Origin of the sequence: Novosphingobium panipatense (assembly GCF_900182875.1) — a bacterium.
In the GTDB taxonomy this organism is placed as follows: Bacteria; Pseudomonadota; Alphaproteobacteria; order Sphingomonadales; family Sphingomonadaceae; genus Novosphingobium; species Novosphingobium panipatense.
In genome coordinates this window covers 1-57671 of the sequence record NZ_FXUI01000001.1, presented here as the reverse complement: position 1 = coordinate 57671, position 57671 = coordinate 1, and the positions used below count along the sequence as shown (strand labels likewise).

Here is a 57671-nt window from a genome sequence, read left to right as displayed (position 1 = left end):
TGCATCGTTCGACCTGAACACGGGGGATCCATCGTGAAAAAGTTTTCTGGACTGCTGCTCATGGGCTGCAGCGCTCTTGCTCTCGCCGGCTGCGGCGCTGACGACATAAGCTCGCCCGGCAACGGGGGCGTGATCATCAACCCGACCCCCACGCCCTCGCCGACCCCCACGCCTGGCACCGGCACGGTCGTGGCGGCTGACAGCTGCCCCACGTTCGCCGCAACCGGCGGTCTCACGAACGACGGCACCATCAGCGGTCCGGAAGGCACCTGGCGCGTCTGCACCCTGCCCGCGCTGATCGACAAGAACGCGAGCCTGCCCAAGGTGGCGGGCGTCGTATACCGCATCAACGGCCGCGTCGACGTGGGCTGCGACGGCGGCTTCTCGGCTCCGACCGCGGCGGCCCCCTTCACCACCACGACGGCGACCTGCGGCAACCGCTCGCTCACGGCCGACACGAACGCCACCCTCACGATCGATCCGGGCGTGATCCTCTTCGGCGAGAACACGGCGGAAGCCGGCTGGCTCGTCGTCAACCGCGGCAACAAGATCGACGCGCAGGGCACCGCCACCAGTCCGATCATCTTCACCAGCCGCGCCAACGTGACCGGCACCGCGAACGAATCGTCGATGGGCCAGTGGGGCGGCATCGTGCTGCTCGGCCGCGGCATCGTGACGGACTGCAACTACGGCTCGACAACGGCGAACACCTGCGAGCGCGATACGGAGGGCGCCGTCAACAAGGCCGTCTTCGGCGGCCGTGACAACGCCTACAATGCGGGCATCATGAAGTATGTCCAGATCCGCTATTCGGGCTACCTCCTCAGCGAGGGCAAGGAGCTCCAGGCGCTGACCACCGGCGGCACGGGTTCGGGCACCACGCTCGAATACATCCAGACGGTCAACAGCTCCGACGACGGTGCCGAATTCTTCGGCGGCAAGGTGCAGATGAAGCACTACGTCGCGGTCAACGCAGACGATGACAGCCTCGACATCGACACTGGCCTTGAAGGTTACTTTCAGTACGTCCTGCTGCTTCAGCGCAGCGGTGGCGGCGACGCGCTGATGGAGATCGACTCCAACGGTAACGAGGAGAACCAGCCGCGCCAGAAGACCGTCGTCGCCAACTTCACCGCCGTCCAGCCGGCATCCAGCTCGAACAACGAAGCCAACGACCTGGCATCGGTGCTGATCCGCGGCAACTCGGACATCACCTGGGTCAACGGTGTGCTCGCGACGCCGAACAACGAGTGCCTGCGCGTCCACGGCACCGGCACGACCCCGGCGACGCTCAAGGCCTACTCGACGGTCCTGAGCTGCAACGCGGCCAAGTACCAGAGCACCGGCAGCTATGCCACGGGTTCGGTCAACGCGGCCTCGCTGTTCGCCACCGGCACCAACAGCAACAACGACGCCTTGACGTCGACGCTGACGAACAGCTTTGTCAACGGCGCCAACGAGAGCGGCGTTGCCGGCTATGCCAATATCAAGACGCTGTCGTCCTACTTCGACGCCGTGACGTACATCGGCGCCGTGAAGGATGCGTCGGACACCTGGTATCGCGGCTGGACCTGCGACACCACCACCGCGCCGTTCGGTTCGGGCAAGTCGTGCACCACGCTGCCGACCACCTGATCCCGCCCGCTGCATGACGAAGGAGGGGCGGTCCCGCGAAGGCCGCCCCTTTCTTCGGCACCCGATACTTGTTCCAGGGGACATCCAATGACCAAGCCGCGGCTGATCTCGCTGCTGCTGCTCTCCACCGCGATGCTGGCGCCTTGCGTCGCCGCCGCACAGGACAGCGCGCCCACCACTACGGGCAACGCCAGCCCGGAAGCGCCCGCGATCGGCGATGAGAACGCCACCGGCACGCAGGAAGCACCCGACGTGTCGATCCCGGGCGGTGCCATCATCGTCACCGGCCAGCGCAACCGCAATATCGAGCGCACGGCGCCGCAGGTCGTCTCCGTCCTGTCGAGCGAACAGATCGCCCGCACCGGGGAGGGCGATATCGCCGGCGCGCTTGGCCGCGTCACGGGCCTTTCCGTGGTCGGCAACGGTTACGTCTACGTGCGCGGCCTCGGCGATCGCTACTCCCTCGCCCTGCTCAATGGCTCGCCGCTCCCCAGCCCCGAGCCGCTCAAGCGCGTGGTTCCGCTCGACCTGTTCCCGACCAGCATCGTCGCCTCCTCGCTCGTCCAGAAGAGCTACTCGGTGAACTTCCCGGGCGAATTCGGCGGCGGCGTCATCAATCTCACGACCAAGGCGATCCCGGCGGAAAGCTTCCTGCAGATCGGCGGCGGCATCACCTGGGACACCGAGACGACGAACAAGCTCTCCTACAGCTACTACGGCAGCAAGACGGACTGGACGGGTTGGGACAACGGCAACCGCTCCATCCCCGGCGCCTTGCAGGACTATTTCGACAGCGGCACCGTCATCAACCCGACCAGCCAGCAGGCCCAGCAACTCGGCGGCCTTCTGGTGAACGGGCGCAACGCCGTCGTCCAACGGATCGACGACACGCAGCCGAATTTCTCGGCCAGCCTGTCGGCAGGCACATCGTTCGACCTGGGTGAAGCGACGCTCGGCGTGATCGCGACGGGTGGCTACTCCAACTCCACTCAGACGAAGGCGATCCTGCGGCAGCGCGCGCAAGGCGTGACCGCCGATCCCGACCAGCTGTGGGAAGACGCCAACGCCGTCAACACGGACAACCGCGTCGTTGCCAACGCGCTCGTCGGCGTGGGTCTGGAATGGGGCGAGCACCAGATCCGCTGGACGAACGTCTACATCCACGACACCGACAAGCACACGAGCCTCAGCCTCGGCAAGCGGGCGAACAACCGTCAGGCCGACTACATGGACCAGACGACCGCGTGGTATGAGCGCCAGCTCATCGACACGCAGATCGTCGGCGAATTCAAGCTCGACGACAGAACCTCCGTCGACGTTCGAGCCGGCTACGCGAACTCGAAGCGGCTTGCGCCTTTCGAGATCGAGGCGCAGTACCTGCGCACCAACTCGGCGGCGGACCCGCTTGGCGATCTTTTCGTCAACCGCCTGGGCAACGGCAACCAGGACCCGACCACCGTCACCTTCTCGCGCCTGAACGAGAACGTCTGGTCGGCCGGTGTGGACGTGTCGCACCGTTTCTTCGAGGGCTGGACCGGTACGGTGGGCTACGCCTACCAGATCAACTCGCGCACGAATTCACGCCGCTCCTTCGCAATCTTTGCCAACGGCGATCCGGCTCTGATCTCCGGCTTCGGCACCCTGCGGATCGATGCGCTCCTCCAGCCGGACATGTGGACGCTGTCGAACAACGGCGTGAACTACGGCCTCGAACTGCGCGAGCCGGGCGCGAACACCGCGAACTTCGATTCGCGGCTGCTCAACCACGCGTACTACGGCAAGGTCGATGGCCAGATCACCGACAGCCTGTCCTTCGACGCGGGCGTGCGCTGGGAATACGCCAAGGAATCGACGATCCTGCGGCCGATCGGCGCGCCCGCGACGCAGCCGACGGACCTCAAGAACGAGTACTTCCTGCCCGGCGCCACGCTCACCTGGGAACTGCAGCCGGGCATGCAGGCGCGCCTCAACGCCTCCAAGACCATCGCGCGGCCGCAGTTCCGCGAACTGCTGTACCAACCCTACTTCGATCCGGACACCAACCGCTCCTACCAGGGCAACCCGTTCCTGACCGACAGCAAGCTCACCAACGTGGAAGGCCGGCTGGAATGGTATTTCGCGCCGGAACAGCGGTTCGCGGTCGGCGCGTTCTGGAAGAAGATCGACAAGCCGATCGAATCCTACCTGACCGGCAGCGAAGCCTTCATCACCTCCTACGCCAACGCCCCGGAGGCCACCCTCTACGGTGCCGAGGCGGAAGTGCAGAAGTACCTGTACCTGGACAGCATGGGCGGATCGTTCTTCGAGAACCGTCGTCTGGTCCTCATCGGCAACTACACCTTTACCAAGTCCAAGCTGAAGGTTGGCGCCGATGATACCGTGCGGGTCTATGGCGCGGGTACCGGCACATCGCTGGCGAGCGACTACTTCCGCGACGGCGCACCGCTGACCGGCCAGTCGGAGCACATCGCCAATGTCCAGATCGGCATGGAGGACACGCAGAACCTGTCGCAGCAGACGATCCTCCTGAACTACGCCAGCAAGCGCGCCGTGAGCCGCGGCCTCGCCAACACGGGACAGCCGGACATCTTCGAGTACCCCGGCCTCACCATCGACGTGGTGATCCGCCAGGGCATCATGATCGGCGACAAGCAGATCGAGCTGAAGGCCGAAGGGCGCAATCTTACCGGCCGGGGTCACTACGAATACCAGAAGTTCGCGGACGGCAAGGTGCACTACAACACTTACGACGTAGGGCGCATGTTCTCGCTTTCCGCCGCGATCACCTTCTGATCCTTCTCGCATCGGGGGCTCCTGCTCTCCCGACGACAAACTGTGGGCCCGGCATCGCGCCGGGCCTTTTTTTGTGCTTCCCAACTGCGGCGGCCCGGCGTAAGCGCGCTCCTGTCATCTGGGGAGTAGCCGCCCGCATCCGTGCGGGACCTGCCGTCAACATGCTTGGCCGAGAGGCCATGGCGCGCAGGAGGACGGGATCGCCGTCCGGGCAAGACCAATGACGCATCGCGGCGCCGCTCGGCCGGGCGGGTTCCGTGTGCGTCGTTGCGTTGTGTCCGCCCGGCCCCGGAGTATCTGACTTGGAATCCCTGCTCACCTCCACAGCGGTCGTCGCGCTGGCCGAGATCGGCGACAAGACACAGCTTCTTGCCATCGTCCTCGCCACGCGGTTCAAGCGGCCCTGGCCGATTGTCGCGGGCATCTTCGCGGCAACCCTGGCAAACCACTTCCTGGCCGCGCTGGTGGGTGAGCAGGCCGCGTTCCTTCTCGACGGCGCGTGGTTCCGCTACCTCGTGGCAGCCAGCTTCATCGTCATGGCGGGCTGGACCCTGATCCCGGACACGTTTGACGAGGACGAGGCGCCCAGGCCCAGCCGCTTCGGCCCGTTCCTGGCGACGACGGTTGCCTTCTTCCTCGTGGAAATGGGCGACAAGACTCAGATCGCGACGGTGGCGCTGGGTGCCCGTTTCGAAAGCGTGGTGCCGGTCATGCTGGGGACGACCATCGGCATGATGATCGCCAATGTCCCGGCGGTGTTCCTCGGGAACGAAATCATCAGGCGCGTGCCGCTCAACGTGGTGCGCACGGTCGCCGCGCTGCTGTTCCTCGCGATCGGCCTCTGGCTGCTGGCCCGGACCGCCGGCTGGCTGGACTGACCGGCGCGGCCGCCCGGTCCGCAGGCCTGCTCAACGCACCTTGAGGCCCAGCTCGCCCAGCAACTGCCCCGCCTGCTCGCGCGAGATCGTCGCCCCTCGAAACCGCGAGGCGTCCTCGAGCCGCAAGCCGCCGAGGTCGGCCCCGCGCAAATCGGCGCCGTCGAAGCGGGCGGATTCCAGAAGCGCATCGCGAAGGCTGCAGTCGCTGAAGGTGGCGTGGCGAAAGTCGCACTTGCGCAGGTCGGCCTGCGAGAAGTCCAGGCGCAAAAGCTTCGCCTTGCGGAAGTCGTGCCCCGGCATCCGTGCGTTCACCAGAAGCGTCTCCTCCAGCCGGAGGTTGAAGGCCTTCGCCTCCGACAGGTCGGCTCCAGTGAGCTTGCATCCCGTGAACTGCGCGGATTCGAGAGTGGTGTGCCGGAAGGCGGCGTTGTTGAAATCGCTGCTGGCGAAGGAGGCATCCGACAGGTCTCCGCCGACGAAGGAGGCGAAGGCGCCCCGGCACGAGCGCCACCGGGTGCCCTCAAGCCGGGCGCCGCCCAAGTCGGCCTGGCGCAGGTCGCACTTTTCGAAGGTCCAGCCCGCCAGATCGAGACCGGCGAGATCCGCTTGCGCCAGATCGCACTCGATGAGCGTGCAGGGTGTTCCCGCCAAGACCGCGAGATCGCCGCGGGTGAGCGATCTTTGCGTCAGAACGCGCTCGGCGAAAAGGTCATCCATCGCCCACGCATAGCACCCGGGCGGCGGCAGGCGAGCCCTTCCGCCCGGTTTGTCACCGATCAGGCCGGGTCAGCCCACGTCCATCGCGTAGCCGGCTGCGCGGACCGTGCGGATCGGGTCCGTCTCGCCGTCGCGGTTGATGGCCTTGCGCAGGCGGCGGATGTGCACATCGACCGTGCGTTCGTCGATGTCGCTATCCATGCCCCACACCCCGTCGAGGATCTGCTGGCGCGATACGACCCTGTTCGGCCGCTCCATGAAGTAGCGCAGCAACCGGAACTCCGTCGGCCCGAGGTGGAGCGGTTCGCCGCCACGGCGGACGCGGTGGCTGGCGGCATCGAGCTCAAGGTCGCCCCACGCGAGGACGTTGCCGGCCAGCGAAGGGCGCGCCCGGCGCAGCAGCGCCTCGATCCGCACCATCAGTTCGCGCGGGGAGAACGGCTTGGTGACATAGTCGTCCGCGCCCGTCTTGAAGCCCCGGATCATGTCCTCTTCCTCGCCGCGGGCGGTGAGCATGATGATGGGGACCTGCGCGGTTTCCTTGTCCTTGCGCAGCTGGCGGCAGACTTCGATCCCGGGTACCTGCTCGATCATCCAGTCGAGCACGATGGCGTCGGGCACCTGCTCGCGCACCATGACCAGCGCTTCCTCCCCGTCGGGCGTGGAGCGGACGTTGTAACCCTCCGCGCTCAGGTTCCAGGTCAGCAGCTCGCTGAGTGCCGCATCGTCTTCGACAACGAGGATGGAGGCCGCGCTCATGACAGCAGCCCCGACGACGTGTCATCCGTCAGCGAGTCCCGCTCCGTGCAGTACTCGCCGGTCGCGGCGTAGTAGACCATTTCCGCCACGTTGGTGGCATGGTCACCGATCCGCTCCAGGTTCCGCGCGATGAAGAGCAGTTGCGCGGCACTGGTGATCGTCGCAGGGTTCTCCATCATGTGCGTCAGCAGCGAGCGGAACAGCGTGTTGTAGAACTGGTCCAGCTTCTCGTCGCGCTTGATCACCTCCAGCGCGAGCTGCGCATCGCGCGAGCCGTAGGCATTCAGGACATCGCGAACCATGCTCTCGGCGATCTCGGCCATGGCGGGGACGAGCGTGACGGGATCGATCTTGGTTCGACCTTCCAGCGTCTTTACGCGCTTGGCGATGTTCTTGGCATAGTCGCCGATGCGCTCGATCACACCGGAGATCTTCAGCGCTGCGATGACGTCGCGAAGATCGTCGGCCATCGGTGCGCGCAGCGCGATGGTGCGCACGGCGAGCCGGTCCACCTCGGCCTCAAGAGCATCCAGCCGGGCATCGGCCGCAACGACCTGCGCGGCCAGTTCCTCGTCGTGGTGGACAAGCGCTGTTATGGCATCGCGGATGGCGACTTCGGCGAGGCCACCCATTTCGGCGACAAGGCCGCGCAGCTGCCCGATCTCGGAGTCGAAGGCCTTGACGGTATGATCGACCATGGCGTTTTCCTGTTCCCCCTCCGGCTCAGCCGTAGCGGCCGGTGATGTAGTCCTTGGTGCGCGTTTCGCGCGGATTGGTGAAGATCTGGTCAGTCTCGCCGTATTCCACCAGGCTGCCGAGGTGGAAGAAGGCGGTGCGCTGCGAAACGCGGGCGGCCTGCTGCATCGAGTGCGTGACGATGACGATCGCGAAGCTTTCCTTCAGCTCGTCGATCAGTTCCTCGATGCGGGCGGTGGCGATCGGGTCCAGCGCGGAGCACGGCTCGTCCATGAGGATAACCTCGGGGCTGACAGCGATGGCGCGCGCGATGCACAGGCGCTGCTGCTGTCCACCCGAAAGCGCGGTCCCGGCGTCCGTCAGGCGATCCTTCACCTCGTCCCAGAGGCCGGCCTTGCTGAGCGCACGCTCGACGATGCCGTCCATGTCGGACTTGGAGTTGGCAAGGCCGTGGATGCGCGGACCGTAGGCGATGTTCTCGTAGATCGACTTGGGGAACGGGTTCGGCTTCTGGAACACCATGCCGACGCGCGCGCGCAGCGCGACCGAATCCATGCTGGGCGCGTAGATGTCTTCGCCGTCGAGCAGGATCTGGCCGTCCACGCGGGCGCCGGCAATCGTGTCGTTCATGCGGTTGAGCGTGCGCAGGAACGTCGACTTGCCGCAGCCCGACGGGCCGATGAAGGCCGTGACGATGCCGTTGTCGATGTCGATCGAGACGTCGTTGATCGCCTTCTTCTGTCCGTAGAAGACGTCGACGTTGCGGGCTGTGATTTTGGCTTCTGTCATGTCCCTACCAGCGGACTTCGAACTTGTTGCGAAGATAGATGGCCAGACCGTTCATCGCGAGCAGGAAGACGAGCAGCACGATGATGGCGGCGGAAGTGTTCTGCACGAAGGCCTTGTCGATCTCGTCCGACCACAGGAAGATCTGCATCGGCAGCACGCTCGACGGGGCCGTGAGGCCGTCTGGTGGCGTGACGACGAAGGCGCGCATCCCGATCATGAGCAGCGGCGCGGTTTCACCCAGCGCACGGGCCATGCCGATGATCGTGCCGGTGAGGATCCCGGGCAGCGCCAGCGGCAGGACGTGGTGGAAGGTGGTCTGCACCTTGCTGGCGCCGATGCCGTAGGCAGCCTCGCGGATGGAGGGCGGAACCGCCTTGATCGCGTTGCGGCCGGAGATGACGATGACCGGCATCGTCATCAGCGCCAGCGTGAGGCCGCCGACGAGCGGCGAACTGCGCGGCATGCCCAGCGTGTTGATAAAGACCGCAAGGCCCAGAAGGCCGAAGATGATCGAGGGCACCGCCGCCAGATTGTTGATCGACACCTCCACCCACTCGATCCAGCGGGTGCGTGGCGCGAACTCCTCAAGGTAAATGGCCGCGAGCACGCCCATCGGGAAGCTCAGGAGCAGCGTGACGAACATGGTCAGCAGCGACCCCTTGGCCGCGCCCCAGACGCCGGCCACGCTGGCATCGGTCGAGTCGGAGCCGGACAGGAATTGCCAGTCCAGACCGCCGAGGCCGTTCTTGAGCATGATGAAGAGCAGCAGCGCCAGGAACGACAGGCTGAGCACGATGGCGCCAAGACCGATCAGCTTGAACCGGCGTTCGGCGGCGTGGCGCCGTGCAAGGCGCCTGGCCGCGGCGGGCGAATTCCAGTCGGACTTACTCATAGGCTTCGCGGAACCGCTTCACGACGCGCAGGGCGACGATGTTGAGGATGAGGGTGACGACGAACAGCACCAGACCCAGCGCGAAGGCCGACAGCGTCTTGGGGCTGTTGAACTCCTGGTCGCCCGTCAGCAGCTGGACGATCTGGTACGTGACGGTCGTCATGGAAGCGAAGGGATCGGCCGTGAGGCGCGCGGCAGCGCCCGCGGCCATCACCACGATCATGGTTTCGCCGATAGCGCGGCTGATCGCGAGCATCACGCCGGCGACGATGCCGGGCAGCGCGGCGGGTAGCAGCACCTTCTTGATGGTTTCCGAACGCGTCGCGCCCAGCGCCAGCGAACCGTCGCTCATGGCGCGCGGCACGGCGGCGAGCGCATCGTCCGCCATCGAGGAGACGAAGGGAATGATCATCACACCCATCACCAGACCGGCGGCCAGCGCGCTTTCGGTCGATGGGTTGTTGACGCCGACGGAGGCCGCGAAGTCGCGGATCATCGGCGCCACGGTCAGCGCGGCGAAGTACCCGTAGACCACCGTCGGAATGCCCGCGAGGATCTCCAGCATCGGCTTGATCCAGCGGCGGATGCGCGCACTGGCATACTGGGTGAGATAGATTGCGCTCATCAGGCCCAGCGGGATTGCCACGACCATGGCGATGATCGCGCCGATGTAGATCGTACCCCAGAACAGCGGCACCGCACCGAACTTGTCGGAGAGATTATCGCCGCCCGCGCTCGCCGGGGACCAGTGGGTGCCGGTGAGGAACGCGATCGGCGACACGTCCTTGAAGAACAGCCCCGCCTCGAACACCAGCGAGGCGACAATGCCGAAGGTCGTCAGGATCGCCAGCAACGAGGCCGCGAGCAGGACCGCCAGCACGGCGCGCTCGACATGCGTGCGGGCCTGGAAGTCAGGCCGGACGCGGGTGAAGCCATAGGCCCCGCCGGCAAAGGCAGCGAGGAGCACGATGGCCGCGCCGATCAGGCTGAAGCGCGTCTGGGCTTCCCGGATGGGTTCGGCCAGGGCCTGTGCCTCGGGATTGAAGGCGACGGCGGAAGGATCGGCGGCGATGGCGTGCGCTTCGGCCAGGATCGAACCGGCCAGGAACGGATCGGCCGGCAGCGCCTGCGCCGCGGGGCTGGCAAGCACCACGCCCTCGACAAGCCCGGGCATGATGACCTGCCACACCCCCCAGACGAGAAGCGCCGGAACGAGGATCCACAGCGCGACATGCCAGCCGTGGTAGCCGGGCATCGAGTGCATCGACCCGCGGCCGGTGTAGAGCAGCCTCGCCCGGCCGCGCGCGGCGTACCAGCCGACCAGGCCAAGGCCGAGCACGGCCAGTAGAACTGCGGTGAGAATCATATCCGGCCGCCGGCCCTTTCCTGTGCCTGGGTTACTTCAGCCCTGCCGGCTCGAGCACCGCCATGGTGGCCACGACCTGCGCGTTCTTCGCGCGCACGTCCGCCGGCGAGATGACCATGCCCTTCTTCTGGAGCAGCCCGTCCGGATCCCAGGACTTCGCCCACTCGGCGACATAGCCCTGCAGGCTCTTGATCGGGCCGAGGTGCTGCTTCTTCACGTAGATGTAGAGCGGACGGGCACCCGGATACGAGAAGTCCGAGATGGACGCGTAGGTCGGCATGATGTCGGACATGGGGATGCCCTTCAGGCTGTCCGGGTTCTCTTCGAGGAAGGAGAAGCCGAACACGCCGATCGCCTTGGGGTTCTGCGAGATCTTCTGGACAATCAGGTTGTCGTTCTCACCGGCGTCCACGTAGGCGCCGTCCTCGCGGATGTTGTGGCAGGTCGCCTCGTAGCGGTTCTTGTCCGTGTCCTTCAGCGCCTTGGTGGCGTCATCGGTTTTGCAGCCGGCTTCGAGGATCAGTTCCTTGAGGGCGTCACGCGTGCCGGAGGTCGAGGGCGGGCCGTAGACGAGGATCGGCTCGGCCGGCAGCGACGGGTTGACGTCCTTCCAGGTCTTGGCGGTGTTCGGCTTCCCGAACGGTGTGGCCGCGATCGCCTTGTAGACGTCCAGAGGGGTCAGCTTGAAGCCCGGACCCTTCTTCGATTCGGCAAAGGCGATGCCGTCGATGCCGACCTGGATCTCGACGATCTCCTTGACGCCGTTCTTCTGGCACTCCTCGTACTCGGACTTCTTCATCCGGCGGGATGCGTTTTCGATGTCCGGATGCTGGGCGCCGACGCCCGCGCAAAACAGCTTCATGCCCGCGCCCGTGCCCGTCGCCTCGATGACCGGGGACTTGCCGCCCGATGCCCGCGCATAGCTTTCCGAAACGGCGGTGGCGAAGGGGTATACGGTCGACGAGCCGACGGCCCGCACGAAGTCGCGCGACGCTGCGGAGGATCCACCCGAACCACCGCAGGCACTGAGTGCGCCGACGGAGACAGCGGCGAAGATGAAGGTCTTGAACGAACGCATTGGCAAACCCCTTGGGCTTTTATCTTGGGAGGGCCCCTATTAGGCTTCGATGACACTTCCATGACGAAGGCGTGACATTGCCGGGGCACCCCGCAAATAATCCCGCGCCGGGACAGCCGAACGCGGGCCGTAAGATCCTGCCTGGGCGGGTTTCCCCTACCCGACAGGGACATGCGTAGGACGCCGGGTGTACGTGCGGGCAGAAACGATGGCAAGCGTGCTTGCAGCGACTGCGACGAGGAGCTGCTTCTGAAAAGGGGCGGTTTCACCGCGTTCACAGTGTTTCGGATTTGCTTCCGAAATGTTTCCCTTCGGCCCGGCCTCGCTGTAGGCACAAGCTCTGCACCCGACGGCCGGGGAGAGAAGGAAGTCTCGAAAGTGTCATTTCATCGTCATTTTCAGGTCATAGTAGCCCCTCGCGAGACATCCGAGCCGTTGCGAGAGACTTTCCGACCCATGCGCACTATCGTTGCCGGAGCTGCCGTAGCAGCCACCTTCATGGGGCTGCCCGCCTACGCCCAGTCGCCAGCGGAGCAATCGTCTTCCGGACAGCCGATGGGAGCGCAGGAGGCGGACGCCCTGCGCGCGGAGGTCCGCGCTCTGCGGGCACGACTCGAAGCGCTGGAAAGCCGTCTGGGCAGTGCAGCTCCGGCACAGGCCGCAGCCGCACCGGCCGACGATACGACCCCGCCGGACCCGTCGTCCCCCGCCCCCCCGCTCGCCTCTTCCGAAGTAGGAACCGGAGCAGCGGCCGGCGGAGGAAAGACCGCGAAGGAAGAGACGGCGATCGCCTGGAAGGGCAGCCCCAACTTCACGCAGGGCGACAAGGCTTTCAAGGTCAAGGGACGCATCCAGGCCGACGCCAATTATGTCTCCGCGCCGGACAGCCTTGACGATCAGGGCCTTGGCTTCAGTACTGAGATGCGCCGCATCCGCCTGGGCGGCGAAGGCAAGCTTTCCAGCCAGTTCTCCTACAAGCTGGAACTGGAACTGTCGGACAACGCCGTCGATCTGGTCGACACCTTCGTGACCTTCAAGGACGGGCCCTGGCAGGTCCAGCTGGGCAACCAGAACGCCTTCTGGTCGCTCGACGAACTCACCGGGGACACCACCGGCAGCGTCATGGAGCGCGCGGCCTTCACCGACGCCTTCAACTTCGAGCGCCGGCTCGGCATCGGCGCGCAGTACGGCAAGGGTGCGTGGCTGGCGCAGCTGGGCGTCTTTGCTGACGACATCGGCGCTCTCGCCAACAGCAGCGACGGCCCGGAAGGCGGCGACGAGAACAACAGCTACTCGATCGACGGACGCCTCGTCTACGCGCCGAAGATCGGCGACATCCAGGTCCACGTGGGCGGCTCGGCGCATTGGCGGCGGCTTGGTCGCCTCGCCGATGCGACCACCCGCTACCGCCAGCGGCCCTACGCCCACTCCACCAACACCCGCCTGATCGGGACGCCCGAGATGAATGTCAGCCGCGAGACGATGTACGGCGCGGAACTCGCCGCCATCGCAGGCCGCTGGCACGGAGCCGCGGAATTCTACAACCTCACCGCCAGCCGCGTCGGCCTGCCCTCTGTATCCTTCCAGGGTGCCTATGCCGAAGTCGGCTACTTCCTCACCAAGGGCGATACCCGCGGATACAAGGGCGGCATCTTCGCCGGCAACGACCCCGCCCGGCCGCTGGACGAGGGCGGTCCCGGCGCGATCCAGGTCAACCTGCGCTACGACTGGCTGGACCTGAACGACCGGGACATTCGCGGAGGCACGCAGAACGGCTACATCGTGGCGCTCATCTGGTCGCCGATCCAATACCTGCGCTTCAACCTGAACTATGCCCTGCTGCAGTATACCGGCGCACGTGCGCTGCCTTCCGGCGATCGCAGCTATGACGCGAACGTGATCGGCACCCGCTTCGAACTGGACTTCTGATACGGGCTGCGGGGGCGGATCAGTCCTTGCGCAGGGGCAGCATCAGCGAGGCGGTAGTGCCCCGGCCCGGCCGGCTTTCCAGGTCGAAGCGCCCGCGATGGCGCTCGACGATGTGCTTGACGATGGACAGACCCAGCCCCGTACCGCCGACGGCGCGGCTGCGGCTGGTGTCCGCCCGATAGAACCGCTCCGTCACGCGCGGGAGGTGTTCGGGCGGGATGCCCTCGCCCTCGTCCCGCACGGTGACGAGCACCCAGCCGGTGCTCGCGGCTTCGACCGCGACTTCGACCGGGCCGTCCGGCCGCGCGTACTTGCGGGAATTGTCGATGAGGTTGCGCAGCACCTGGGACAGCTGCCCCCGGTCCCCCGCCACCAGCGCCTCCCGGCAGTTCTCCCGCACCGCCACTTTCGCGCCGTCGCGGAATTCGCCGGCCACCTCGTGCGCCAGGGCGACCATATCGACGGTGTCGGACGGCACCTCGTGCTTGACCGCCTCGATCCGCGACAGCGACATGAGATCGGAGATCAGCGACTGCATCCGCTGCGCCTCGTGGCGGATCGTGCCGAGGAAGCGGTTGCGCAGCGCCTCGTCATTGCCGGCCTTGGGGTTCATCAGCGTCTCGCAATAGCCGATCACGCTGGCGAGCGGCGTGCGCAGCTCATGGCTGGCATTGGCGACGAAATCGGCGTGGGACTTGGCCACGCTGATGCGCTCGGACAGATCGTATAGGCTCACGAGACGTTCGTGGGGGCCGATGATCTTGCAGTCGACCTCCCACATCGACCCGCCGGTGGAGAGCCCCTTCACCTGTGCGCGACCGCCCTCCTGGCTCAGGATCGTGGCCACGGCGCGCGGTTCGCGTATGGCGATCCGCACGTCCTGCCCCACGATATGCGCGCCCAGCAGAGACTGCGCCGCCGCGTTGGCGAAGCGCACCTGCCCACGCGCGATCATCATCGCCGGGGTCTGCAGGTGTTCGAGGAGGTGCACGCCCTCGCTGTTCATCGGTTCTCTCTCGCTCTGCGCGTTGCCGTGGTGGCTGCGCGTCGCGTGACATGCTTCAGCGACACTGGTGTTGCAACATTCGTATTCACGCGGAGCGAAAAGACGCTCGGCAGCCACGTCTGGCGGCACGGCGGCGGCAAAATCATTGCATCCGCATCCAAGCAACCTAGCCTTGGCGCCGGGGGTTTGTTATGTGAAAACAGCGTGGGTCGCGTGCACTAGTGGACGAATACCACCGAACCTCTGGGTATATGCATCACGGCTGTGAGGAGGAGCGCAGCCGACCGATGGAAAGGCAACCGTGACGCAATTCACTTCCGATCGCCTGCTCCTTTTTGGCGCAACCGGCGATCTTTCGCGCAGAATGCTCCTCCCCTCGCTCTGTGCCCTGGACGCCGAAGGGCTCCTGGGCCAGGACGTCGAGATTATCGGCACCGCCCGTTCCGATTTCGACGATCAGGGCTTCCGCAACTTCGCGCGTGAAGCGCTTGAGCAGTTCCTGCCCGCCAGCCGGCGCGGCAGCATGGCTCAGTTCCTGAACCGGTTGACGTACCAGCCGCTCGACGCGAACGACGCCGACAGCTTCAAGGCTCTCGCACAGAAGGTCGGCACGCCCCGGGAGGGATTGTCGATCTTCCTTTCCACCGCGCCGAGCCTGTTCGAGCCCACCATCCAGGGCCTCGAAAAAAGCGGGCTGACCGGGGAAAAAGTCCGCATCGGGCTGGAAAAACCGCTCGGCGTGGACCTTGCCTCCAGCAAGGTCATCAACGACGCCGTCGCCCACGCCTTCCCTGAGGAGCGGATCTTCCGCATCGACCATTACCTCGGCAAGGAAACGGTCCAGAACCTCCTGGCGCTGCGCTTCGCCAACCTCATGTTCGAACCGCTGTGGAACGCCGCGCATATCGATCATGTGCAGATCACCGTTTCCGAAACGGTGGGCCTGGAATCGCGTGTCGCCTACTACGATGACAGCGGCGCCCTGCGCGATATGGTCCAGAACCACATGCTGCAGCTCCTCGCGCTTGTCGCCATGGAGCCGCCCGTCTCGTACAATGCGACCAGCATCCGCAACGAGAAGGTCAAGGTCCTTCACTCGCTGCGCAAGGTCCGCCCGGAAGAAACCGTGACGGGCCAGTACCGCGCGGGCGCGATCACGGGGCAGGCCGTGCCCGGCTACGACGAGGAACTGGGCAAGGATTCCAGCACGGAAACCTTCGTCGCCATCAAGGCCTTCATCGACAACTGGCGCTGGCAAGGCGTGCCGTTCTACATGCGCACCGGCAAGCGCCTGCCCAAGCGCTCCACGGAGATCGTCGTTCAGTTCCGGAAGGTTCCGCACTCGATCTTCAACGGGCGCGGCGCCAAGACCGTGCCAAACCGGCTCGTCATCGGGATCCAGCCGGAAGAGAACATCACCCTTTCGCTAATGACGAAGGTGCCCGGGCTGGACCGCAACGGCTACGGCCTGCGCTCCACGCCGCTCGCCATCCTCACGCCTGACGCCTTCGCCGATCGCCAGCGCCGCATCGCCTACGAACGGCTGCTGCTCGACCTGATCGAGGGCGACCAGACCCTCTTCGTCCGCCGGGACGAAGTGGAAGCGCAGTGGGAATGGATCGATGCAATTCGCGCCGGCTGGGAGGAACACCAGCAGGAGCCCAGAACTTACACTGCGGGAAGCTGGGGCCCGTCGGCTGCGATTGCCCTTGCCGAACGCGATGGAGTGACCTGGCACGAGTGACCGTTCGTGCCCATGTCCAGTTTTGCATGTGCCAAGCCCGCATAGGGCACAATATAGCGATTGACACCGGTTACCATCCCCCTGCAGAGGCGGGACGGGAGCAAAGCCGGATGTCGCGAATGATCAGGAGCAGACCATGACCAACCTCCACCCGGTGGTCGCGCGCGTCACCGACCGCATCATCGAACGATCCAGGGACAGCCGCTCGCGCTATCTCGACATGATCGCCCGCGAGACCGACCGGCACTCCGATCGCAGCTTTCTTTCCTGCTCCAATCTTGCCCATGGCTTCGCAGCCGCTGGCGAGGACAAGGCGACGATCGCCGGCACCCGCGCGGTGAACATCGGCATCGTCACCGCCTACAACGACATGTTGAGCGCGCATCAGCCTTACGGCCGCTACCCTGAACAGATGAAGCTCTTCGCCCGGGAAGTCGGCGCGACCGCACAGGTGGCTGGCGGCGTCCCGGCCATGTGTGACGGCGTCACGCAGGGCTTCGACGGGATGGAACTGTCGCTGTTCAGCCGCGACGTCATCGCGCTGTCCACCTCCGTCGCGCTCAGCCACGCGATGTTCGACGGCATGGCGCTGCTCGGCATCTGCGACAAGATCGTGCCCGGCCTCGTCATCGGTGCGCTGCGCTTCGGCCATTTACCGGCGATCTTCGTTCCGGGCGGTCCGATGCCGACCGGCATCTCCAACAAGGAAAAGCAGAAGGTCCGCCAGCTCTACGCGGAGGGCAAGGTCGGCCGCGAGGAACTGCTGGCAAGCGAAAGCGCGAGCTATCACTCGCCCGGAACCTGCACCTTCTATGGCACCGCCAACTCCAACCAGATGATGATGGAGATGATGGGCCTGCACATACCCAACGCCGCCTTCGTCCCGCCCAACACGCCGCTGCGCACCGCGCTCACCCGCGCCGCCACGCAGCGGCTCGCCGCCATCACCCGCAAGGGTGAGGACTACCGCCCGATGGCGAGGGTGGTGGACGAAAAGGCGATCGTGAACGCCATCGCCGGCCTTCTTGCCACCGGCGGCTCCACGAATCATGCCATCCACCTGCCCGCGATGGCGCGGGCAGGCGGTATCCAGATCACCTGGGAGGATTTCGACGAACTGTCTGCCGTGGTGCCGCTCATCACTCGCGCCTATCCGAACGGCGCGGGTGACGTGAACCACTTCCACGCGGCGGGCGGCATGGCCTGGGTCGTGCGCGAACTGCTTGGCGCGGGCCTGGCCCATGCCGACATCCTGACCGTGGCAGAAGGCGGCATGAGCGCCTACGCCGATGAACCCGTGCTGGTCGACGGCGAACTCGCGTGGACGCCGGCCCCGGCCGTCAGCGGCGACGACACGATGCTACGGCCGGTTTCCGCTCCGTTCCTGCCGGACGGCGGCATGCGCCTGGTCCAGGGCAATCTCGGCCGCAGCACCTTCAAGACCAGCGCGGTCGACAAGGAACGTTGGACCATAGAAGCGCCCTGCCGCGTCTTCGACGATCAGGAAGGCGTCGCCAAGGCTTTCAAGGCGGGCGAGCTTGATCGCGACGTCGTGGTGGTCGTCCGCTTCCAGGGCCCGCGCGCCAATGGGATGCCCGAACTGCACAAGCTGACGCCGCCGCTGGGCGTGTTGCAGGACCGGGGCCACAAGGTCGCGCTCGTCACGGACGGGCGCATGTCGGGCGCGTCCGGCAAGGTACCCGCCGCCATCCACGTAACGCCAGAGGCGCTCGCCAACGGGCCGCTCGCCTACCTGCGCGACGGCGACATCGTCCGTCTCTCGGCCGAGGACGGCACCCTTTCCACCACCGCCGACCTGTCCACGCGCGACCCCGCACCGCCGCCGCCTCCCGCGTTCGGCACCGGGCGCGAGCTCTTCGCCATGTTCCGCCTCAACGCCTCCAGCGCCGAGCACGGCGGGTCCTCCATGCTGGAGGTCGCCGGCCTGTGAGCACTGAGATCGTCACCGTCGATATCGGCGGCACGCACGCACGTTTCGCCATCGCGACCATTGCCAACGATGGGCAGATCACGCTGGCCGAGCCTGCGACGCTGCACACCAAGGACCATGGCAGTTTCCAGCTGGCCTGGCAGGCCTTCCGGGATCTCCAGGGGGGCACCCTTCCTGAGGCGGTCGCCATGTCGGTTGCCGGCCCGGTCGGCGATGAAGTGATCCGCTTCACCAACAACCCCTGGATCCTGCGCCCGGCACGGATCCAGGAGATGCTCGGCCCCAGGCGTCAAACCGTCGTCAACGACTTCGAGGCGGTCGGCCACGCCGTTGCCACGGCGGATGAGGGCGACTTCCTCCACCTCACCGGACCCGAAGGCGCGCTGCCCGCAACCGGTACACTGAGCGTGCTCGGCCCCGGCACGGGCCTTGGAGTGGCGCATCTCTACCGCGACGGTCGGGGCGGCTATCACGTCCAGGCGACCGAGGGCGGGCACATCGACTACGCGCCACTCGATGTCATCGAGGATGCCATCCTCGCCCGGCTGAGAAAGCGCCACAACCGCGTATCGGTGGAGCGCGTGGTCTCCGGCCCGGCCATCGTCGACATCTACGAGACGCTCGCCGCCATGGAGCACAAGGCAATCTACGAGAAGAGCGACGTCGAGATCTGGACCGCCGGCACGTCGGGCGAGGACAGCCTTGCCGCCGCGGCGGTGGACCGTTTCTGCCTCGCTCTCGGCGCGGCGGCGGGCGACTACGCCCTCGCCCATGGCGCCAGCGGCGTCGTCATCGCCGGCGGGCTTGGCTACCGCATCCGCGAGACGATCTGCTCGTCCGGTTTCGCCGAGCGTTTCCGCGCCAAGGGTCGCTTTGCCGGCCTGATGGCCAGGATGCCCGTCAAGCTCATCACTCATCCGCAGCCGGGCCTCTTCGGCGCTGCGGCCGCCTTCGCCAGGGAGCATCTTCAGTAATGACCACGCAATCCGAAGCCGTCGAAAAGGTCATGCGCCTCGCCCCGGTCATCCCGGTGCTGGTGATCGAGGATATCGAGCATGCACGGCCGATCGCCGAAGCGCTTGTCGCCGGGGGGCTGCCCGCGCTGGAAGTGACGCTGCGCACAGACTGCGCGCTTGAGGCCATACGGGTAATGAAGCAGGTACCGGGCGCCGTCGTCGGCGCTGGCACCGTTCTCACGCCGGACGACCTCAAGCGCTCGGTCGACGCCGGAGCCGAGTTCATCGTCTCCCCCGGCCTGACGCCGAACCTCGCCGAAGCCGCCTACAAGTCCAAGATCCCTTTCCTGCCGGGCACCGCTAACGCCAGCGACATCATGTTCGCGCTCGAATGCGGGTTCGACCGGCTGAAGTTCTTCCCCGCCATGGCAGCGGGAGGCCCGTCGGCGCTCAAGGCCATTTCCGCTCCCCTCGCCGCCGCGAAATTCTGCCCGACGGGTGGCGTCACGCCGCAGAACGCGCCGGAATGGCTGGCGCTCGATGCCGTAATCTGCGTCGGCGGAAGCTGGATGGTGCCCAAGGGCAAGCCGGACGTGGCGCAGATCGAGGCCGCCGCTCGCGCTGCTGCGGGGCTCGCGCGCTGATGGGCGCCGGGGGGCAGCCGGCGCTGCGCACGGTGGACCAGCTGACGGCGCGCCTGCAGGAACTGCACAAGCTCACCGCCACCAGCCCGCTGTTCAACCCGGTGTTCCAGCTTGGCCTGGAACTGTCGCGGTTGCTGGAAGACGGCAGCATGGCGCTTGACGACATCGAAGCGCTTGTCGCCGAGATGGAGTGCGAGGGGCTGCGCGCCCGGGCCGCCCGGCTTGATCGGATTCTCGGCACCCTGCCTCTTGGGGAAAACGACAGGGCGCTGGACCAACTGGCCGACGAGGCCGGGGACGACGACGATTTCAACGCCTTCGCTGCCCGGTGGCAGCGCCCAGCGGCGCATGTCGTCTTTACCGCGCACCCCACCTTCCTGCTCAGCGCCGCACAGAGCGAGGCGGTGGCGGTCTCTGCCTCCAGCGGAGACTTCAGTGACGCCTCGGTCTGCGCGGCCTCTTCCGGGCGTGACACGATCACCCTCGACTACGAGCACGCCGCCGCCATGGCCGCCCTCGCACGAGGCCAGAAGGCGCGTGACCGGATGAACGCCCGCCTGCTCGACAAGGCCGCCGCGCGCTGGCCGAAGCGGTGGAAGGGCCTCAGCCCGATGCCTGTGCGGTTCGCGCATTGGGTCGGCTACGACATGGACGGGCGCACGGACATCTCGTGGTCCACCTCGATCCGCTACCGGCTGGAAGAGAAGGCCCAGCGCCTCGAAGGCTATGCCACGGCGCTGGACAAGGCCGCGCCCGACATCGCGCAGCAGCTTGCGCGTGCCCACGCCCACACGGCCGAGCTGGCAAGTGCCTTCAGCCAGGATCTCACCGATCCCGACGCGCTGTCCGCCGCCGCGAACGGCCTGACCGCCGATCACGCGGACAAGATCGTCAGTCTCGAACCCATCATCGCCCGGCTTGAGGAAGAGGCGCGCCACGCCGATCAGGCGCAGGCCCGCGCCCTCCTCGTCACCGCCGCCGCAATGCGGGCCGATGGTCTTGGCATGGGCTGGATTCACTTCCGCGTGAACGCCTCCCAGCTTCAGAACGCGATCCGCCGCCGCATCGATCCGGACGGCAAGCTCAGCCTCGCCAGCCAAGCGGCGCTGGTGCGGATGCGTGAACTGCTTGCCGAAGTGAAGCCGCTCCGCTCCAACTTCGCCGCGCTCGCGATCGAGAATTCGACCGCCGTGCGCCAGTTCCTGGCGATGGCCCAGATCCTTGGCCATATCGACGGCGATGCGCCGATACGGATGCTCGTGGCCGAGTGCGAAGAACCGACGACGGTGCTCGCCGCGCTCTACTTCGCCCGCATGTTCGGGATCGACGACAAGGTCGATGTGTCGCCGCTGTTCGAAACGGAAAGTGCGCTGGAACACGGCGGCCGCTTCCTCGACGCCGTGCTGGCCGAACCGGCCTATCGTGACTATGCGCGCAAGCGAGGCCGCGTCTCGATCCAGACCGGCTTTTCCGACGCCGGCCGGTTCGTCGGCCAGGTGCCCGCCGCGCTCGCGATCGAGCGTCTGCAGGGCCGCCTCTCCGAAGCCATGGCCGCCAACGGCCTGTCGGACGTGGCCGCGCTGATCTTCAACACCGGCGGCGAATCGATGGGGCGCGGCTGCCATCCCTCCAGCATCGACGACCGGTTCCACTGGCAGATGTCGCCATGGGCTCGCCGGCGCTTCCTGCGCGCAGGCATCCGGCTGGAGCCGGAAGTCAGCTTCCAGGGTGGCGACGGCTACCTTTGGTTCGGCTCGGACGAACTTGCGCTGGCAACGCTCACCCGCATGGCCGAACGCCCGCTGTGGGAAGCGGATGTCGATGCACCCACGGACCTGTTCTACCGCCGCACCGATCTCAGCCTCGATTTCTACCGCGCCATCCGCGCGGTCCAGCACCAGCATCTTGAAAGCGCGACTTACAGCCGCGCAATAACCGCGTTCGGCCTGGGCCTGCTCAACGACACCGGCAGCCGCAAGTCGCGGCGCCAGTCGGATCTCGCGTCCGACCGCACGATGAGCCTGAGGCAGATCCGCGCCATTCCGCACAACGCCATCCTCCAGCAGCTTGGCTACCCCGTGAACGTCATTGCCGGCATCGGCACGGCGGCGGACGGCAACCGCGAGGAAATCGCGGCGCTGCTGCGGGAAAGCGCGCGCGGGCGGCAGATCGTGCGCCTTGCCCGCGCCGCCAACGCCCTCGCCTCGATCAAGACTGTCTCGGCCTATGGCGAGCTGTTCAATTCGGCATACTGGGCCAGCCGCCCCTATCGCGGTGGGGAGGAGACCATCGCCGACGCCTGCCTCAAGCTGGCCGAATACCTCACCAAGGACGACCGGACCGGGGTCTACCGCCGCCTCGCCTCAAGGCTTCGCGTCGATGCCTTGAAGCTGCACCGGCTGCTCGAACTCATCCCGGACGAAGCACCCCTGAAGGACCGGGAGCACACGCGCCGGTCGCTCGGCGTGTTGCAGGCGCTGCGGATCGCGCTGTTCCAGCACATGTTCCTGCGCGCGGTCATGGTGCCACAGTTCAGCCGCGCCAACGACATCAGCCGGGAGGACGTGCTGGAGATGTTCTTCACCCTGCGGGTGGAGGACGGGCTGGCGCAACTGCGCCGCGCCTTTCCGGTGCATTTCCCATCGATCAACGATTTCGCGGTGGACGCGCCGAGCGACTACCCGGATTCAAGCGCGACGGGGTACGCACAGATCCACAAGGACTTCATCGATCCCATAGCGCGGTCCTATGCGCTGTCCCTGCGGATCACCACGGCGCTCGCGAACGAATTCGGCGCTCACGGCTGAGTTGGCGGCGCAGCCTGTCGCGCGGGGGCTTTGGGTCCGTCAGCGGCGGGCGGCGTGCAGTTCGGCGCTGAGGGTCGCCACGAGCTGGGCGGCGGGCATGGCGCGGGCCAGCGGCGCACCCTGTCCGGCCCAGTGCGCGCCGAAACCATGCTCGCCTTTCGCCTTGGCGGCGGCGTTGAGCGCCTTGCCCGCATCGTAGGCGATGGGATAGTCCGGTGGCCGCCGCTCCCCCACCTGCGCGGAAAGCGCGGTGAAGCGGTTTGCCAGCGCCCGGGCGGGTCGGCCGGAGACAAGCTGCGTCAGTGTCGTCTCGTAAGCGCCCGGCCCCATCAGGGCCGCGCGGTACGATTCGTCGGCAGCCGATTCCGGACAGGCGACGAAGGCGGTGCCGAGTTGTGCGGCAGCCGCGCCCAGGTCCAGTGCCGCCGCGATGCCCGCACCGTCCATGATCCCGCCCGCCGCGATGACGGGAAGCCCGGTTTCACGGACAAGCAGCCGCGTCAGCGCCACGGTGCCGAGCTGCGGGTCTGTTGCCGCGGGATCGAACATGCCACGGTGGCCGCCCGCCTCGATACCCTGCGCGATGATTCCGTCCAGCCCCGCCGCCTCGATCGCCCGTGCCTCGGCAAGGTTGGTGGCGGTGGCGAGGAGGAGCACGCCGCGTTCGTGCAGGGCGGACACAGCCTCCGCGTCCGGCAGGCCGAAATGGAAGCTGGCCACGGCGGGCGCCGCCTCGACGACGAGAGCCAGCAGTTCGGCATCTTCGGCCAGACTCGCGTAGGGCGACTGCAGGGCGGCGGGCGGCTCGACCCCGAATTCCACGAAGAGGGAGCGCAGCCAGTCCAGCCAGCCCGCCTCCCGTTCGGGATCCGCCACCGGAGCCTGATGGACGAAGAGGTTGAGGTTGAAGGGCCGCGTGGTACGGGCCCGCAGTTCGTCGATGGCTACACGGGCATCGGCCGCGTTGCTTGCCCCCAGGGCGATTGAACCGAGCGCTCCCGCGTTGGAGACTTCGGCCGCCAGAAGCGGCGTGCTCGTGCCTGCCATCGGGGCCTGTATCAGGGGCAGGTCCAGGCCAAGCCGCTCCAGCATCGGGATCACTCCATAAGGCCCAGCAGGCCGTCGATCTCGCAGGTTGCAAAGCCCACGGTACTATCGGAAATGCCATAGGGGATCAGCAGCCGCTCACCCACCTTCAGCGCGCCGCACGTATAGATCACGTTGGGCACATAGCCGGACCTGTCGGCATTCTCAGCCGTGAGCACAGGTTCGGTGGTGCGGGCCAGGACCTTGCTCGGGTCGTCCCGGTCCAGCAGGGCGCATCCCAGCGAATACTTGCGCATCGCCCCCACGCCGTGCGTGAACAGGAGCCAGCCCTCATCGATCAGGATCGGGCTGCCGCAGTTGCCGATCTGGATGAATTCCCAGGGAAATTTGGGCTCCATCAGCAGGATGCCGTCGTCATCCCAGACGTTGAGCTGGTCCGAACGCAGGAGGAACAGGTTCTTGCCGTCCTGCCGCCCGACCATGGTGTAGCGCCCGTCGATCTTCTCCGGAAACAGGGCCATGCCCTTGTTGCGTCCCGCCTTGCCGAGGATCGGCTCCAGATCGAAGCGGCGGAAATCCCGCGTGCGCAGGAGTTCGGAACGGATCGAACTGCCGGAATAGGCGGTGTACGTGCCGACCCACTCGTAATCGCCCCCGCCATGGTCGAAGCGCACCAGCCGCAGGTCTTCCAGTCCGCCGCGCTGCTGCTCGGTGATGGGGAAGATGACGGTGTTCGATAGACTGGAGTCCGCATGGCGATGCACCGATACGCAGCAATCGGCGTCAACCAGTTCCTCCTCGTCCAACTCGACCGACGTCGCGAAGGCGGCTTGGGGCCAGAGGCGGAAATCGCCGTCGCACTCCGCGATACCTTCGCGAAAAGCGATGGAACTGATGTGCCCCTCGCCCACTGCCCGCAGCGACATGATGAAGCGCACGCAATCGTCCTGCAGACCGGACTGGTCCGGCGAAGGGACGATCGAGGGATTCATCAGTGCCGCCGCCGCGAACGTGTATTCGTGGCAGAAGTACGAACCGATCAGCCGCTGCTTCGTCTCCGAGTAGTCTGCCGGATCGAGCGCGAGATTTGCCGCCACTTCCTTGAAGCGTTCGGCAAAGATGCACTCCGTCTGCCAGTGTCTCTCCTTGAAGTCGGCAAGGACACGCGCATACTCGAGCCGCGCACGCTCCTCACTGAGCGCCGCCACGTCCAGGACCAGCCGCATGGCGCGACCGTCACGGGCGTTCTTTGCCTGCCAGCCCAGGTGGAACGGGCGGATGACCACTCGTGAGGGGTCAGCGTGCAGGCGCGTGTCGAATATGCGTAGCGGTTCAGACCAGGCGTTTTCGGGCCGGTTCAAACAGTCCTCCTTCCCCTGGGCGGGGCGTCGATGACGTGACCAGTTCCATGAGCGCATAATGCGACAACTGGAAGGCCAGGATCGATTCCGCGCCACAATTCGTGTTGGCGCCACGCGGGGTCACGCCGTCGCGGCAGCGGCCCGTGGCGAGGTCGGCGAGCACGACCCCCCGATCGTTGCCGCCGAAGAACCAGCGCCAGGCGATCATCGCATGCTTGCGCCAGAAGGCGCCGCCAGTCGCGCGCCAGGCGGTGCGGGCTGCTTCCACCGCCGCCTGCGCCTCAAGCGGCTGCTGGTCGAACGGCAGGTAGCTGTGCGCCTTGTGGAAGCTTTCCGATCCGATCGGGCGGAACTGGCCTCTTGCCGAGACCTGCTGCGCACAGATCCACTGCAGGGTTTCAAGTCCTGCACCGATCCAGTGCTCCTGCTCCATGGCAATGCCCGCTTCGATCAGCGCCTGGGACAGGCGCGGGTTGTCGTAGCCGAGCACGGCCTCGAACCAGGCCCAGTCGGGACGGCGCCCTTCACCCAGAAGGCGCATCAGGAAGTCGCCGCCGCGTTCAACCAGCGCGCGCGATGCGGCATGGGCCGGGTCGCGGCGCAACACCGCGCAGGCGCCCAGCATGGCGAAGGCGGTGGCGCGGGGGGAACCGAGGGCACCGACAGCCTGAATGACATCGTCGTACAGGCCCTGCGCCCAATCCGCGAGGCCGCGGTCGCGGGACAGCTCGATCGTTTGCCCGAGAGCCCAGACCGCGCGGCCGTTCGAATCTTCCGACCCCTCGTCCTCGCACCAGCTGCGGTCGAAACGCATGAAGTTGCGGAAGCGCTTCAGGTCCGGATTCCACGCGGACTGGATGAAAGCGGCGTAGGCCAGGCTCCACTTCATCCTCTCGCCAACCGAGATGCCCTCGGCCACGTTCATCAGCATGAGCGCACGCGCGTTGTCGTCCAGGCAGTAGCCGTGGCGGCGATCCGGCACGACACCCACGGAATGCTGGAGCATGCCCGTGGCATCGCTCATCGCCAGCACGGCGGACAACCCGGGGATTGCCGTCACCGGCGGCACGACCGGTTCAGGTGCCACGGCCTTGGTCACCAGCTGGGCCGACGCGCTGGCGAACCGCGGCCAGATCGTTTCGCGGCCCCGCGCATAGGCGCGGCGCTGCATCGCCGTCATCGCTTCCGGATCATCGAGCAGGGTAATGACAGCCTGCGCGATCGTGTCGCTGGAGTTCGGCTCGATCAGAAGGCCGGCGTCGCTGGCCAGCAGTTCGCGCGCATGGACGTAAGGGGTGGAAATCACCGCCTTGCCCAGGGCAACGGCATAGCTCAACGTACCCGAAGTCGCCTGCTGCAGGCCCGGATAGGGCGTGAGATAGATGTCGGATGCTTCCAGCTGGTCCAGCAGTTCGTCCGTCTGGAGGAACCGGTTCTCCCAGCCAACATGATCCGCGACGCCAAGCTCGCGCGCCAGCGCTTCGAGGCTTTCGCGGTAGGCTTCACCTTCCGCAGCCACCAGGTTCGGGTGAGTGGCGCCGACAATGCGATAAAGCACCTCCGGGTGGCGGGCGACGATCTTCGGAAGTGCCCGGATCGCGTGCTCCAGGCCCTTGCCTGGACCGATCAGGCCAAAGCTCATGAGAACCTTGCGCCCTTCCAGCCCGAAGCGCGCCTTGAACTCGTCCTGCCGGCCGAAAGGACGGTCGGGAGCGCCATGCTCGATCACTTCGATGAGGCCCGCGCCCGCCTCGTAATGCGAGATCAGCAGATCGCGGGCGCGGCTGGACATCACCATGATCCGCGAGGCGCGGGTGATGAGGTGCCGCATGATCGCGCGCTGCCGCTCCGACGGCTCGCTCAGGACAGTATGCAGGGTCAGCACCAGCGGCGCGGCGAGGCGGTCCACGAAGTGGGTGACCATCTCGCCATCGGGGCCGCCGAAGATGCCGTACTCATGCTGGAGCCAGACCGCATCGACACCAGCCTCGTTGATGCGGCGCGCGGCGCGGGAATAAGCTTCGGGATCGTCACAGACGATGGTGCTCGCGACGCCCTCGTAGCTCAGGGGCCGGCGCGGATCGTCAAGCGCGTGAACATCGACCGTAATCTCGGGGTGGTAGGCCCCGAGCTTCTCGAAGATGTCGGTCGTGAACGTCGCTATGCCGCACTTGCGCGGAGCGAAGTTTCCAATGAGCGCGAGGCGCATGCCACGCTTGGGCGTTGCGCCGGTCGCCTCGAAGATCGAGTGGACCTCCGCCACCTCGCGGCCGAATTCGAAATCCTGAGAAAGCGGCAAGTTAGCCATTCGAACACCGTGAACGAGGGATGAACTGTTGCACGGACAATTCCCCGGTCCCGATTCGGTTTCCCGCAAGTGCGTAAAAAAGGGCAGGATGTTACCAAGAACGGTTCTGTGGAGACCGGCTCCCCTGAGAACGCCCTTCGCCGCGCGTGCTTCCGGCCGACGGCCTTTGACTGAAACAGCAGGGATTCGCGGCGGTTCCATCGCATTGGACAACATCCGATCCGTTTCCTATGTTGCCCTTCACAGCAATAAATGAACAGAGAGGGGACACATGGCTCCTGCACCGCGCGACGACGACACCCGCGCCACGATCGAACGCCTCACCGCTTGCCTGGCCGGGCCGGAGCAGGCGGCCTGGGTCGTGCGCACCCTTGCCATTGATTCTGCGATACCAGGCGCGGGACCGGGCCGGGTAAGCCGGGCGCAGGTGGCGATGGCCCTTAACGCAGCGCTGTTCCTCGACCTGCTGCAGCGAGTGCCGACTGCGGCGCGCTATGTCGGCCGAATGCGGGCGGCGGGCGAGCCGATCGTCTTCGATCACGGCGCCTTGCGCACGATAGACGGCAGCACGGGGGCCCTGCCGCCCGGACACGGTGCCTTCGGGCGCTTCCTCGAACCGCTGGGCTACGAAGTGCGCGGGCTTTACCCCCTGCCCGCGCTTACGATGACGGGTCGGGCCTACGTACACGCCGATCTGCCCGCCTCCATCCCACAGTTCTTCGTCTCGGAACTGCACGTCGACCAGCTGGCCGCCCCCGCGCAGACCGCGGCCGAAGCGATCTTCGGACAGTCCGCCGATCCCCTGGGGGAAGCGGAATGGGCTGCGATCGACGCCATCGGTCGCGACGGCGACTGTTCGCTGGGCGATGCGGAAACGATCCTGCGCGGTGCCATGCGCGCGTTCGATCGGCAGCATCCAGTGCCTGCGCTCGCCGATTACGAACGACTCCTGGAACATAGCCGCGAAGGCGGATGGATCGCCACCGAGGGCAACGCCTTCAACCACGCGACCACACGCGTGCCGGACGTGGACGCCCATGCCGAGGCGCTGAAGGCGGACGGTTACCCGTTGAAGCCGACTGTCGAGGTCTCCCGCAACGGCCGGGTGCGCCAGACGGCCGTCCTTGCCGATAAAGTGGCGCGCCGGTTCCGCCTGCCCGATGGCGGCGAGACCGTCCGCGACGTGCCGGGCTCGTTCTACGAATTCATCTCCCGCGATGTCGATCCCGACACCGGCCTGCTCGATCTCACGTTCGACAGCGGGAATGCGACGGGTATCTTTGCAGTCACGAGGGCCAAGGCATGAGCACGCTCCAGTCGTTCGATCCCGCAGACGGTTCGCTGGTCTGGGAGGGCGAGATCGCTGACGCGAACGCGGTGGCGGCCGCCCTCCTGCGCGCCCGCCGGGCCTTTGCCGCGTGGGGCGCCTTGCCCATCGCGGCGCGGGTGGAAGTGGTCGAACGCTACCGCGCCACGCTGGAGGAGCGCAAGGACGCCCTTGCACAGACGATTGCGCGCGAGACTGGCAAGCCGCTCTGGGAAGCGCGCGGCGAAGTCGCGTCCATGATCGGCAAGGTGGGCCTCTCGATCAAGGCCCAGGCGGAGCGCGCCGGCGAACAGCGCAGCGACATGCCGTTCGGCCAGGCGGTGCTGCGCCACCGGCCGCATGGCGTGATGGCCGTGCTCGGCCCGTTCAACTTCCCCGGCCACCTGCCCAACGGCCACATCGTCCCCGCCCTGCTGGCAGGCAACACGGTGGTGTTCAAGCCTTCGGAAATGACACCGGCCACGGGCGCCGCCATGGCCGACTGCTGGGCCGAAGCGCTGGTCGATCATCCCCACGTCTTCCAGTGCATACAGGGCGCCCGTGCCACCGGAGAGGCGCTGATCGGCGGCCACATCGATGGCCTGCTGTTCACCGGCTCGGCAGCTGCGGGCGCGCACTTCCGCCGCGTCTTCGCGGATCGGCCCGACGTCATCCTCGCGCTTGAACTCGGCGGCAACAACCCGCTCGTCGCGTGGGACGCCGCCGACGTGGAGGAGGCCGCCTCGGTTGTCGTGCAGTCGGCCTTCATCACCACCGGCCAGCGCTGTTCCTGTGCCCGGCGCCTCATCGTGCCCGACACCGCGTTCGGCGAGGCGCTGGTGCAGGCTGTCGCCGCCCTTGCCGACCGGCTCGTCATCGGCGCGTGGAACGAGACGCCCGAGCCCTGGATCGGTCCCCTGATCCACGAAGGCGCGGCAGCCAACGCCCGGGCCTGCTTCGACGATCTCGCCGGACGCGGCGCCCGCGTGCTCCGTCCCTTCACCGGGATCGAGGGCCGTTCCGCCGCGTTCGTCACGCCCGGAATGCTCGACGTGACCGGCGTGTTCGTGCCCGATGAGGAAATCTTCGCGCCCGTCCTCCAGGTCAGCCGCGTGCCCGATTTCGCCGCCGCCATGGAGGCGGCGAACAACACCCGCTTCGGCCTTTCCGCCGGGCTTATCAGCGGCGACGATGCGCTGTGGGAGCGCTTCCTCGTCGAATGCCCGGCGGGCGTCGTCAACCGCAACCGGCCGACTACCGGCGCCGCCGGGTCCATGCCGTTCGGAGGTCTGGGGGAGAGCGGCAACCACCGTCCCAGCGCCTACTACGCCGCCGATTACTGCGCGTACCCGGTCGCCAGCTTCGAGGCACCCGATGCCTCCGGTAACGCCGGCGCCCTCGGCGGCAGACTGAAGCCGTGAGCGCGCTCTCCGTCGAGGAGCTGGACCTGCTCGCGCCGATCGAGCGCGAAGCGATCCTCGATCGCACACTCGACTGGGCTGCGATCAACAGCGGCACTGGCAACCTGGCCGGACTTGCCGCCATGGCCGATCGCCTCGCCGAAGCTTTCGCGGCCTTGCCCGGAGACATCCGGCTCGTGGACCCCGCGCCTGTCGAAAAGGTCGACGCGGAAGGCAAGCTTCGCGAGGTGGGCCACGGCCGCCATCTTCTCCTGTCCGTCCGTCCGGAGGCGGAGCGCCGTGTCCTCCTCACCGGGCACATGGATACGGTCTATGCACGCGAGCACCCGTTCCAGACCTGCAGCTGGATCGACGCAGACCGGCTGAACGGTCCCGGGACGGCGGACATGAAAGGTGGTCTTTCACTGATGCTGGCAGGGCTTGTTGCCTACGAGCAGACAGCTCCCTCGCTCGGCTACGACGTGCTCATCAACAGCGACGAGGAGACAGGCTCGCTGTCCTCCGCCGCGTTGATCGCGCAGCGCGCGCACAGCAAGCTGGCGGCGCTCACTTACGAGCCGGGGCTGCCGGACGGCTCCATGGCCCGGGCGCGGCCCGGTTCCGGCAATTACGCCGCCGTCATCACCGGCCGCTCCGCGCATGCCGGGCGCAACCCGCAGGACGGCCGCAACGCCATCCTCGCGGCGAGCGAGCTGGCCCTGCGGCTCGCTGCTGGGATACGGGAGGGCCTCACCATCAACCCGGCCCGTATCGAGGGCGGCGCGCCGAACAACACGGTGCCTGACCTCGCGATCCTGCACTTCAACCTTCGCCCGCGTTCTCCCGAACTGGCCGAAATCGCCCGCGCTCTTGTCGATGAAGCCGTGGCGCACGCAAGCGTCACGCACGATGTGCAGATCCACCTCCACGGCCAGATCTCGCGACCGCCCAAGCCGATCACGCCGCAGACAGAGGCCCTGTTCACCCTCGTCGGCAAGGCTGCCGCAGACCTAGGCCAGCTGGGCGACGAACCGATGCGCTGGCAGGATACCGGCGGCGTGTGCGACGGCAACAACATCGCCGCCTGCGGGGTCCCTGTGCTGGACACGATGGGGGCGCTGGGCGGCGCGATTCATTCCCCGCAGGAGTTCATGATCGCCAGTTCGCTTGATGCGCGCGCCCGCCTCACGGCCCTCGTCCTGCATCGCCTCGACCGGAACGGAGTACACGCTTGACCTTTCTTCTGCGCACCGCCCGCGAGGGTGACATCGAGGCGCTCTACCGCATGGCCAAGGGCACGGGCGGCGGCTTCACCAACCTGCCGCCGGACCGGCCCACGCTGAAGGGCAAGCTGGAACGCGCCGCCCGCAGCTTCGCGCGCGACGACGGCGAGATCGGCAACGACCTGTTCGTGTTCATCCTCGAGGACACACGGGCCGGAAAGGTGCGCGGCACCTGTCAGGCGTTCTCGCAGGTTGGCACGGAGCTGCCGTTCTATTCCTACCGCATCGGCCGCATCACCCAGCATTCCAAGGAGCTTGACCGCACCTTCCGAGCGGAGATGCTGACGCTCTCCACCGATCTTGACGGTGCCAGCGAAGTGGGCGGGCTGTACCTCGACGCCACCGAGCGTTCAGCGGGCGTCGGCAAGCTGCTTGCGCGCAGCCGCTACCTGTTCATCGCCATGCATCGCGCGCGGTTTGCCGACACCACCCTGGCCGAACTGCGCGGCGCGATCGACGACGCCGGCAACTCGCCGTTCTGGGACGGGCTTGCCGGGCGCTTCTTCGACATGAGTTTCCGCGATGCGGACGAGTTCAACGGGCGGCACGGCAACCAGTTCATCGCCGATCTCATGCCCAAGCACCCGATCTATACCGCCCTGCTTTCCGAGGCCGCCCGGCAGGTCATGGGTCAGCCGCACTACTCCGGCCGCCCGGCGATGCGCATGCTGGAGAGCGAGGGGTTCGCCTTCCAGAACTACATCGACATCTTCGACGGTGGCCCGACCATGATCGCGCGGACGGACCAGATCCGCACGGTGCAGGAGGCGCGCACGCAAGAGGTCACCCGCCTGCTGCCCGCCCCGGAGAGTGAGCCCACGCACCTGATCGCTTCGGGCCGGCTGGCCGACTTCCGCGCCTGCCTCGGCTGTGTCGGTGCGGACGGCACGCTGGACGAGGCCGCCGCCACGCTGCTGGGCGTAAGCCCCGGCGACAGCATCACTTACGCTCCGGCCTGAGGGATCCCATGCGCACCGAGATCAATTTCGACGGCATCGTCGGCCCCAGTCACAACTACGCGGGGCTGAGCCTCGGCAACCTCGCGTCCACGCGCAACTTTGGCAAGGTGTCGGCCCCGCGCGCCGCCGCCCTGCAGGGCATCGCCAAGATGCGCGCGAACCTGGAACGCGGTCTGGTGCAGGGTTTCTTCCTGCCGCAGCGCCGCCCGGACGCGGTTTGGTTGCGCCGGCTCGGCACCACCATGGAGGACGCCGTCCCCGGCCTGCGGGCCAACGCTTTCTCCGCGTCCTCCATGTGGGCGGCGAACGCGGCCACCGTCTCTCCCGCCCCGGATACCGCAGACGGGCGGTGCCACCTGACGGTCGCCAACCTTGTGACGATGCCGCACCGCAGCCACGAATGGCGAGAGACGCTGGCGCAGCTTCGCCTCGCCTTCGCCGACGAGCGGCACTTCGCGGTTCATGAACCCGTGCCCCCGCCGTTCGGGGACGAGGGCGCGGCCAATCACATGCGCCTGTGCGCGCATCACGATGCGCCCGGCGTCGAGGTTTTCGTCTACGGCGTCGCGGGCGGTCCTTTCCCCGCGCGCCAGCACCGGGAGGCGAGCGAGGCCGTCGCCCGCCGGCACGGCCTTACCCCCGAACGCACGGTCTTCGCTCGCCAGTCGGACGAAGCCATCGCCGCCGGCGCCTTTCACAACGATGTCGTGGCCGTCGCCAACGAACGGGTGCTGTTCACCCATGAACTCGCATTTGCCGAGCGTGACGCCCTGTACGGCAGCCTGCGCGACAAGCTGCCGGAGATCGAGATCGTCGAGGTCCCGGCCCGCGCGGTCAGCCTCGCGGACGCGATCCGCTCCTACCTGTTCAACGCGCAGCTGGTGACGCTGCCATCCGGAGAGGCCGCGCTGGTGCTCCCCGGCGAGGCGCAGGAGACGCCCGCTGTCTGGAGCTGGCTTGAGGCCCACGTGGCGGGCAACGGCCCCATCCGCCACCTCTTCGTCCACGATCTGCGCGAAAGCATGGCGAACGGCGGCGGCCCGGCCTGCCTGCGCCTGCGGGTGGTAGCCGACCCGGGGACCATAGACCCCCGCTTCCTCGCCACGCCGGACAGGCTCGACCGCATCGAGGCGCTGGTGGCCCGCCTCTGGCCGGAGCAGATTGCGGTGGAAGACATCGGCAGCCCGGCGCTTTGGGCAGACTGCCTGGCCGCGCGGGCCGCACTCTGCGCCGAACTTGGGTTAGACGAACTGGACCGTCCCGCCTTCTGAGCGCTTTTCGCACGCGCTCTTCGCGCATTTGCATTGGTTCTTGAGACATGGCGCCACATATCGAAGACATGGAAATTTCTACCCGCCCCCGACTTCCCGATCCGATCCGCGCTGTCATCTTCGACATGGACGGCACGCTGATCGACACTGAAGCCACTCAGCACCGCATCTATGCGAAAACGGCCGAACAGATCGGCTGGCCGCTTTCGGAAGACGTTCTCTCCGCGATGGTGGGCATCAATCGCGATGCGAACGAGAGGATGCTGGCCGAACGCCTCGGTCCGGAGTTCCCCCTCGCGCGCTTCTATGCCGAGGCCGGCGTGCTGTTCGAAGCGGCGGTGGATGCAGGCATTCCGCTGCGCCCGGGCGCCCTCATGATCCTCGACCATTTCCGCGAGGCCGGAGTGCCGCTGGCGCTGAACACATCGACGATGGGGACTCTGGCGCAGCGGCGGCTGAAGAAGGCGGGGCTGCTGGACTACTTTGACGTGATCGTCACGCGCAGCGACGTGACGCATCCCAAGCCGCACCCGGAGCCTTACCTGCTCGCGGCCGAGCGTCTCGGCATGGCGCCGGCGGACTGCGTGGCGGTCGAGGACAGCTATGCCGGCGTGCGCTCCGCAATCGCAGCGGGCATCGCAACGGTCATGGTGCCCGACCTTCTGCCCGCGACGGAGGAGATGACACTGGCGGGGGCGACGGTCCTGCTCAGCCTTTCCGCCCTGCGCGATCTTCTGCTCGCCGACACGGCAAGCTGACTTTTCTCCCGGATCAGGCCGGAGGCGCGGCGGCTTCGGGCTGGTGATCCGGATGCGCGGCGAGGAATTCAGGCAGGTCACGGCACGCGGCCTCGATCCGCGTGATCCGGGGATAGTCGCCAAGATCGAAGGCGAAGCGCCGCGCGTTGTAGAGCTGGGGCAGCAGGACGCATTCGAAGTAGCCGGGAGCCTCGAACAGGAAATCGCCGGTGTCGCGTTGGCTCAGCCGCGCCTCCACACCCTGCAGCGTCTTTTCGAGCCAGCGATGATACCAGCGGTCCACCTCCGCCTGCGAATGCCCGAGGTCGTGCTTGAGGTATTGGAGCACCGGCAGGTTCAGCGGCGCGTGGAGTTCGGTCGCGATGGCCATGCCGAGTTCACGGGCGACGAACCGCGCCTCGATGTCCGACGGCAGCAGGGGCCGCTGCGGGTAGCGCTCGTCCAGCCATTCGAGAACGGCCATCGACTGTGCCCGCGCATGGCCGTCCGCTTCCAGCACAGGGACGCCCGCGAAGGGGTTGAGCGTCCGGTAGCTCTCGCTCCGCTGCTCGGCAGCGAGCAGGTTCACGGGGACAAGCTCGTGATTCAGCCCTTTGAGGTTGAGCGCGATGCGCAGCCGGTACGTGGTGGAGCTTCGCCAGTAGCCGTGGAGGCGAAGGGGCGTAGCCATCGCGGTCAGCTTTCCGCCGCAATCTTCTCGTGCAGCCAGGCCGCATGACGCGGCGCCTTGCGGGTGCGCGCCCATTCGTCGAGCATGTCGTCCGCAACCGCGCGCAGGCTTTCCATCTGATCCGCCGTGCCGAACTGCCAGGCGAGTTCAAGACGGTGCCCGTTCGGATCGAAGAAGTAGATCGACTTGAAGACGCCGTGATGCGTCGGGCCGATGACATCCAGCCCGGCGGCCTCGGCCCGCGCCTTGGCGGCAAGCAGGTCGGCTTCGCTGTCCACCTTGAAGGCGATGTGCTGCACCCAGGCCGGGGTTGCCTCGTCCCGTCCCATCTCGGGCGCGTTCGGCAGTTCGAAGAAGGCAAGCACGTTGCCGCCTCCGCAGTCGAGGAAGACGTGCATGTAGGGGTCAGGCGCCCCCGTGGAAGGCACCGTGTCCTCTGCGATCGCCAGCATGAAATCCATGCCCATGACGTCGCGGTAAAAATCCACCGTCTGCTTGGCGTCGCGGCAGCGGTACGCCACATGATGGATGCCGCCGAGTGTGGGGGCCTTGCCTTGCGTCATCGTCTCTCTCCCGGGAAGTTGCGGGCGGGTCTGCGTGGACCCGCCCGGCTCTCCCAAACCTCGTTTCGGCGAGCGGCCTTATTCGGCCGGCTCATCCACCTTCAGCACGCCGCGACGGATCTGGTCGCGCTCCATGCTTTCGAACAGCGCCTTGAAGTTCCCGTTCCCGAAGCCGTCGTCGCCGCGGCGCTCGATAAATTCGAAGAACACCGGGCCGACCCGCGCCTCGGCGAAGATCTGCAGCAGCAGGCGCGGCTGTCCGCCGTCCGTGGTCCCGTCGAGCAGGATGCCCCGGCTCTTGAGCGCTTCGGTCGGCTGGCCATGCCCGGGGAGGCGTTCCTCCAGCATTTCGTAATACGTTTCCGGGGGCGCGGTCATGAACGGCACGCCGAGCGCCTTGAGCTTGTCCCATGCGCCGATGAGATCGTCGCAGATGAGGGCGATGTGCTGGATTCCCTCGCCGTTGAAGGCCCGGAGGAACTCGTCGATCTGGCCCTTGCCGCCCTCGGCCTCTTCGTTGAGCGGGATGCGGATCCTGCCGTCGGGGGCGGTGAGCGCGCGGCTGGTGAGGCCGGTGTATTCGCCCTTGATGTCGAAGTAGCGGATCTCGCGGAAGTTGAAGAGCTTCTCGTAGTAGTCCGCCCAATAGGCCATGCGCCCGCCGTAGACGTTGTGCGTCAGGTGGTCGATGTCCGTGAATCCGGCACCCTTGGGATGACGATCGACGCCGGGCAGGTACTCGAAGTCGATGTCGTAGATCGACAGAGCGCCGTTGCCGTCCTTCTCGTAGCGGTCGATCAGGTAGATGATCGAGTTGCCGATGCCCCGAATGCCGGGAAGGTGCAGTTCCATCGGGCCCGTGGCGACGGAGACCGGCTCGGCCGAACGGGCGAGAAGCTGCGCGTATGCGGCGCGTGCATCGCGCACCCGGAAGCCCATGCCGCAGGCCGCAGGGCCATGCTCACGGCTGAAGAACCACGCCGGGCTGTGCGGCTCGTAGTTGGTGATGAAGTTGATCGCGCCCTGCCGCCAGAGCTCGACATCCTTCGAACGGTGCCGCGCGATGCGGGTGAAGCCCATGGCCTCGAACACGGGTTCCAGCACGCCTTTTTCCGGCGCCGAGAACTCGACGAATTCAAAGCCGTCGAGCCCGATGGGATTGTCGAACAGGTCGGTCATGCAGGTGCTCCGAGAGGTGTTTCCCCCGCCAGCCGTTCACCGGCGGGGATTGGCGGTTCATCCCGCCAGGTTTCGTAAATGGGGCCGAAATCAAGGCTCACGAGCGATTCGATAAGCTGAGGCAGACTGTCGAGGACGAAGTACGTCTTCTGAAAGCTGTCGATCATGTAGCCGGTTCGCATGACGCGGACCGGATCGAAGGGCAGGCGCAGCACCTCGCGGTCCTCGATCGCGTAGCGCGTTTCGCCCGAGGAGGACATGATGCCCGCCCCGAACACCCGCAGTCCGCCATCCTCGCGCACAAGGCCGAATTCGATGGTGTACCAGTAGATACGCGCCAGCATGTCGAGCGCGTTCATCTCCAGCGCACGCGCGCCGGCCTTTCCGTACAGCTCCAGGAAATCGGCTATGGCCGGGTCCAGCAGCATCGGCACGTGGCCGAAGAAGTCATGGAAAAGGTCCGGCTCGACGAGGTAATCGAGCTCATGCTCCTCGCGCAGCCACCGCGTCACGGGAAAGCGTCGGTGTGCCAGATGATCGAAGAACGTGGCGTCCGGGATGAAGCCCGGCACGGGAACGAGGCTCCATCCGGTCGCTGCTTCGAGCACGACGTTGGCGTCCTCGAAGCGCGGGATGCCCGCGCTGCAATCGAGGCGGGCCAGCCCTTCACCGAAGGAGGCGCAGGCGTGCGTCCGTACAAGCTCGGATTGCCGCGCGAAGAGACGCCGCCAGCGGTCGTGCATCTCGGGCGTGTAGGCATGCCAGTCCTGCCCGACGGTGTAATCGTCGGCGGCGCCTTCGTACTCTCCTCGAAGGCCGCTGTTGGTTGTGAGCGTGCAGGGCTTCTTCATGCGAAAAGAGTACCACACCTCAGGCGCGAGTTCCGTGCGGATTGAAGCGCACCCAGCCGGTGCTATTAGTGGAATCCACTAAAAGACACCTCTGAGGAGGGTGATACATGCAGCTGGACGAATTCGATCGCGGGATCATCGCCGCTCTTCAGGATGATGCGCGGATGCCGGTGGCGCAGGTGGCGGAGCGTGTGGCGCTTTCCGCCACCCCGGTAAGCCGGCGCATAAAGCGGCTTGAGGATGAGGGGGTGATCCGCGGATATGCCCCTGTCCTCGACGCGCGCCTGCTGGGTTTCGAACTGGAAGCCTATGTCCTCATCAACCTCGTCGCTCACGTGGATGAGAACATCGCGCGCTTCGAGCAGGCCATTGCCGAGAACCCACACGTGATCGCCTGTCACGCGGTGACGGGGGACATGGACTATCTGGTGCGGGTGATGGCGCGGAACGTGGAGCATCTGTCGCAGATCACATTGCGTACGCTCCTGCGCATTCCGGGCGTGCGCGACGTGAAATCGATCATCGTCCTGGAGACGATCAAGGAGAAGCGCTCCCTTCCGGTGGCGTGACCGGCGGCTCCTGCCGGCGCAGGAAGCCGCCTGCCCCCGACCTTACCGCGCCAGGAGGTTGCGCGCCTGGCTGGCGATCTGCGCCAGCATGGCGGCCGAGATCGTGACCGTATTCTCGGCCCGGTGAACCACTCCACGGAAGGCGTCGATGGCGCCCTTGTGCTGGCGGCCCCACTCCTCGGTCGCCGCAAGCGGGTCGCTCTTGCCCAGCTTGGTGCGCGCAAGGCCCCGCAGGAAGTCGAGTCGCATCTGCTGGAAGTCGCGCGCCAGCCCTGCCACCAGCAGGCGCTCCCAGGGGTCGGAGGGGCTCATCATCGCCGCCGTCGCCTGCGCCCAGTCGAGGCCCAGCCCCGCACCCAGGCGCGTGAAGGCCGCGACGAGGCGGCGCGGCGGTATGCCCACTTCCGCCGAAAGCGAGGCGATGCCCACGGCCCCGTCAAGGTCGAACAGGTGCGTCACCTCGTCGGCCACATCATTCGGCGCGCCGAGTTCCACCAGCCCCGCATGCAGCCTGCGCGAGTGCGCGGCCGTGCGCTCGCCCAGCAGTTCATGCGTATCGGTGGACAGCGTCGTGACGCCCTTGTCCAGACGCGCAGCCAGCTCCGAGGGCGCGAGTTGCCCGGCACCGGCACGCAGCAGGTCCGCCATGTGGCCCCGGACCGCCACGGCAACCGTGTCGAACAGCGCGATGCGAGCGGGTTCCGCCATGGGCGCGGTTTCCACCTTCTCCCACAGCGCGGTGAGCCCGAGCAGCCTGTCCGCCAGGGCGAAGGCTGCCGCCACCTGGGCGAGCGGAGCCCCCTCTTCCTCGGCCAGCTCGAACGGGGTGACAATGCCGAGGCGGTTGACGATGCGGTTGGCCAGCTTGGTCGCGATGATCTCTCGCGCCAGGCGGTGTTCCTCGATGAAACGGCCGTACTTCTCCTGCATCGGCTTGGGAAAGGCGGAAAGCAGCAGGTCGGTGAGACCGGGATCGTTAGGGAGCGTGCTGTCTTCGATGGCCGCCTGCAGCTGCAACTTGCCGCTGGAGAGCAGGACCGCCAGCTCCGGCCGGGTGAGGCCGCGGCCATCCTGCGCCCGGCGGAGCAGCACCTCGTTCTCGGCCAGCCCTTCGGTGCGGCGGTCAAGATAGCCGCTTTCCTCCATCGTTTCGATCAGGCGCATGTGCGAAGGCATCGCCTGCACCCCGCCGCGTTCGGCGATGGACAGCGCGAGCGCTTGCAGGCGGTTGTCCTCAAGCACCAGGGCCGCCACTTCATCGGTCATCGCGTGCAGGAGCTCTACGCGCTTCTTCTCGGACAGCTTGCCCGCGCGCTTTGCAGCGGCAAGGGCGATCTTGATGTTGACCTCGTTGTCCGAGCAGTCGACGCCCGCCGAGTTGTCGATGAAGTCCGCATTGATGCGCCCGCCGCGCGAGGCGAACTCGATGCGGCCGGCCTGGGTGACGCCAAGGTTCGCGCCTTCGCCGATGACGCGGGCGCGAACCTCGTTGCCGCTCACGCGCAAGGCATCGTTCGTCGGATCGCCCACTTGCACGTTGTTTTCGCTGGATGCCTTCACGTACGTACCGATGCCGCCGAACCAGAGCAGGTCCACCGGCGCGGAAAGGATGGCCGTGATGAGCGAGTCCGGATCGATCTCGCTCGCGCTGATGCCCAGCACCGCGCGGATCTCCTCGCTCAGCGGAATGGACTTGAGGCTACGCGGGAAGACGCCGCCGCCCTTGGAGATCAGGGCCGTGTCGTAATCGTTCCAGCTCGACACCGGCAGCTCGAACAGTCGCTTGCGCTCTGCCCAGCTCTTTGCCGGGTCAGGATCGGGGTCGAGGAAGATGTGACGGTGGTCGAAAGCCGCAACCAGCTTGAGCGACTTCGACAGCAGCATGCCGTTGCCGAACACGTCGCCCGACATGTCGCCGCAGCCCGCCACGCGGACCGGCTGGGTCTGGATATCGACGCCCATCTCCAGGAAGTGACGCTGCACGGACAGCCAGGCGCCGCGCGCGGTGATGCCCATCGCCTTGTGGTCGTAGCCGTTCGAGCCTCCGCTCGCGAAGGCGTCGTCCAGCCAGAAGTCCCGGCGCTCGGCGATGCCGTTGGCGACGTCGGAGAACTTGGCCGTCCCTTTGTCGGCGGCGACCACGAAGTAGGGGTCTTCACCGTCAAGCACCGTCACGCCTGCGGGATGGACCACGCGATCGTCGACGATGTTGTCCGTGATCGACAGCAGCGTCTCGATGAAGATTTCGTAGCTCGCCTGCCCCTCGGCGGCCCAGGCGGCGCGGTCGCGGCTCGGATCGGGAAGCTGCTTGGGATAGAAGCCGCCCTTTGCCCCGGTCGGTACGATGACGGCATTCTTCACGCGCTGCGCCTTCATCAGGCCCAGGATTTCCGTGCGGAAGTCATCACGACGATCCGACCAGCGCAGGCCGCCGCGCGCAACCGGGCCGGAACGCAGGTGAATGCCTTCCACCCGGCGCGAATAGACGAAGATCTCGCGCCAGGGCAGCGGCTTGGGCAGCCCCGGCACAAGCGCGGAATCGAACTTGAACGCCAGCGCCGTCTCTCCGGCAGGCGCGAAGGCGTTGGTGCGCAGCATGGCGAGCACGATGTCGCGGAAGGCACGCAGCAGGCGGTCGTCATTGATTGCGCTGACGTTCGCGAGGCCGGTGCGGATCGCTTCTTCGGCCTCGGCACGGGCCTTGGCACGGTCTCCCCCGAAGGCGGGATCGTGGATGGCACGGAACAGGGCGATGATCGCGGTGGTCACGCCGGGTGCGCCTTGCAGGGCGTCGACTACGGTGGGAATGCCGAAGTGCGTCCCGGCCTGGCGCAGATAGCGATACCACGCACGCAGCCAGTTCGCCTCCCCCCGCTCCAGTCCAAGGCCCGGTACGAGGCGGTTGAACGCGTCGTTTTCGCCCGCGCCGTTCAGGACGCCGCGCAAGGCTTCTTCCACCATCGGCGCGCGGTTGAGCACGTCCTCGGGCGCGCGGCCGTCGGCCGCTTCGAGAACGAAGTCGTGGATCGTGCCGAGCCTGCCGTGCTCCAGCGCGGTCGGGATCTCGGCGAGGACACGAAACCCAAAGTTCTCGAGCGCCGGCACCGCATCCGACAGCGGCAGGCCGCCTTCGGACTGGTAGATCTTGAGGCGCACGCGGCTTTCCGGGTCGTCTTCCCGGGTGTGGAAGCGTACGTCCCGATGAGCGGGCTGGACGCCGCCTTCGGCCGCTCCGCCTTCACCCACGGCGATGCGGCGCAGATAGGCGATGTCGATCGCCGCCTCACCCGGACCCGACTCCGTGCGGTAGCCCATCGGAAAGGCTTCTGCGTAGCGCCCCGCGACGGCTGCCGCACGCCCGGCCTCCATGGTGGCGGCGAGCGCGGCTTCCACCGCTTCGGTCCAGCCGCGCAGCATGATCTGCAGCTCACGGTCCAGATCGGCCTCGGAAGGCTCGCGGATGCCCTGCCGCACGTCGAGCGTGTAGCGCAGCATGGCGAGGTTGCCCGCCTCCACCTGCAGGCTCCAGTCCAGCGTCGGCGCATCGGCCGCGCGTTCGATCATAGTGCGGATGCGCTGCTGGATCTGCGTGGAAAGCACGTCGCGCGGGAGCCACACGAAGGCAAAGAGATGACGCAGCAGCGGCGTATGGGCGAGCAGGAGGCGCGGGCGCGGGCGGTCGACCAGAGCGGTCATGGTCATCGCCAGTCGCTCCACGTCGGCTTCGCCGAGGCCGAGCACCAGATCGTGCGGCAGGCTGGTGAGGGCATGGGCCAGCGCCTTGCCCGTGTGGCCCTTGGGATCGAGGTCCATCCGCTCGGCCAGCGCGGCAAGCTGACGGCGAAGGCGCGGCACGCGGTCCGGCGCGGTCGCCAGCGCAGCGCTCGTCCAGATACCGGCGTGGACCGAAAGCGCGGTCACCTTGCCCTCCTCCATCAGCGGCACGAGGAACAGGTCCAGCGGCACCCGCCGATGGACGGTGGACGTGCGGTTGGCCTTGACCACCAGAGGCGCGCTGACCGAGCCGGCGGCCAGCGCTTCGTCGAAGGCCGCGAAGGCGCGGGCGTAGCTGGCGTCGGACAGGACGTCCTCCTCCCAGCGGCGGCAAAGGCCGAGGCGCTCGGTGCGGCTGCCATCGCGGCTGCGCGTCACATGGCCGAGCTGGGTCAGCATACCGTCCGCGAACCAACGCAGCAGGGCGGCGCCCTCCGCATCGTCGATGCCCTTACCCTCCAGCTTCTCCGCATCCGCACGGAGCGCATCGACCATCTGCGGCCAGTCAGCCACCGCCGCGCGCACATCGTCGAAGGTGCTCTCGAGAGAGCGGAGCAAGTGGCGCCGCTGGCGCGCATCGCCGCGCGGCGTCTCGATGTAGATCATCGACTCTCGGCCGGTCGCCTCGGCAGGATCGGACACGATGCCGGTCAGCTTGCCCGCCCCGTCGCGCTGCACGGCAACGACCGGATGAACCAACCGGTCGATCACCAGCCCGGCTTCGGCAAGAGCCGCCGCCGCCGAGTCGACGAGGAACGGCATGTCGTCGTTGACGAGAGCGATGCGCAGGATGCGGCGCTCCTCGCTTACGGAGGTGAGGTCAAGCGCCGGACGCCCCGGCTCCCTTGTTGCGGCGGTGGCGAGCAGGAAGCGCACCGCTTCGTCCATCCAGCCACCCTCGGGCGAGTCGCCTGGCAGGAGCGCGCCGCGCACTTCGTCGGCAAGTGCGTTCTCCAGCCCGTTGGAAGAGGAGGCCCGGTGCTTTTTGGAAGCTTTCGGGGGGACGGTCACCTGACGTGCGCTCATAACTTTCTCCGCGATCCTCACTGCGTTGCCGCGCCTGCTTCCTCACCGTCAGGGCTGCGGCATTCTGGGCCATTTCGGCTCGTACTGCCCGCCTGCCCCGCTCCGGGCGAGGTTCTTGGCATCGATGAAGGTGTAACACGATTTCAGAGGCGCGCAACATTCGTTCGCGATGATGGAACGATCATCAAACAGGCAAGTGGCTCGCCGGAGTCGGAATGGGATGAGCGTCGAAAGCCTTGGCCGCCAGCAGCAATGCCCCCATCGGCCCGGCATCGTCGCCCAGCGTTGGCGGCACGATCATCCCCGCGAGCTTGTGGCGCGTGCAGTCGCGCAAGTAGCCGCCCAGCAGCGCGGGCACCCGGTCGATCGCCATCGGCAGGAGATGGCGCTGCCGACCGGAAACCCCACCTCCCACGACGATGCGTTGCGGCGACACTGTCAGGACCAGCATCGCGAGCAATTCCGCGAGGTCCTGCGCCACCGGCTCCCACACGGGATTGTCGGGATCGATGCGGGAGGGGTGAGTGCCGAACCGCGCAGCCAGGGCGGGGCCGCTCAACAGACCCTCGATGCAGTCACCATGGAACGCGCAGGCGCCCTCGAAGCCGTCGGCGGCGGCCCGGCGCAGGCGCACGTGGCCGATCTCGGGATGGAGCAGGCCATGGGCGGGCGCGCCGTTGATGAGGACGCCGCCGCCGATTCCGGTGCCGATGGTGATGTAGACCATGCTCTCGCACCCCTGCCCCGCGCCGTGGCGGTGCTCCGCCAGCGCGGCTCCGTTCACGTCGGTATCAAGCGCGACGGGGCGCTCCAGCGCCTCCAGCACCGGCGCCACCACTTCCGCTCCGCTCCAGCCGGGCTTGGGCGTATCGAGCATCGAGCCGTAGTCGGCCGCGTTGCGGTCCACCCGGATCGGGCCGAAGCTGGCGATGCCCACGGCATCCACCGGCTTGTCGTCCCGCCAGCCCTCAATCACGGCGATTGCGCGGTCCAGCGTCTCGGCCGGTTCAGTGGTGGAAAACTCGACCCGTTCGTCGATACGGCCCTGGGCGCCAAGGACGACGACGGTCTTCGTTCCGCCAAGTTCGATGCCCGCAAGCTTGTGCATGGTCACTACCCGTCCTTGCCTGGCGGCGCTCGTGCTCTCCAGACGCAAGCGCAGGAACGCCGCGATGGTTCCGCAAGCCCCGCCCGCGCCAAGTGCCGGCTCACCGCATTTTTCCCGTACGCCGCCCAAAAGGCAATTGCCTGAACTAGTTACTTCCGGGCGGCGGCCACGAATGCTAAGGTATCTGACAACATAGGGGGCAGCGATGGACAAGAGCAGAGGAGGCCCGAACGGCACGGGCACTCCGGAAACGGCCGTGGAGGTGCGCACGCTCGCCGATCTGGCGCGCGTGGCGGGGGTTTCCGCAGGAACGGTGTCCCGCGCCCTCGCGGGCAAGTCGCTCGTCAACATCGAAACGCGTGAGCGGATACAGGTCCTGGCGCGGCAATACGGCTTTCGCCCGAACCAGATAGCCAGCAAGCTGCGCTCGGGGCGGACAGGCGTCATCGGTGTCGTCATCCCGCTCGGCCCCGCGACAGGCCAGCCGATCTCCGATCCGTTCTTCATGGCGATTCTCGGCCATCTGGCGGACGAACTGACCGGCAGCGGCTACGACATCATGCTCAGCCGCGCGATACCCGATGGCACACCCGACTGGCTTGAACGGATCACCGGATCAGGCATGGTCGACGGCGTGCTGCTCATCGGCCAGTCCGACCAGTGCGCGATCATCGAGCAGGTCGCCGCGCGGTATCGCCCCCTCGTCGTCTGGGGCAACCGGGCCAAGGGCCAGCGCCACATCACCGTGGGCACGGACAGCGAACTGGGCGGACGGCTCGGGGCGGAGCATCTGATCGCCTGCGGGGCGCGGCGGCTGGCCTTCGTGGGCGATACTGCGGGCGTCGAGATCGCCACGCGGCTGAAAGGCGCCCGCGCCGCAGCTCAGGCGGCGGGGCTGACGATCGACCATATTCCGGCTGACCTCGCCGATGAGCGGATGCGCAGCCAGATCGGCGCGGCGCTGATCGCCTCGGGCGCGGATTACGACGGGATCGTCGCCGCGTCGGACGTCATCGCGATGGCCACGCTGCATGTCCTGCACGAAGCGGGCCGCAAGGTGCCCGGCGACATCCAGCTCGTCGGCTTCGACGATCTTCCCATGGCCGGCCTGACATCTCCCCCGCTGACGACCGTGCGGCAGGAAATCGCCGAGGGTGCCAGGGTCATGGTCGCCAAGCTCAAGGCCCTGATCGACGGCGACGTGCGCCAGAGCCGGGTGATGCCCCCGACCCTCGTGGTGCGCGAAACGACGCGCCCGACCGGCTAGAGCGCCAGCCCGGCGGCGCGCGCGCTCGCCCAGGCCCACTGGAAGTTGTAGCCACCAAGCCAGCCGATGACGTCGACCCCCTCGCCGATGGCATAGAGGCCCGGGGCGCGCTTCGCCTCCATCGTGCGCGAGGACAGCTCGGCCGTGTCGATGCCGCCGACGGTCACCTCCGCCTTGGCGAACCCTTCCGACCCGTCCGGCACGAAAGGCCAGCGCATCAGCCGGGCTTCCGCCGCTGCCAGAGCCTTGTCGGTCAGTGCGCCGAGCTCCCCTTCCAGGCCCAGCCGCCCGCACAGCGCTTCCGCCAGCCGTTCGGGAAGGCCATCGCCAAGAGCCTTGCGGAAGGAGAGGCGCGGGCGCTCGCGCTTGAGGACGCGCAGCCAGCCGTCAAGGCGATCCGGCAGGAACTGGGCCGTGACGGTGTCGCCGCGCTTCCAGTAGCTCGAGATCTGAAGGATGGCGGGACCGGACAGGCCCCGGTGCGTGAACAGCGCCGCCTCCCGGAATGCGGGAGACTTCTTTCCTTCCCCGCAGCGCGCGACGATCTCGGTCGATACGCCGGAGAGTTCGCGGAACAGCGCCTCATCGGCGGGAAGCGTCAGCGGCACGAGCGCAGGACGCGGCTGCACCACCTTCAATCCAAAGCGGCGGGCGAGATCGTAGGCGAAACCGCTGGCGCCCATCTTCGGGATCGACGGCCCACCGGTCGCGATCACGAGTGCAGGCGCACTGGCCACCTGCCCGCCATGCGGCACGCGGTACAAGCCATCGGCCTGGGTGACGTCACCGAGTTCGACCCCGCACCGCAGGACGACGCCGCCCCTTGCGCATTCGTCCAGCAGCATGGCGACGATCTGCCTGGCCGATCCGTCGCAGAACAGCTGGCCCAGCGTCTTCTCGTGCCAGGCGATGCCGTGGCTTTCCACTAGGGCGAGGAAATCGGCGGGGGTGTAGCGGCTGAGTGCGGACTTCGCGAAGTGCGGGTTGTTCGACAGGTAGCGATCGGGCGCGGTGTGCAGGTTCGTGAAGTTGCACCGGCCGCCCCCCGAAATCACGATCTTGCGTCCCGGTTCGGGCGCGTGGTCGATGAGCAGCACGCGGCGGCCGCGCTGTCCGGCCGTAGCGGCGCAGAACAGCCCGGCGGCCCCTGCCCCCAGTACGATGGCGTCGTAGGTTTCGTTCATGACGCCGCGGGAACCAGCTCCAGCGCCAGCGCTTCGGCCACGCGGATGCCGTCGACGGCGGCGGACAGGATGCCGCCCGCGTACCCCGCCCCCTCACCCGCCGGGTAAAGGCCGCGCGTGTTGAGGCTCTGCAGGTCCTTGCCCCGGCCGATCCGCACCGGCGAGGACGTACGTGTTTCCACGCCGGTCATCACCACGTCCGGGTGGTCGTAGCGCGGCACTTGTCTCCCGAACACCGGCAGCGCCTCGCGGATGGCCTCGACGACGAAGTCGGGCAGGCACTCCTGAAGATCCGTCAGGTGGACGCCGGGCTGATAGCTCGGCGTCACTTCCCCCAACTCGGTCGAGGGGCGCCCCACAAGGAAGTCAGAGACCTTCTGCGCCGGGGCCTTGTAGTTCGAGCCCCCGGCCACGAACGCCAGTTCCTCGAGCCGGCGCTGAAGCGCGATGCCGGCCAGCGGGTGCCCTGGGAAATCGCGCTCCGGGTCGATGTCGACGACAAGACCGGAGTTGGCGTTGAACTCGGCGCGCGAATACTGGCTCATGCCGTTGGTGACGACGCGGCCTTCCTCGCTGGTGGCCGCCACGACCCGGCCGCCCGGGCACATGCAGAAGGAATAGACGGTGCGCCCGTTCTTCGCCTTGTGCGACAGCGCGTAGGCGGCGGCGCCGAGGATCGGGTTGCCTGCGCATTCGCCGTAACGCGCCTTGTCGACCCAGCTTTGCGGGTGTTCGATGCGCACGCCGATGGCGAAAGGCTTGGCCTCGATGTGGACCCCGCGCTTGTACAGCACCTCGAAGGTGTCGCGCGCGGAATGGCCCACGGCCATGATGACGTGGCTGGCCTCCAGGAACTCCCCCGTGGAGAGGTGCAGGCCCTTGAGGCGGCGCTCTCCGTCCTCTTCGGCGATCTCGAAATCCTCCACCCGCGTGCCGAAGCGGTATTCGCCGCCAAGCTGTTCGATCGTCTCGCGCATGGACATGACCATGGTGACGAGGCGGAAGGTACCGATGTGCGGGTGCGCTTCGGTGAGGATGTCCTCCGGCGCACCGGCCTTGACGAACTCGGTCAGCACCTTGCGGCCGAGGTGGCGCGGATCCTTGATGCGGCTGTAGAGCTTGCCGTCCGAGAACGTGCCCGCGCCGCCCTCGCCGTACTGGACGTTGCTTTCCGGATTGAGCTCCGAGCGCCGCCACAGACCCCAGGTATCCTTCGTGCGTTCGCGCACCGCCTTGCCGCGTTCGATGATGATCGGCTTCAGACCCATCTGCGCCAGGATGAGGGCCGCCAGCAGACCGCAGGGGCCTGCGCCGATGACGACGGGCCGTGGCCCGGCCCAGCCTTCCGGCGCGCGGGTGGGGAACCTGTACGCAATATCCGGCGTCGGCTTCACATGCGCGTCGTGGGCGAAGCGGGCCAGCACCTCGGCTTCGTTCTTCACCAGAACATCGAGCGCGTAGACCAGCTTGATCGCGTTCTTGCGGCGGGCGTCGTTGCCGCGCCGGAACACACTGACGCGCTCAAGGTCCGATGGGGTGATGGCAAGACGCTGCACCACGGCGGCGTCGAGGTCGGCAGGCGTATGGTCGAGCGGCAGGGCAATGTCAGTGAGGCGGAGCATCCGCGCGCCTTTATACGCTTGGCGATCGAAGCGCCATCGCCGCGTTGAGGCGCCCTAGATCGGAGCCGGCGCGGTGAGGGCGATCTCCGCGAAATAGCGCGCCATCCCCTGCACCGCCGTGTCGCTGAGGTCGATGAAGGCGCGACGCCGGTCCGTGCCGTCGCTGATCCGCACGAAGATTCCTGCTTCGACCATCTGGCCGATCCAGCGCAGCGCCGTCGTGGCGGGGACGCCCGACGCGATGCACAGGGAGGTGACGGAGACGCGCTTGCCTTCGATTCGCGAGGCGGCAAGATCCAGCAGCATGTCCCAGGCGGGATCGGCGAACAGATCGCCATCGAAGAACCGTGCGCGCAGCTGCCGCTGGCGGATGATCCGCCGCACCAGCCGCGCATCGGGGATCTGGGGCTGGCCCGCAGACGCCGGCTGCACAGAAGGCGGCGACGCCGCAGGCGGCACAGGCGTGGCGCTGCGCGGATCCAGCCGGTCCATCCGGCCGGCGATCTGGCCAACCTGTTCGGTCAGGCGCAGCAGCATCAGCCGGTCATCGTCGGAGAGTTCGCGCAGACGGCCGGAAGGGAAACCGGCCAGCACCTGTCCAAGGGCGAGGACACGCTCCGCCCGGTCGGGGTCGACCAGCAGGACAGGAGCGGACTGGTCCATGCAGGCGAACACGTCCTCCAGCGCATCAACCTGCGTCGAGACGATGAGGCGCGCCCCGCCGCGCGCCGCGCGCATGTCCAGCCGGGCGAGCACGGCAAGCGTTGCCGCGTCGGCCTGCGGGCAGTCGATGAGAACGACATCGCCAAGGCCGGTCGATCCGCTTTCCCCAGCCTCGACAAGGTCGGACAGCGGGCTGGCGGCCAGCACGTTGAGGCCCGCCGCGCCGGCATCCTCCCGCATTACGGCGCGAAGGTGGGGACGATCCGCATAGATTGACAGCGCCACCCCGGCGCCGCCGCCGTTTGCGGGCGCTGACCCGCCGTAGACGAAGTCCGCCTGCTCTGTTTCCGCGCGCATCCGGTCCTTTCTCCCTCCCCGACAACAGGAACGGAATCGGAACAAACGCTCCCCAGGTCAAGGTGGACGGCTGTTAAATTGCTGCAATCCCGCTCCAGCCCGACAGTTCGCGCCGTACCAGCGTTTCCAGCATGGCCATGCCCGGCGTCCGGTCGTTGAGACAGGCGAGCACGGCCAGACGCTCCCCGCCCGCCTCCTCGAAGACTTCGCGCCCACGGATCGCCAGTTCCTCCAGCGTCTCCACGCAATCGGCGGAAAAGCCGGGTGCGGCGATGGCGATGCGGCGTGTGCCCGCCTTCGCTTCCGCGTCGAGCACCGTTTCGGTGGCAGGCTCCAGCCACTTGGCGCGGCCGAAGCGGGACTGGAAACTGGTTTCCACACGCAGGCCCGGCAGGCGCTGCGCCAGCCGTTCAGCCAGCAGGCTGGAAGTCTTGCGGCAGTGGCAGTGGTAGGGATCGCCAAGGTACAGCGTCCGCTCAGGCATGCCGTGGTACGACAGCAGCAGCATTTCCGGCTCGAAATCCAGCGCGCCGATCTGCGCCGTCACATCGGCTTCCAGCGCGGAGATGTAGGCCTCGTCATCGTGGTAGGGCGGCAGGGTGCGCACGGCGGGCTGCCAGCGCATCGTACCCAGCGCCTGCCCCAGCTTGTCCACGACCGACGCCGTGGTCGCGCCGGAATACTGCGGATAGAGCGGCGCCACCAGGATGCGGTCGCACCCGGCGTCCTTCAGCGCCTGCAGCCGCGAGGCGATGGAGGGATTGCCGTAGCGCATCGCCCAGTCGACCCGCGCAGCGTCCCCCAGCCGCTCCTGCAGCGCGCGCGCCTGGCCTGCCGTTATCGCGGCCAGAGGCGAACCGTCCCGGGTCCAGACCTGCTGATAGGCGTGGGCGGACTTCGCCGGACGGGTGCGCAGGATGATGCCGTGCAGGATCGGTTTCCAGGCGATGGCCGGGATCTCCACCACGCGCGGATCGGACAGGAACTCCGCAAGGTAGCGGCGCACCGCATCGGGCGTAGGCGCGTCAGGCGTTCCCAGGTTGACCAGCAGGACACCGACCTGCCCGTGGGCGACTTCAGGATGACGTGGGGGCATTCAGACGTCCTCGGCAAAGAAGGGAAGGCGGCGCAGGCGAAGCCCGGTCGCGGAGAAAAGGGCATTGGCCAGTGCAGGCGCGATCGCCGCAACACCAAGCTCGCCCGGATCGGCGGGATCCTCGCGACTCTCGATGAACTCGACGTCCATGGCCGGGCAATCGGCAAGAGTCGGCAGGCCCATGCTCACCAGCCGCTCGGCATCGGGGCGCCCGCCCGCATAGCGCACTGAGCAGCCGAGCGCGAGGCCCAGGCCGAACACCAGCCCGCCTTCGATCTGCTGGCGGGCAATGTCGAGATTGACGATGCGGCCCACGTCGGCAACCGCGCTGACCCGCTCCACGCGGACGCCTTCCGCATCGCGCCGGGCGCTGACAACAACGGCGATGCGGCCTTCGCCGATGCGGTGGCAGGCGATCCCCTGCCCGCTGGCATCGCCGCCCCCGCCCCACTGCGAAAGCGCCGCCACCCGCTGCAGGCACCCGGCCAGACGCGGATCGCCGCCCAGCATCGCCATGCGGTAGGACAGGGGTTCTCGGCCCGCCTTGTGCGCCAGTTCGTCCACGAAACTTTCGTTGAAGAACGCCGTCCAGCCATGCGCGTTGCCGCGCATCCGGGCCGTTGGCAGCCCGATGCGGACCGGCACATGATCGATGGCGAGATTGGGAATGGCATATGGCGGGACCGCGCCTTCCAACGCCATCGGATCGGCCTCATTCGCAGCGGCCTCAATAGCGTCGAACGGCGCGTCGTGGTGAAAGAGGCGGCGGCCGAACTCGCGCGCCGTCGCGGGCACGGTGATGCGGGCGCGCCAGCCGGCGACGCCGCCCTCCGTGTCGGGCCGTGCCGCCATGACCGCGATCACGGGCGCGCGGGGAAGCCCGGCGCGAAACTCCTCACGGCGGGACCAGGTGAGCTGGACCGGGCGATCCACGGCCCTGGCGATCCGCGCCGCCTCGACGGCGTGGCCGAACTCCAACCGCCGGTCGAAGCTGCCGCCGATCCCCACGGGATAAAGCACGATGTCGCGCACGTTCAGGCCGAGGGCGCGCGCCACCGCCTGCCGGGTGGCTTCCGGCGCCTGCGTGCCGATCCAGAGTTCCAGCCGCCCGCCGCGGAACCACGCGGTTGCGGCCGTCGTCTCGATGGTGACGTGAAGCGCGGGGGCCACTTCGTAGCCCCGTTGCACGGGCATCCCGCCCTTCACCAGCGAGAGATCGCCCGCGGAGTGGATGCGATGCGCGTCGGCCTTGTGCAGGGCCTCGTTCATCGCCGCTTCGACCGCGTCCGTTTCCACGCCTCCCGCCACCTTGAAGCCGGGCTCCATGCGGGTAAGCGCCTGTTCCGCCGTCCAGCCGTCGGTCGCCACGGCGGCGATCCACGCAGCCTCGCCTTCCTCGCTGCGGACGATGTGCAGGAAGCCGGGCATGCCCTTCACCGCCGCCTCGTCGGCATCGGAGACGAACGTCTTGCGCCCGATCGGGCCATGCCTGATCGCGGCGTAGACCATGCCCGGCAGGCGCACATCGGCGGCGAAGACGAACGATCCGTCCACCTTGGAGGGCAAGTCCAGCCGAGGGTAGGCAAGGGCCGCACCGGGAGGGAACTCCCCCGGCCGCTCGGCCATCGGCTCGGCGCGCAGCGGCGGGGTCGAGGGCGGGGAAAGCGCCGCCGCTTCCTCGACAAGCGGACCGAACGGCAGCCGCTTCCCTTCGTGCCGGACGAAGCCGCCCGCCACCTCGCACTCTTCCCAGGCGACGTCCCAGCGGGCAGCGGCGGCCTGTGCCAGCATCGCCCGCGCGCAGGCGGCGGCGGCGCGGGCGGCGCCTTCGTAAGCGGCGATCTCAGTGCCGTCGGCGGTGACGGTGAAGGCCTCTCCTTCCGCCCAGCGGCGGGTGACGAGGCTGGCAGGCGTTGCCGCAACAACCGGTGCGAGGGCAGGCAGCGGCATCCACAGCGGCGCCCATTTCGCGGCCAGCGCGAGGTTCGCGTAGTGGCCGCTGACCGGAGCGGGTTCGACAGCGACCTGCCGCCAGTCCGCGCCCAGTTCATGCGCGACGATCTGCGGGATGAGCGTCGTGACGCCCTGCCCCATCTCAACCTGCGGCACTGAGACGGTGACGACACCGTCCGTGCCGATCCGGATCCACGCGTCGAACGCGAATTCTCCGTCCCGCGCCGGCAGCGGCAGCGGGTAACTGCGCGGACGCAGCACGTAGCCGAGCGCAAGCCCGCCGCCCGCGAGCGCCCCCACAAGCACGCCGCGCCGGCTGAACGCCATCAGGCGGTCTCGTCCAGCCAGGCGGCCACCTGCCGGGCCAGTGCGGCGAAGGCGTCGGCCCGGGGGCCGGTTCCGGCTGCGGTTGGGGTGCCGGCGTCTCCTTCGCGGCGGATGGCGATGTCGAGCGGTATGCGGCCAAGGAAGGGAACGCCCATGTCCGCCGCCGCGCTCTCCGCGCCGCCGCAGCCGAAGGGATCGCTTGTTTCCCCGCAATGAGGACAGGCGTAACCCGCCATGTTCTCCACCACGCCCAGCACCGGCACCCCGCCCTTGGCGAACAGCTCCACCGCGCGGGCGGCGTCGATCAGGGCGAGGTCCTGTGGTGTCGAGACGATCACCGCGCCTGCGGGCTTGCAGCGCTGCAGCATGGTGAGCTGCACGTCGCCGGTGCCGGGCGGCAGGTCGATCACGAGCACCTCGGCGCCATCCCAGTGCGCGTCGACGAGCTGCAGGAGAGCGCCGGAGATCTTCGGGCCGCGCCACGCAATCGCCTGCCCCGCGGCCGAGAGGTGCGCCATCGAGAGTGCGGGCACGCCCCAGGCGCTTTCGACTGGCACAAGCTTCCCGTCATGAGCCGTGGCACGTTGCCCCTCGGTGCCGAGGAGGCGTGCCTGCGAGGGTCCATAGATGTCCGCGTCCACCAGCCCGACGCGCCGTCCCATGCGGGCCAGCGCCACCGCCAGGTTTGCCGAGAGGGTGGACTTGCCGACGCCGCCCTTGCCCGACCCGACCGCAAGGATGCGCGGCCCCGTGGGCACCGGAGCGGCAGCAGCGGCCTTGTCCGCCGTCATCGCGATCCGCACCTCTTCGACCGACCCGGCAAGGGCCAGGCGGACCGTACGCTCAAGCTGGGCGCGCGCGGCGGCATCAAGGCCGCCTGCATCGAGAACAAGCGTTGCGCGGCCTTGTGCCAGCTGCAGCGATTGCAGGCGGACGGCCGCATCTTCCGGCAACAACGCCTTGACCTCGCTGTCGTCCCTGCCCCCTTGCGCAACGCCACTCACACTTGTCTCCGCCAGATTGCCGGGGCGCGTCGGTCTGTTTCCGGCGCACCGCCTTTCGCTGCCGGTGCCCCGGCCGATGCCGCTCAGGTGGAGTAGCAGGGCAAAAAGGGCAAGAGAGCCACTGTTATTTGGCCGAGGGGTTCCTATAGATAGCCCCATGAAAGCTATCGGTGGTGCAGACACGCCCGGCGGCGTGCCGGGGGACGGATCAGGGATTTCCGCTATGGCAGGTCGTAACAGCCCCTGGGGCGGCGGCAATGACGGCGGTGATGACGGGGCCGGAGGCGATGCCACGCCCGCAGGTGGTCCGGCGGAAGAGCCGAAGGGCGAAGCGCCGGAGCGCAAGGGCCCCCGCAACCCTTGGCTCCCCAGCGGCGACGGCACTCCGCCCCGCCGCTCGGCCAGCATAGAGGACATCTTCCGCAGCCGTGAGCAGCGTCGCCCCGGCGGCGGCGGCGGCCCGCGTGGTCCCTCCGGCGGTTTCCCCAACCTTCCGCGCCGTCCGGACGGCAAGTCCTGGCTGCCGCTCGCCATCGGTGCTGCGGCGGTGGTGCTGATCGGTATGTCGAGCCTGCACATGCTCGGCCCCAAGGAGCAGGGCGTCGTCACCACGCTCGGCCAGTATTCGCACACGATCGATTCGGGCGTAAGCCTCACCCTGCCCTGGCCGATCCAGCAGGTTCGCGTCGTCGACGTGCGCTCGTTCACGGTGGACATGATCCCCGACAACGAGAACGAAAAGCTCATGCTCACCAGCGACAAGAGCCTGGTCGATCTCAGCTATCTCGTGCGCTGGAACGTGAAGGACCTGAAGAACTACACCTTCCGCCTTGCCGATCCGCGCGAAACGGTGCGCGAAGTGGCCGAAGCCGCGATGCGCGCCTCGATCGCGCAGGTCACGCTAGGCCAGGCGCTTTCGGGTGCCGGCCGCGCACAGGTCGAGCAGGACGTGCGCGAACGCATGCAGCGCATCCTCGACTTCTACCAGTCGGGCATTTCAATCCAGGGCGTCGAGATCAAGAAGGCCGACCCGCCATCCAAGACCAAGGCCGCGTTCGACAACGTCAACGTCGCCCAGCAGGAAGCCGAGCGCGACCGTTCGGAAGCCCGTGCCTGGGCCCAGCAGGTGATCGCCCGCGCACAGGGCGACGCCAGCGCCTTCGACAAGGTCTATGAAGAATACAAGCTCGCCCCCGAGGTGACCAAGCGCCGCATGTACTACGAGACGATGGAGCGCGTCCTGCGCGACAACGACACGGTCGTCGCCGAAAAGGGCGCGACCACTGTCCTGCCCCTGCCCGAGATGAAGCGCCGCGCGGTTCCCGTGCCCGATCCCGCGGTCAGCGCGCCGACTGATGCGGGAGGCCAGTGATGAGCCTTTTCCAGCGCCACAAGACCGCATGGATCGTGGGCGGCATCGCGGTCGTTGCCGCCATGCTCAGCACGATCGTCGTACCCGAGGACGAGCAGGCCGTGATCGTGCAGACCGGTCGCCCGGTCCGCGTCTACAACCCGTTCATCGCCAACGCCGCATTCGGCCAGACGGGCGCGGGCGTTCACTTCCGCATCCCGCTGGTCGAGCAAGTCATCCGCATCGACAAGCGGCTGCTCTCGGTCGACATGCAGCAGCAGCAGGTGCTCTCCACCGACCAGCAGCGCCTGAACGTGGACGCCTACGCCCGCTACCGCATCGTCGATCCGGTGCGCATGGTGCGCAGCGCCGGCACGAGCGAGCGCGTGACGCAGCAGCTTGAGCCGATCCTTTCCTCCGTCGTGCGGCAGGAACTGGGCAAGCGCACGTTCCAGTCGCTCCTCACCGCCGAGCGCGGACAGGCGATGGAGAACATCCGCAAGCTGCTTGACGCCGAGGCGCGCGAATATGGCGCGCAGGTCGTGGACGTACGCATCAAGCGCGCGGATCTTCCCGAAGGTGCCCTCGCGGCCGCCTTCGTCCGCATGGAAGCGGGCCGACAGGAAGAGGCCAAGACGATCGCCGCCCAGGGGCAGCGCGATGCCCAGATCATCCGCGCCGAGGCCGAAGCCCAGGCCGCGGGCATCTACGCCGCCAGCTTCGGAAAGGACGCGCAGTTCTACGACTTCTACCGCGCGATGCAGAGCTACTCGGTGTCGTTCGCCAAGGACCAGGCGGGCGGCAAGACGATCCTGCTCTCGCCTGACAACGCCTATCTGAATCATTTCAGGGAGCCCTGAGCGGTTTCGGCCGTTCCTGCGGCAACCCCGAGTACGTGGATTTCCGGCACCATTCAAACCCGGTTAAGCTCCCCGGTCGTCAATCGGACCGGATACCAGGGCAAAGCCGGTCGAATGACCGCCGAGATGGAGGAATCAAAGGACGTGAAGCCCGTGCGATACGCTTATGGACTGACCACAGCGCTCCTCATCGGAGGAGCGACCGCATCGCTCGTCACAGGCTACCCAGCCGGGGCGCAGGTGGCCCAGAACGAGGGCAGCGAAATCTCGCGGATGGTGCCGCGCGCCGGCGCGCCGGCGAGCTTCGCCGATCTCACCGCGCAGCTTCAGCCGGCTGTCGTGAACATCTCGACGCGGCAGAAGGTGCAGGTCCAGGGCGGCGCCAATCCCTTCGCCGGTACGCCGTTCGAGGGTCTGTTCGGCGGTCGCGGCGGCGGCACCCCGCAGACCCGCGAAGCCCAGTCGCTGGGTTCGGGCTTCATCGTCTCGGCGGACGGCTACGTGGTCACGAACAACCACGTCATCACGGCCGAAGGCAAGGGACAGGTGGAATCGATCACCGTCACCATGCCCGACGGCACCGAATACCCCGCCAAGCTGGTCGGCAAGGATGCGGCTTCGGACCTTGCCGTGCTCAAGATCGATGCGGGCAAGAGCCTGCCCTTCGTGAAGTTCGGTGACAGCCGCAAGGCGCGTGTCGGCGACTGGGTGATCGCCATCGGCAATCCCTTCGGTCTTGGCGGCACGGTGACATCGGGTATCATCTCGTCGGTCTACCGCAGCACGCAGAGCGGCGGCGCCTACGACCGCTATCTCCAGACGGACGCCGCGATCAACCGGGGCAACTCGGGCGGTCCGATGTTCGACATGAACGGCCAGGTCATCGGCATCAACAACGCCATCTTCTCGCCTACCGGCGGCAGCGTGGGCATCGGCTTCGCCATCCCGGCGGAGACTGCGGCACCGCTGGTCCAGAAGCTCATCAGGGGCGAGGCGATCGAGCGCGGCTACCTGGGTGTGCGCATCCAGCCGGTGACTGAGGACATCGCCGATTCGCTGGGGATCGAGCACAACAAGGGCGAGTTCATCCAGCTGGTCGAGCCGGACGGTCCGGCCGCGCGCGCGGGCCTGAAGGCCGGCGACGTGGTGGTGAAGGTCGACAACAAGGAAGTGACCCGCGACCAGACGCTGTCCTACATCGTCGCCAACATCGCGCCGGGCGCCCGCATCCCGGTCGAGGTGATCCGCAACGGCAAGCGCCAGACCCTGTCGGCCACGGTGGCGAAGCGCCCGAGCGAAGAGGACCTGTCGCCCTCATTCGACACCAACCCGGAGCAGGACGGCGATGCCTTCAACAATCCGCCGCAGCAGCAGGAGAACGGCGTCGTCGAGAAGTCGCTCGGCCTCACCGTCACCCCACTGACGCCGCAGATCGCCCGCCAGCTCGGCGCGGCGGAGGGCACCAGGGGCGTGGTCATCGTGGCGGTGGATCCGAACTCCGATGCGGGCCAGAAGGGCCTGCAGCGCGGCTTCATCATCCTTCAGGCGGGCGGCCGCCCCGTGACGACGCAGGCCGAACTGGCGGCCGCCATTGCTGCCGCCAAGGCCGAGGGGCGCACGGCTCTCCTCGTCCGTGTGCAGCCGCGCGGGCAGCAGGCGACTTTCGTTCCCCTGCGCCTTCGCTGATACGCAGAAAGCCGCGTGTGACGACGCCCGCCGGAGCAATCCGGCGGGCGTCTTCGTTTCGCGCGCTCGCCGCCCGGACCCTCCAGCTTGACAATTATAACCATTTAGGTTAGTCGTGCTGCCATCCTTCTTACCTGCGGCCGCAGGTGAGACGGTGTTTCGGGTCGGCGTCGTGGGCAGCACGCGAGCGTACAAGCCGTGGTCCACGCCCACAGCGTCCTCCCGGAG

Annotated in this window: 43 protein-coding genes and 1 riboswitch; of the genes, 20 read left to right on the top strand and 23 right to left on the bottom strand. The window is 67.4% G+C overall.

The window, feature by feature from the left end:
- Window positions 1-33 precede the first annotated feature (33 nt).
- The 3 genes from QOL62_RS00215 to QOL62_RS00205 all read left to right on the top strand — a co-directional run bounded on the left by QOL62_RS00215 (window position 34) and on the right by QOL62_RS00205 (window position 5306).
- Window positions 34-1635, top strand: coding sequence for a hypothetical protein (locus QOL62_RS00215; protein ID WP_283404767.1), 1602 nt, complete (start codon window positions 34-36; stop codon window positions 1633-1635).
- Window positions 1636-1722: 87 nt separating this feature from the next.
- Complete coding sequence (locus QOL62_RS00210) at window positions 1723-4428, top strand: TonB-dependent receptor domain-containing protein (protein ID WP_283404766.1); 2706 nt, start codon at window positions 1723-1725, stop codon at window positions 4426-4428.
- 107 nt (window positions 4429-4535) lie between these two features.
- Window positions 4536-4637, top strand: a riboswitch (yybP-ykoY riboswitch).
- Between the two features lie 93 nt (window positions 4638-4730).
- Window positions 4731-5306 carry a TMEM165/GDT1 family protein gene (locus QOL62_RS00205; RefSeq protein ID WP_283404765.1) on the top strand — a complete coding sequence of 192 codons (576 nt, stop codon included), beginning with the start codon at window positions 4731-4733 and terminating at the stop codon, window positions 5304-5306.
- Between the two features lie 30 nt (window positions 5307-5336).
- On the opposite strand, the gene QOL62_RS00200 is transcribed toward QOL62_RS00205, so the two are convergent.
- The 7 genes from QOL62_RS00200 to QOL62_RS00170 form a co-directional block, all read right to left on the bottom strand.
- Window positions 5337-6023, bottom strand: coding sequence for a pentapeptide repeat-containing protein (locus QOL62_RS00200; protein WP_283404764.1), 687 nt, complete (start codon window positions 6021-6023; stop codon window positions 5337-5339).
- A 69-nt stretch (window positions 6024-6092) separates the two neighbouring features.
- Window positions 6093-6782: a phosphate regulon transcriptional regulator PhoB gene (gene phoB, locus QOL62_RS00195; RefSeq protein WP_103728222.1), complete on the bottom strand. Its 690-nt coding sequence runs from the start codon at window positions 6780-6782 to the stop codon at window positions 6093-6095.
- Window positions 6779-7480, bottom strand: a complete 702-nt coding sequence (phoU, locus tag QOL62_RS00190) for a phosphate signaling complex protein PhoU (protein ID WP_103728221.1) — start codon at window positions 7478-7480, stop codon at window positions 6779-6781. Before phoU ends, phoB begins: the two co-directional genes overlap by 4 nt.
- Before the next feature lie 25 nt (window positions 7481-7505).
- Complete coding sequence (gene pstB / locus QOL62_RS00185; RefSeq protein ID WP_103728220.1) at window positions 7506-8267, bottom strand: phosphate ABC transporter ATP-binding protein PstB; 762 nt, start codon at window positions 8265-8267, stop codon at window positions 7506-7508.
- A 4-nt stretch (window positions 8268-8271) separates the two neighbouring features.
- Window positions 8272-9159, bottom strand: coding sequence for a phosphate ABC transporter permease PstA (gene pstA / locus QOL62_RS00180; RefSeq protein ID WP_283404763.1), 888 nt, complete (start codon window positions 9157-9159; stop codon window positions 8272-8274).
- Window positions 9152-10525, bottom strand: coding sequence for a phosphate ABC transporter permease subunit PstC (gene pstC / locus QOL62_RS00175; protein ID WP_283404762.1), 1374 nt, complete (start codon window positions 10523-10525; stop codon window positions 9152-9154). The genes pstA and pstC overlap by 8 nt, the downstream gene beginning before the upstream one ends.
- 31 nt (window positions 10526-10556) lie before the next feature.
- On the bottom strand, window positions 10557-11603 hold the full coding sequence (locus tag QOL62_RS00170) for a substrate-binding domain-containing protein (protein ID WP_283404761.1): 1047 nt from the start codon (window positions 11601-11603) through the stop codon (window positions 10557-10559).
- 456 nt (window positions 11604-12059) lie between these two features.
- Here QOL62_RS00170 and QOL62_RS00165 point away from each other — a divergent pair, with 456 nt between their 5' ends.
- On the top strand, window positions 12060-13532 hold the full coding sequence (locus QOL62_RS00165; RefSeq protein ID WP_283404760.1) for an OprO/OprP family phosphate-selective porin: 1473 nt from the start codon (window positions 12060-12062) through the stop codon (window positions 13530-13532).
- Between the two features lie 19 nt (window positions 13533-13551).
- Here the strand turns inward: QOL62_RS00165 and QOL62_RS00160 are convergent, their stop codons facing one another.
- The gene (locus QOL62_RS00160) at window positions 13552-14538 is read right to left on the bottom strand and encodes a sensor histidine kinase (protein ID WP_379502047.1); all 987 of its coding nucleotides are present in this window, start codon (window positions 14536-14538) and stop codon (window positions 13552-13554) included.
- Window positions 14539-14839: 301 nt separating this feature from the next.
- Here QOL62_RS00160 and zwf point away from each other — a divergent pair, with 301 nt between their 5' ends.
- From zwf to QOL62_RS00135, 5 genes are all read left to right on the top strand, one after another.
- A complete protein-coding gene (gene zwf, locus QOL62_RS00155; RefSeq protein ID WP_103728214.1) occupies window positions 14840-16282 on the top strand; it encodes a glucose-6-phosphate dehydrogenase in 1443 nt (480 codons plus the stop codon).
- 136 nt (window positions 16283-16418) lie between these two features.
- On the top strand, window positions 16419-18233 hold the full coding sequence (gene edd / locus QOL62_RS00150) for a phosphogluconate dehydratase (protein ID WP_283404758.1): 1815 nt from the start codon (window positions 16419-16421) through the stop codon (window positions 18231-18233).
- The gene (locus QOL62_RS00145) at window positions 18230-19207 is read left to right on the top strand and encodes a glucokinase (RefSeq protein WP_283404757.1); all 978 of its coding nucleotides are present in this window, start codon (window positions 18230-18232) and stop codon (window positions 19205-19207) included. The genes edd and QOL62_RS00145 overlap by 4 nt, the downstream gene beginning before the upstream one ends.
- On the top strand, window positions 19207-19833 hold the full coding sequence (gene eda / locus QOL62_RS00140) for a bifunctional 4-hydroxy-2-oxoglutarate aldolase/2-dehydro-3-deoxy-phosphogluconate aldolase (protein ID WP_103728211.1): 627 nt from the start codon (window positions 19207-19209) through the stop codon (window positions 19831-19833). Before QOL62_RS00145 ends, eda begins: the two co-directional genes overlap by 1 nt.
- A complete protein-coding gene (locus QOL62_RS00135; RefSeq protein WP_283404756.1) occupies window positions 19833-22640 on the top strand; it encodes a phosphoenolpyruvate carboxylase in 2808 nt (935 codons plus the stop codon). The genes eda and QOL62_RS00135 overlap by 1 nt, the downstream gene beginning before the upstream one ends.
- Before the next feature lie 39 nt (window positions 22641-22679).
- Here the strand turns inward: QOL62_RS00135 and QOL62_RS00130 are convergent, their stop codons facing one another.
- The 3 genes from QOL62_RS00130 to QOL62_RS00120 are packed head-to-tail and all read right to left on the bottom strand — an operon-like array spanning window position 22680 to window position 27356.
- Window positions 22680-23738: an NAD(P)H-dependent flavin oxidoreductase gene (locus QOL62_RS00130; protein WP_283405105.1), complete on the bottom strand. Its 1059-nt coding sequence runs from the start codon at window positions 23736-23738 to the stop codon at window positions 22680-22682.
- A complete protein-coding gene (locus QOL62_RS00125) occupies window positions 23738-25048 on the bottom strand; it encodes a glycoside hydrolase family 130 protein (RefSeq protein WP_233203775.1) in 1311 nt (436 codons plus the stop codon). Before QOL62_RS00125 ends, QOL62_RS00130 begins: the two co-directional genes overlap by 1 nt.
- Complete coding sequence (locus tag QOL62_RS00120) at window positions 25020-27356, bottom strand: glycosyltransferase family 4 protein (protein WP_283404755.1); 2337 nt, start codon at window positions 27354-27356, stop codon at window positions 25020-25022. The genes QOL62_RS00125 and QOL62_RS00120 overlap by 29 nt, the downstream gene beginning before the upstream one ends.
- 271 nt (window positions 27357-27627) lie before the next feature.
- Here QOL62_RS00120 and QOL62_RS00115 point away from each other — a divergent pair, with 271 nt between their 5' ends.
- The 6 genes from QOL62_RS00115 to QOL62_RS00090 all read left to right on the top strand — a co-directional run bounded on the left by QOL62_RS00115 (window position 27628) and on the right by QOL62_RS00090 (window position 34333).
- Window positions 27628-28662, top strand: coding sequence for a 2-oxoadipate dioxygenase/decarboxylase family protein (locus tag QOL62_RS00115; protein ID WP_283404754.1), 1035 nt, complete (start codon window positions 27628-27630; stop codon window positions 28660-28662).
- On the top strand, window positions 28659-30083 hold the full coding sequence (gene astD / locus QOL62_RS00110) for a succinylglutamate-semialdehyde dehydrogenase (RefSeq protein WP_283404753.1): 1425 nt from the start codon (window positions 28659-28661) through the stop codon (window positions 30081-30083). Before QOL62_RS00115 ends, astD begins: the two co-directional genes overlap by 4 nt.
- Window positions 30080-31297 (top strand): hydrolase, encoded by a 1218-nt coding sequence (locus tag QOL62_RS00105; RefSeq protein ID WP_283404752.1) that lies wholly within the window; start codon window positions 30080-30082, stop codon window positions 31295-31297. Before astD ends, QOL62_RS00105 begins: the two co-directional genes overlap by 4 nt.
- Window positions 31294-32304: an arginine N-succinyltransferase gene (locus tag QOL62_RS00100; protein WP_283404751.1), complete on the top strand. Its 1011-nt coding sequence runs from the start codon at window positions 31294-31296 to the stop codon at window positions 32302-32304. The genes QOL62_RS00105 and QOL62_RS00100 overlap by 4 nt, the downstream gene beginning before the upstream one ends.
- An 8-nt stretch (window positions 32305-32312) precedes the next feature.
- Complete coding sequence (locus tag QOL62_RS00095) at window positions 32313-33575, top strand: N-succinylarginine dihydrolase (RefSeq protein ID WP_283404750.1); 1263 nt, start codon at window positions 32313-32315, stop codon at window positions 33573-33575.
- Between the two features lie 68 nt (window positions 33576-33643).
- Window positions 33644-34333: an HAD family hydrolase gene (locus QOL62_RS00090; protein WP_283404749.1), complete on the top strand. Its 690-nt coding sequence runs from the start codon at window positions 33644-33646 to the stop codon at window positions 34331-34333.
- Between the two features lie 13 nt (window positions 34334-34346).
- Here QOL62_RS00090 and maiA read toward each other — a convergent pair whose 3' ends face one another.
- The 4 genes from maiA to phhA form a co-directional block, all read right to left on the bottom strand.
- Window positions 34347-35003, bottom strand: coding sequence for a maleylacetoacetate isomerase (gene maiA, locus QOL62_RS00085; RefSeq protein ID WP_283404748.1), 657 nt, complete (start codon window positions 35001-35003; stop codon window positions 34347-34349).
- 5 nt (window positions 35004-35008) lie between these two features.
- Window positions 35009-35566 carry a VOC family protein gene (locus QOL62_RS00080; RefSeq protein ID WP_283404747.1) on the bottom strand — a complete coding sequence of 186 codons (558 nt, stop codon included), beginning with the start codon at window positions 35564-35566 and terminating at the stop codon, window positions 35009-35011.
- A gap of 78 nt (window positions 35567-35644) precedes the next feature.
- Window positions 35645-36745: a 4-hydroxyphenylpyruvate dioxygenase gene (gene hppD, locus QOL62_RS00075; RefSeq protein ID WP_283404746.1), complete on the bottom strand. Its 1101-nt coding sequence runs from the start codon at window positions 36743-36745 to the stop codon at window positions 35645-35647.
- Window positions 36742-37596 carry a phenylalanine 4-monooxygenase gene (phhA, locus tag QOL62_RS00070; protein WP_283404745.1) on the bottom strand — a complete coding sequence of 285 codons (855 nt, stop codon included), beginning with the start codon at window positions 37594-37596 and terminating at the stop codon, window positions 36742-36744. The genes hppD and phhA overlap by 4 nt, the downstream gene beginning before the upstream one ends.
- Window positions 37597-37703: 107 nt before the next feature.
- Here phhA and QOL62_RS00065 point away from each other — a divergent pair, with 107 nt between their 5' ends.
- Window positions 37704-38165, top strand: coding sequence for an Lrp/AsnC family transcriptional regulator (locus QOL62_RS00065; protein WP_283404744.1), 462 nt, complete (start codon window positions 37704-37706; stop codon window positions 38163-38165).
- A gap of 42 nt (window positions 38166-38207) precedes the next feature.
- Here QOL62_RS00065 and QOL62_RS00060 read toward each other — a convergent pair whose 3' ends face one another.
- Together QOL62_RS00060 and QOL62_RS00055 are read right to left on the bottom strand one after the other, a co-directional pair.
- The gene (locus tag QOL62_RS00060) at window positions 38208-42965 is read right to left on the bottom strand and encodes an NAD-glutamate dehydrogenase domain-containing protein (RefSeq protein ID WP_283404743.1); all 4758 of its coding nucleotides are present in this window, start codon (window positions 42963-42965) and stop codon (window positions 38208-38210) included.
- A 184-nt stretch (window positions 42966-43149) separates the two neighbouring features.
- Window positions 43150-44073, bottom strand: a complete 924-nt coding sequence (locus QOL62_RS00055; RefSeq protein WP_103728601.1) for an ROK family protein — start codon at window positions 44071-44073, stop codon at window positions 43150-43152.
- A 205-nt stretch (window positions 44074-44278) separates the two neighbouring features.
- Between QOL62_RS00055 and QOL62_RS00050 the strand changes: the two genes are divergently transcribed.
- Window positions 44279-45340 carry a LacI family DNA-binding transcriptional regulator gene (locus tag QOL62_RS00050; protein ID WP_283404742.1) on the top strand — a complete coding sequence of 354 codons (1062 nt, stop codon included), beginning with the start codon at window positions 44279-44281 and terminating at the stop codon, window positions 45338-45340.
- On the opposite strand, the gene QOL62_RS00045 is transcribed toward QOL62_RS00050, so the two are convergent.
- The 6 genes from QOL62_RS00045 to QOL62_RS00020 form a co-directional block, all read right to left on the bottom strand.
- On the bottom strand, window positions 45337-46524 hold the full coding sequence (locus tag QOL62_RS00045) for a BaiN/RdsA family NAD(P)/FAD-dependent oxidoreductase (RefSeq protein ID WP_283404741.1): 1188 nt from the start codon (window positions 46522-46524) through the stop codon (window positions 45337-45339). The genes QOL62_RS00050 and QOL62_RS00045 overlap by 4 nt on opposite strands.
- Window positions 46521-48146 (bottom strand): NAD(P)/FAD-dependent oxidoreductase, encoded by a 1626-nt coding sequence (locus QOL62_RS00040; RefSeq protein ID WP_283404740.1) that lies wholly within the window; start codon window positions 48144-48146, stop codon window positions 46521-46523. Before QOL62_RS00040 ends, QOL62_RS00045 begins: the two co-directional genes overlap by 4 nt.
- 54 nt (window positions 48147-48200) lie before the next feature.
- Window positions 48201-49166 carry a MarR family transcriptional regulator gene (locus QOL62_RS00035; protein WP_283404739.1) on the bottom strand — a complete coding sequence of 322 codons (966 nt, stop codon included), beginning with the start codon at window positions 49164-49166 and terminating at the stop codon, window positions 48201-48203.
- A gap of 73 nt (window positions 49167-49239) precedes the next feature.
- Window positions 49240-50262 carry a ferrochelatase gene (gene hemH, locus QOL62_RS00030; protein WP_283404738.1) on the bottom strand — a complete coding sequence of 341 codons (1023 nt, stop codon included), beginning with the start codon at window positions 50260-50262 and terminating at the stop codon, window positions 49240-49242.
- Complete coding sequence (locus tag QOL62_RS00025; protein ID WP_283404737.1) at window positions 50263-52542, bottom strand: xanthine dehydrogenase family protein molybdopterin-binding subunit; 2280 nt, start codon at window positions 52540-52542, stop codon at window positions 50263-50265.
- Window positions 52542-53546, bottom strand: coding sequence for an Mrp/NBP35 family ATP-binding protein (locus tag QOL62_RS00020; protein ID WP_283404736.1), 1005 nt, complete (start codon window positions 53544-53546; stop codon window positions 52542-52544). Before QOL62_RS00020 ends, QOL62_RS00025 begins: the two co-directional genes overlap by 1 nt.
- Before the next feature lie 223 nt (window positions 53547-53769).
- Here QOL62_RS00020 and hflK point away from each other — a divergent pair, with 223 nt between their 5' ends.
- From hflK to QOL62_RS00005, 3 genes are all read left to right on the top strand, one after another.
- Entirely contained in the window at window positions 53770-54918 is a 1149-nt protein-coding gene (gene hflK, locus QOL62_RS00015) for a protease modulator HflK (protein WP_103728190.1), read from the top strand.
- Complete coding sequence (hflC, locus tag QOL62_RS00010) at window positions 54918-55757, top strand: protease modulator HflC (protein ID WP_199183770.1); 840 nt, start codon at window positions 54918-54920, stop codon at window positions 55755-55757. Before hflK ends, hflC begins: the two co-directional genes overlap by 1 nt.
- A gap of 114 nt (window positions 55758-55871) precedes the next feature.
- Complete coding sequence (locus QOL62_RS00005; RefSeq protein WP_283404735.1) at window positions 55872-57443, top strand: Do family serine endopeptidase; 1572 nt, start codon at window positions 55872-55874, stop codon at window positions 57441-57443.
- The last annotated feature ends 228 nt before the right edge of the window (window positions 57444-57671 follow it).

Bases quoted from the DNA above. Each gene is read 5' to 3' on its own strand.
- QOL62_RS00210 (WP_283404766.1), top strand. From the start codon at position 1,723: ATGACCAAGCCGCGGCTGATCTCGCTGCTGCTGCTCTCCACCGCGATG.
- QOL62_RS00200 (WP_283404764.1), bottom strand. From the start codon at position 6,023: ATGGATGACCTTTTCGCCGAGCGCGTTCTGACGCAAAGATCGCTCACC.
- phoB (WP_103728222.1), bottom strand. From the start codon at position 6,782: ATGAGCGCGGCCTCCATCCTCGTTGTCGAAGACGATGCGGCACTCAGC.
- phoU (WP_103728221.1), bottom strand. From the start codon at position 7,480: ATGGTCGATCATACCGTCAAGGCCTTCGACTCCGAGATCGGGCAGCTG.
- pstB (WP_103728220.1), bottom strand. From the start codon at position 8,267: ATGACAGAAGCCAAAATCACAGCCCGCAACGTCGACGTCTTCTACGGA.
- pstA (WP_283404763.1), bottom strand. From the start codon at position 9,159: ATGAGTAAGTCCGACTGGAATTCGCCCGCCGCGGCCAGGCGCCTTGCA.
- pstC (WP_283404762.1), bottom strand. From the start codon at position 10,525: ATGATTCTCACCGCAGTTCTACTGGCCGTGCTCGGCCTTGGCCTGGTC.
- QOL62_RS00170 (WP_283404761.1), bottom strand. From the start codon at position 11,603: ATGCGTTCGTTCAAGACCTTCATCTTCGCCGCTGTCTCCGTCGGCGCA.
- QOL62_RS00165 (WP_283404760.1), top strand. From the start codon at position 12,060: ATGCGCACTATCGTTGCCGGAGCTGCCGTAGCAGCCACCTTCATGGGG.
- QOL62_RS00160 (WP_379502047.1), bottom strand. From the start codon at position 14,538: ATGAACAGCGAGGGCGTGCACCTCCTCGAACACCTGCAGACCCCGGCG.
- edd (WP_283404758.1), top strand. From the start codon at position 16,419: ATGACCAACCTCCACCCGGTGGTCGCGCGCGTCACCGACCGCATCATC.
- eda (WP_103728211.1), top strand. From the start codon at position 19,207: ATGACCACGCAATCCGAAGCCGTCGAAAAGGTCATGCGCCTCGCCCCG.
- QOL62_RS00135 (WP_283404756.1), top strand. From the start codon at position 19,833: ATGGGCGCCGGGGGGCAGCCGGCGCTGCGCACGGTGGACCAGCTGACG.
- QOL62_RS00120 (WP_283404755.1), bottom strand. From the start codon at position 27,356: ATGGCTAACTTGCCGCTTTCTCAGGATTTCGAATTCGGCCGCGAGGTG.
- QOL62_RS00115 (WP_283404754.1), top strand. From the start codon at position 27,628: ATGGCTCCTGCACCGCGCGACGACGACACCCGCGCCACGATCGAACGC.
- astD (WP_283404753.1), top strand. From the start codon at position 28,659: ATGAGCACGCTCCAGTCGTTCGATCCCGCAGACGGTTCGCTGGTCTGG.
- QOL62_RS00095 (WP_283404750.1), top strand. From the start codon at position 32,313: ATGCGCACCGAGATCAATTTCGACGGCATCGTCGGCCCCAGTCACAAC.
- QOL62_RS00090 (WP_283404749.1), top strand. From the start codon at position 33,644: ATGGAAATTTCTACCCGCCCCCGACTTCCCGATCCGATCCGCGCTGTC.
- maiA (WP_283404748.1), bottom strand. From the start codon at position 35,003: ATGGCTACGCCCCTTCGCCTCCACGGCTACTGGCGAAGCTCCACCACG.
- QOL62_RS00080 (WP_283404747.1), bottom strand. From the start codon at position 35,566: ATGACGCAAGGCAAGGCCCCCACACTCGGCGGCATCCATCATGTGGCG.
- hppD (WP_283404746.1), bottom strand. From the start codon at position 36,745: ATGACCGACCTGTTCGACAATCCCATCGGGCTCGACGGCTTTGAATTC.
- phhA (WP_283404745.1), bottom strand. From the start codon at position 37,596: ATGAAGAAGCCCTGCACGCTCACAACCAACAGCGGCCTTCGAGGAGAG.
- QOL62_RS00065 (WP_283404744.1), top strand. From the start codon at position 37,704: ATGCAGCTGGACGAATTCGATCGCGGGATCATCGCCGCTCTTCAGGAT.
- QOL62_RS00060 (WP_283404743.1), bottom strand. From the start codon at position 42,965: ATGAGCGCACGTCAGGTGACCGTCCCCCCGAAAGCTTCCAAAAAGCAC.
- QOL62_RS00055 (WP_103728601.1), bottom strand. From the start codon at position 44,073: ATGCACAAGCTTGCGGGCATCGAACTTGGCGGAACGAAGACCGTCGTC.
- QOL62_RS00050 (WP_283404742.1), top strand. From the start codon at position 44,279: ATGGACAAGAGCAGAGGAGGCCCGAACGGCACGGGCACTCCGGAAACG.
- QOL62_RS00045 (WP_283404741.1), bottom strand. From the start codon at position 46,524: ATGAACGAAACCTACGACGCCATCGTACTGGGGGCAGGGGCCGCCGGG.
- QOL62_RS00040 (WP_283404740.1), bottom strand. From the start codon at position 48,146: ATGCTCCGCCTCACTGACATTGCCCTGCCGCTCGACCATACGCCTGCC.
- QOL62_RS00035 (WP_283404739.1), bottom strand. From the start codon at position 49,166: ATGCGCGCGGAAACAGAGCAGGCGGACTTCGTCTACGGCGGGTCAGCG.
- hemH (WP_283404738.1), bottom strand. From the start codon at position 50,262: ATGCCCCCACGTCATCCTGAAGTCGCCCACGGGCAGGTCGGTGTCCTG.
- QOL62_RS00025 (WP_283404737.1), bottom strand. From the start codon at position 52,542: ATGGCGTTCAGCCGGCGCGGCGTGCTTGTGGGGGCGCTCGCGGGCGGC.
- hflK (WP_103728190.1), top strand. From the start codon at position 53,770: ATGGCAGGTCGTAACAGCCCCTGGGGCGGCGGCAATGACGGCGGTGAT.
- hflC (WP_199183770.1), top strand. From the start codon at position 54,918: ATGAGCCTTTTCCAGCGCCACAAGACCGCATGGATCGTGGGCGGCATC.
- QOL62_RS00005 (WP_283404735.1), top strand. From the start codon at position 55,872: ATGACCGCCGAGATGGAGGAATCAAAGGACGTGAAGCCCGTGCGATAC.